The 57,497-nt window shown below is 64.2% G+C and carries 51 protein-coding genes and 1 tRNA gene; 16 read left to right on the top strand and 36 right to left on the bottom strand.

The annotated features are described in order from the left end of the window. Positions 1–388: 388 nt before the first annotated feature. From FBX97_RS30490 to FBX97_RS15520, 3 genes are all read right to left on the bottom strand, one after another. The gene (locus tag FBX97_RS30490) at positions 389–883 is read right to left on the bottom strand and encodes a site-specific integrase (protein WP_370457274.1); all 495 of its coding nucleotides are present in this window, start codon (positions 881–883) and stop codon (positions 389–391) included. Positions 884–1,838: 955 nt separating this feature from the next. Next, positions 1,839–1,915 (bottom strand) — tRNA-Pro (locus tag FBX97_RS15525). An 89-nt stretch (positions 1,916–2,004) separates the two neighbouring features. After that, complete coding sequence (locus FBX97_RS15520) at positions 2,005–3,891, bottom strand: MFS transporter (RefSeq protein WP_141833094.1); 1,887 nt, start codon at positions 3,889–3,891, stop codon at positions 2,005–2,007. Between the two features lie 299 nt (positions 3,892–4,190). On the opposite strand from FBX97_RS15520, the gene FBX97_RS15515 reads away from it, so the two are divergent. Then, the gene (locus FBX97_RS15515; protein WP_141833092.1) at positions 4,191–4,385 is read left to right on the top strand and encodes a hypothetical protein; all 195 of its coding nucleotides are present in this window, start codon (positions 4,191–4,193) and stop codon (positions 4,383–4,385) included. 2 nt (positions 4,386–4,387) lie between these two features. On the opposite strand, the gene FBX97_RS15510 is transcribed toward FBX97_RS15515, so the two are convergent. Both FBX97_RS15510 and FBX97_RS15505 read right to left on the bottom strand, forming a co-directional pair. Then, the gene (locus tag FBX97_RS15510; RefSeq protein WP_141833090.1) at positions 4,388–5,707 is read right to left on the bottom strand and encodes a homoserine dehydrogenase; all 1,320 of its coding nucleotides are present in this window, start codon (positions 5,705–5,707) and stop codon (positions 4,388–4,390) included. A gap of 24 nt (positions 5,708–5,731) precedes the next feature. Continuing rightward, the gene (locus FBX97_RS15505; protein ID WP_141833088.1) at positions 5,732–6,958 is read right to left on the bottom strand and encodes a pyridoxal phosphate-dependent aminotransferase; all 1,227 of its coding nucleotides are present in this window, start codon (positions 6,956–6,958) and stop codon (positions 5,732–5,734) included. A 208-nt stretch (positions 6,959–7,166) separates the two neighbouring features. On the opposite strand from FBX97_RS15505, the gene FBX97_RS15500 reads away from it, so the two are divergent. The 10 genes from FBX97_RS15500 (at position 7,167) to FBX97_RS15455 (ending at position 17,470) form a co-directional block, all read left to right on the top strand. After that, positions 7,167–7,571: an Mth938-like domain-containing protein gene (locus tag FBX97_RS15500; protein ID WP_141833086.1), complete on the top strand. Its 405-nt coding sequence runs from the start codon at positions 7,167–7,169 to the stop codon at positions 7,569–7,571. Next, on the top strand, positions 7,568–9,280 hold the full coding sequence (locus FBX97_RS15495; RefSeq protein ID WP_141833084.1) for a glycosyltransferase family 39 protein: 1,713 nt from the start codon (positions 7,568–7,570) through the stop codon (positions 9,278–9,280). The genes FBX97_RS15500 and FBX97_RS15495 overlap by 4 nt, the downstream gene beginning before the upstream one ends. Beyond that, positions 9,277–9,651 carry an EamA family transporter gene (locus tag FBX97_RS15490; protein WP_141833082.1) on the top strand — a complete coding sequence of 125 codons (375 nt, stop codon included), beginning with the start codon at positions 9,277–9,279 and terminating at the stop codon, positions 9,649–9,651. Before FBX97_RS15495 ends, FBX97_RS15490 begins: the two co-directional genes overlap by 4 nt. A 109-nt stretch (positions 9,652–9,760) precedes the next feature. After that, the gene (locus FBX97_RS15485; RefSeq protein WP_141833080.1) at positions 9,761–10,900 is read left to right on the top strand and encodes a DegT/DnrJ/EryC1/StrS aminotransferase family protein; all 1,140 of its coding nucleotides are present in this window, start codon (positions 9,761–9,763) and stop codon (positions 10,898–10,900) included. 11 nt (positions 10,901–10,911) lie between these two features. After that, positions 10,912–11,892 (top strand): glycosyltransferase, encoded by a 981-nt coding sequence (locus FBX97_RS15480; protein WP_141834542.1) that lies wholly within the window; start codon positions 10,912–10,914, stop codon positions 11,890–11,892. Positions 11,893–12,029: 137 nt separating this feature from the next. Then, positions 12,030–12,944 (top strand): formyltransferase, encoded by a 915-nt coding sequence (locus FBX97_RS15475; RefSeq protein ID WP_141833078.1) that lies wholly within the window; start codon positions 12,030–12,032, stop codon positions 12,942–12,944. A gap of 6 nt (positions 12,945–12,950) precedes the next feature. Then, entirely contained in the window at positions 12,951–13,991 is a 1,041-nt protein-coding gene (locus FBX97_RS15470; RefSeq protein ID WP_141833076.1) for a bifunctional UDP-4-keto-pentose/UDP-xylose synthase, read from the top strand. Between the two features lie 4 nt (positions 13,992–13,995). Then, positions 13,996–14,943: a polysaccharide deacetylase family protein gene (locus FBX97_RS15465; RefSeq protein WP_141833074.1), complete on the top strand. Its 948-nt coding sequence runs from the start codon at positions 13,996–13,998 to the stop codon at positions 14,941–14,943. Between the two features lie 19 nt (positions 14,944–14,962). Further along, positions 14,963–15,442, top strand: a complete 480-nt coding sequence (locus FBX97_RS15460) for a peroxiredoxin (protein WP_255517480.1) — start codon at positions 14,963–14,965, stop codon at positions 15,440–15,442. A 231-nt stretch (positions 15,443–15,673) separates the two neighbouring features. Then, positions 15,674–17,470, top strand: coding sequence for a PhoH family protein (locus tag FBX97_RS15455; RefSeq protein WP_141833072.1), 1,797 nt, complete (start codon positions 15,674–15,676; stop codon positions 17,468–17,470). 161 nt (positions 17,471–17,631) lie between these two features. On the opposite strand, the gene FBX97_RS15450 is transcribed toward FBX97_RS15455, so the two are convergent. After that, the gene (locus tag FBX97_RS15450) at positions 17,632–20,703 is read right to left on the bottom strand and encodes a TonB-dependent receptor (protein WP_255517479.1); all 3,072 of its coding nucleotides are present in this window, start codon (positions 20,701–20,703) and stop codon (positions 17,632–17,634) included. A gap of 672 nt (positions 20,704–21,375) precedes the next feature. Here FBX97_RS15450 and FBX97_RS15445 point away from each other — a divergent pair. Continuing rightward, positions 21,376–21,612 carry a hypothetical protein gene (locus tag FBX97_RS15445; RefSeq protein ID WP_141833070.1) on the top strand — a complete coding sequence of 79 codons (237 nt, stop codon included), beginning with the start codon at positions 21,376–21,378 and terminating at the stop codon, positions 21,610–21,612. A 118-nt stretch (positions 21,613–21,730) separates the two neighbouring features. Here FBX97_RS15445 and FBX97_RS15440 read toward each other — a convergent pair whose 3' ends face one another. From FBX97_RS15440 to rpsF, 8 genes are all read right to left on the bottom strand, one after another. Then, positions 21,731–24,835 (bottom strand): alpha-1,6-glucosidase domain-containing protein, encoded by a 3,105-nt coding sequence (locus tag FBX97_RS15440; protein ID WP_255517478.1) that lies wholly within the window; start codon positions 24,833–24,835, stop codon positions 21,731–21,733. 230 nt (positions 24,836–25,065) lie between these two features. Beyond that, positions 25,066–26,076, bottom strand: coding sequence for an inorganic phosphate transporter (locus FBX97_RS15435; protein WP_141833066.1), 1,011 nt, complete (start codon positions 26,074–26,076; stop codon positions 25,066–25,068). A 24-nt stretch (positions 26,077–26,100) separates the two neighbouring features. Then, positions 26,101–26,727: a DUF47 domain-containing protein gene (locus FBX97_RS15430; RefSeq protein WP_141833064.1), complete on the bottom strand. Its 627-nt coding sequence runs from the start codon at positions 26,725–26,727 to the stop codon at positions 26,101–26,103. A 134-nt stretch (positions 26,728–26,861) separates the two neighbouring features. Further along, a complete protein-coding gene (locus tag FBX97_RS15425; protein WP_141833062.1) occupies positions 26,862–28,247 on the bottom strand; it encodes a replicative DNA helicase in 1,386 nt (461 codons plus the stop codon). A 120-nt stretch (positions 28,248–28,367) separates the two neighbouring features. Beyond that, positions 28,368–28,820 carry a 50S ribosomal protein L9 gene (gene rplI, locus FBX97_RS15420; protein WP_141833060.1) on the bottom strand — a complete coding sequence of 151 codons (453 nt, stop codon included), beginning with the start codon at positions 28,818–28,820 and terminating at the stop codon, positions 28,368–28,370. A gap of 41 nt (positions 28,821–28,861) precedes the next feature. Beyond that, the gene (gene rpsR / locus FBX97_RS15415; RefSeq protein WP_036249492.1) at positions 28,862–29,152 is read right to left on the bottom strand and encodes a 30S ribosomal protein S18; all 291 of its coding nucleotides are present in this window, start codon (positions 29,150–29,152) and stop codon (positions 28,862–28,864) included. Between the two features lie 42 nt (positions 29,153–29,194). Next, positions 29,195–29,488 (bottom strand): primosomal replication protein N, encoded by a 294-nt coding sequence (gene priB / locus FBX97_RS15410; protein WP_141833059.1) that lies wholly within the window; start codon positions 29,486–29,488, stop codon positions 29,195–29,197. Positions 29,489–29,512: 24 nt separating this feature from the next. Further along, on the bottom strand, positions 29,513–29,896 hold the full coding sequence (rpsF, locus tag FBX97_RS15405; RefSeq protein WP_036232978.1) for a 30S ribosomal protein S6: 384 nt from the start codon (positions 29,894–29,896) through the stop codon (positions 29,513–29,515). 224 nt (positions 29,897–30,120) lie between these two features. Here rpsF and lexA point away from each other — a divergent pair, with 224 nt between their 5' ends. Next, complete coding sequence (lexA, locus tag FBX97_RS15400) at positions 30,121–30,777, top strand: transcriptional repressor LexA (RefSeq protein ID WP_141833057.1); 657 nt, start codon at positions 30,121–30,123, stop codon at positions 30,775–30,777. 65 nt (positions 30,778–30,842) lie between these two features. Here lexA and FBX97_RS15395 read toward each other — a convergent pair whose 3' ends face one another. The 22 genes from FBX97_RS15395 to FBX97_RS15290 all read right to left on the bottom strand — a co-directional run bounded on the left by FBX97_RS15395 (position 30,843) and on the right by FBX97_RS15290 (position 54,451). Then, entirely contained in the window at positions 30,843–31,568 is a 726-nt protein-coding gene (locus FBX97_RS15395) for a tetratricopeptide repeat protein (RefSeq protein ID WP_141833055.1), read from the bottom strand. A 108-nt stretch (positions 31,569–31,676) separates the two neighbouring features. After that, a complete protein-coding gene (locus FBX97_RS15390; RefSeq protein ID WP_141833053.1) occupies positions 31,677–32,918 on the bottom strand; it encodes a cystathionine gamma-synthase family protein in 1,242 nt (413 codons plus the stop codon). A gap of 66 nt (positions 32,919–32,984) precedes the next feature. Next, entirely contained in the window at positions 32,985–34,508 is a 1,524-nt protein-coding gene (gene purF / locus FBX97_RS15385; RefSeq protein ID WP_141833051.1) for an amidophosphoribosyltransferase, read from the bottom strand. A 35-nt stretch (positions 34,509–34,543) separates the two neighbouring features. Next, complete coding sequence (locus FBX97_RS15380) at positions 34,544–35,032, bottom strand: CvpA family protein (RefSeq protein ID WP_141833049.1); 489 nt, start codon at positions 35,030–35,032, stop codon at positions 34,544–34,546. A 67-nt stretch (positions 35,033–35,099) separates the two neighbouring features. Beyond that, the gene (locus FBX97_RS15375) at positions 35,100–36,191 is read right to left on the bottom strand and encodes an SPOR domain-containing protein (protein ID WP_141833047.1); all 1,092 of its coding nucleotides are present in this window, start codon (positions 36,189–36,191) and stop codon (positions 35,100–35,102) included. Between the two features lie 25 nt (positions 36,192–36,216). Then, a complete protein-coding gene (gene folC / locus FBX97_RS15370) occupies positions 36,217–37,515 on the bottom strand; it encodes a bifunctional tetrahydrofolate synthase/dihydrofolate synthase (RefSeq protein ID WP_141833045.1) in 1,299 nt (432 codons plus the stop codon). A 64-nt stretch (positions 37,516–37,579) separates the two neighbouring features. Further along, positions 37,580–38,452 (bottom strand): acetyl-CoA carboxylase, carboxyltransferase subunit beta, encoded by an 873-nt coding sequence (accD, locus tag FBX97_RS15365; RefSeq protein WP_141833043.1) that lies wholly within the window; start codon positions 38,450–38,452, stop codon positions 37,580–37,582. A gap of 133 nt (positions 38,453–38,585) precedes the next feature. Continuing rightward, on the bottom strand, positions 38,586–38,978 hold the full coding sequence (locus tag FBX97_RS15360) for an ASCH domain-containing protein (RefSeq protein ID WP_255517477.1): 393 nt from the start codon (positions 38,976–38,978) through the stop codon (positions 38,586–38,588). Positions 38,979–39,022: 44 nt separating this feature from the next. Continuing rightward, positions 39,023–39,787 (bottom strand): DUF6624 domain-containing protein, encoded by a 765-nt coding sequence (locus FBX97_RS15355; RefSeq protein WP_141833041.1) that lies wholly within the window; start codon positions 39,785–39,787, stop codon positions 39,023–39,025. Between the two features lie 143 nt (positions 39,788–39,930). Next, positions 39,931–40,731 carry a tryptophan synthase subunit alpha gene (trpA, locus tag FBX97_RS15350; RefSeq protein ID WP_141833039.1) on the bottom strand — a complete coding sequence of 267 codons (801 nt, stop codon included), beginning with the start codon at positions 40,729–40,731 and terminating at the stop codon, positions 39,931–39,933. A gap of 22 nt (positions 40,732–40,753) precedes the next feature. Further along, positions 40,754–41,998 (bottom strand): tryptophan synthase subunit beta, encoded by a 1,245-nt coding sequence (trpB, locus tag FBX97_RS15345; RefSeq protein ID WP_141833037.1) that lies wholly within the window; start codon positions 41,996–41,998, stop codon positions 40,754–40,756. A gap of 14 nt (positions 41,999–42,012) precedes the next feature. Further along, a complete protein-coding gene (locus FBX97_RS15340) occupies positions 42,013–42,675 on the bottom strand; it encodes a phosphoribosylanthranilate isomerase (RefSeq protein ID WP_141833035.1) in 663 nt (220 codons plus the stop codon). Between the two features lie 63 nt (positions 42,676–42,738). Further along, complete coding sequence (truA, locus tag FBX97_RS15335) at positions 42,739–43,539, bottom strand: tRNA pseudouridine(38-40) synthase TruA (protein ID WP_141833033.1); 801 nt, start codon at positions 43,537–43,539, stop codon at positions 42,739–42,741. Between the two features lie 9 nt (positions 43,540–43,548). Then, entirely contained in the window at positions 43,549–46,659 is a 3,111-nt protein-coding gene (locus FBX97_RS15330; RefSeq protein WP_141833031.1) for a FimV/HubP family polar landmark protein, read from the bottom strand. A 59-nt stretch (positions 46,660–46,718) separates the two neighbouring features. Beyond that, entirely contained in the window at positions 46,719–46,931 is a 213-nt protein-coding gene (locus FBX97_RS15325) for a hypothetical protein (protein ID WP_141833029.1), read from the bottom strand. A gap of 7 nt (positions 46,932–46,938) precedes the next feature. Beyond that, on the bottom strand, positions 46,939–48,066 hold the full coding sequence (gene asd, locus FBX97_RS15320) for an aspartate-semialdehyde dehydrogenase (protein WP_141833027.1): 1,128 nt from the start codon (positions 48,064–48,066) through the stop codon (positions 46,939–46,941). Positions 48,067–48,119: 53 nt separating this feature from the next. Beyond that, complete coding sequence (leuB, locus tag FBX97_RS15315) at positions 48,120–49,190, bottom strand: 3-isopropylmalate dehydrogenase (RefSeq protein WP_141833025.1); 1,071 nt, start codon at positions 49,188–49,190, stop codon at positions 48,120–48,122. Positions 49,191–49,205: 15 nt separating this feature from the next. Continuing rightward, the gene (gene leuD / locus FBX97_RS15310) at positions 49,206–49,853 is read right to left on the bottom strand and encodes a 3-isopropylmalate dehydratase small subunit (protein WP_141833023.1); all 648 of its coding nucleotides are present in this window, start codon (positions 49,851–49,853) and stop codon (positions 49,206–49,208) included. 4 nt (positions 49,854–49,857) lie between these two features. Further along, entirely contained in the window at positions 49,858–49,980 is a 123-nt protein-coding gene (locus FBX97_RS15305) for an entericidin A/B family lipoprotein (RefSeq protein ID WP_141833021.1), read from the bottom strand. Between the two features lie 30 nt (positions 49,981–50,010). Further along, the gene (leuC, locus tag FBX97_RS15300; protein WP_141833019.1) at positions 50,011–51,417 is read right to left on the bottom strand and encodes a 3-isopropylmalate dehydratase large subunit; all 1,407 of its coding nucleotides are present in this window, start codon (positions 51,415–51,417) and stop codon (positions 50,011–50,013) included. Between the two features lie 242 nt (positions 51,418–51,659). Further along, positions 51,660–53,567 carry a chemotaxis protein CheA gene (locus tag FBX97_RS15295; RefSeq protein WP_141833017.1) on the bottom strand — a complete coding sequence of 636 codons (1,908 nt, stop codon included), beginning with the start codon at positions 53,565–53,567 and terminating at the stop codon, positions 51,660–51,662. Beyond that, the gene (locus FBX97_RS15290; protein WP_141833015.1) at positions 53,567–54,451 is read right to left on the bottom strand and encodes a protein phosphatase CheZ; all 885 of its coding nucleotides are present in this window, start codon (positions 54,449–54,451) and stop codon (positions 53,567–53,569) included. The genes FBX97_RS15295 and FBX97_RS15290 overlap by 1 nt, the downstream gene beginning before the upstream one ends. A gap of 364 nt (positions 54,452–54,815) precedes the next feature. On the opposite strand from FBX97_RS15290, the gene FBX97_RS15285 reads away from it, so the two are divergent. The 3 genes from FBX97_RS15285 to FBX97_RS15275 all read left to right on the top strand — a co-directional run bounded on the left by FBX97_RS15285 (position 54,816) and on the right by FBX97_RS15275 (position 57,317). Next, complete coding sequence (locus FBX97_RS15285; protein ID WP_141833013.1) at positions 54,816–55,280, top strand: universal stress protein; 465 nt, start codon at positions 54,816–54,818, stop codon at positions 55,278–55,280. Between the two features lie 132 nt (positions 55,281–55,412). Beyond that, complete coding sequence (locus FBX97_RS15280; RefSeq protein ID WP_036232923.1) at positions 55,413–56,057, top strand: response regulator transcription factor; 645 nt, start codon at positions 55,413–55,415, stop codon at positions 56,055–56,057. A 468-nt stretch (positions 56,058–56,525) separates the two neighbouring features. Beyond that, entirely contained in the window at positions 56,526–57,317 is a 792-nt protein-coding gene (locus tag FBX97_RS15275) for a Crp/Fnr family transcriptional regulator (protein WP_036169061.1), read from the top strand. Positions 57,318–57,497: the final 180 nt, after the last annotated feature.

Below are 57,497 nucleotides of genomic sequence, written 5' to 3'. Positions count from 1 at the left end.
AGTACTGACCGGGTTCAGTAGAGGTGAGCCATCGGCCTCTACTTGAGTGCTTGGGAACCCGGGCTAGCCTACTTGGGCTCGTGGACGTCACACTAGCTAGTGGGGGCGATTCGAGTCCGAGGACCAATGCCGATAGGCGAGGGAGCGAGCATGGCCGTTAAGGCCTCCCACGCCTCGTGCGCGCATGTAGGAGCGCTTTGGCCGGTCGTCCCGGCCAGCGACGATGCGAACCACTCAGATGCTTAGTCGAACCTAGTAGTCCTTTTCGATAAACCCTGACTCATCGAAACGGCGTTGTGCGCCACCCCAAGTGGACCGCAAAAAGATTTGGTTTAGAGGCGAGGAACAGTCGCAATACCCATGGGATAGCGAAGACGTATTCGTTTACTCAACCCAACTTCGCAATCAGACTTTCCGGCTTGAGAGGCGTATACCGCTTTAGCATCTGTGTACTTTTGTGGCCTGTGATACTGGCGTCTTCGAATGGATGCAGCCCTTTCTCGAAAAGATGGGATGCAGCCCCGTGGCGGAGGTCATGCCAGCGTAAATTCTTTATACCGAGCAGAGGCAATACCTGCTTCCAGATGCACCGTACTGCGCTAGGCGTGGTAGCAAGGACCGGCCCAAAGGGTTCTGCCTGCAGGGCCCCGTTCTCGTCGACGGGATGCAAGGACTGCAGCACCAAGTGCGCCTTGATCGATAGCGGCAACGCTGCTGGAACGCCCTTGTTCTCTGCGCCGCGCGCGGAGAGTGGAATCCTGATCAAGTGCTTGTCCAAGTCGACCCACTCCCATTGCAGCCTAAACAAAGTGCCTTGCCTAAGGCAGGTCTCGATCGCCAGGTCGAATGCCGGCGCGGCGTATGAATTCCCGCTATCAGCCAGGGCACCTTTGATCTTATCGTAGTACCAAGTTATAGCCGAGGGTCGGGCGCACCGCTCACTCTAGGTTTACAAATATTCTTGAGCGGCTTCAATAGACCCTCTCTTCCCATTCTTTGCGCGCGATTTCATAAAGATGACTCACGAGCTGCAGCTTGAGCCTGATCGTATTTTCTGCCTTGCCTGAGCCCGGCGTTGATCCCGGTAGCGCGCGAAATCGGCCCCCTTCAGGTTTGCCAGTGTACGTAAGCACAGGCCGTTTCGGAGCGAGCGATCAACGGGGCCATACTCTTGGGTGAGATGGCGTTTTTTCGCCGCGACGGCACGCCGGTACTGCGTTAGCGCCTCACCCAGAGTCATTCCTATGCGGTGGAATTGTCGACGTAGATGTCAGTGTCGATTTCTGATTCGACCCGACGAGTCCACTTTTGAGCTTCCACCTAGGTGTCGAGGGCTCGATAGGTCGGTTTGTGCTTTGTGTCGTACCTCAGCACGCCAGTACTCGCCACGTTTCTTGATGTATGCGATTAGTGATTTTCCAGTCGTCATGGAGACGCTTGGCTCGAATCATTCCATTCCGGCAGTTTTCCCGCAAAGGCCAGGTTTTGAGGTAACCTCTACGCGCAGCACAATGAAAAAGCCCTCACGATTTTTCGTAGGAGCTTGGATTTCAATACACAAATGTATTGGCAGGCCTTCCTAGAGTCGAACCCGGCACCACCGGATTATGAGCCTACCTGTTGTATTCAGTGTTTTTCTGCCCTGTAGAAAAGTTCGTTTTGTTATAGTTAGGAAGCAATAAAACCTTCAATTGCGCAGAGGCCGTTCGCCCCTTGATCGTGATTCGATGCCACTGCAACAGATTCCTCGCCTCCAAAATTTCTTACCGAATTTCTTACCATCTCAGCCACAAACGAAAAAGGCCAACCCGAAGGCTGGCCTAACTCTTTGAATTCATTGGTCGGGGCGAGAGGATTCGAACCTCCGACCCCCTGCACCCCATGCAGGTACGCTACCAGGCTGCGCTACGCCCCGATCCAGCCTGCAATTATATCAGAGCCCGGCGAAAACATTAGGATTTTGTCACACGAGAATCTTCTGCTCGTGCATCAAAGTGCATGCAACTACTTCCACTCGCCGCGCAGCGCCAGCACCTGCTCGTACAGCCGCTCCGGCGTCACGTCCTGCGGCGGCACCGGGCGCCCCACCGCCAGCGCCAGCCGCGAACGCCAGCCGCGCGCAAAGGTCCGCTCGAATACATTCGCCGGATCGCGCGAAAACACGCTGCCCCACAGGCCGCGCAGCGCCATCGGGATCACCGGCACCTTGCTGCGTTCGACGATCTTGGCGATGCCGCCACGGAACTCGCTCATCTCGCCGGTGCGGGTCAGTCTACCTTCCGGGAAGATGCAGACCAGTTCGCCGTCGTGCAGCGCATGCGCGATGTCGACGAAGGCCTTTTCCATCAGCCACGGATCGTCCTTGGCCGGCGCGATCGGGATCGCCTTGGCGGTGCGGAAAATGAAGCCCAGCAGCGGTGTCTTGAAGATCTGGTGGTCCATCACGAAGCGGATCGGGCGCGGGCTGGCGGCCATGATCACGATGGCGTCGACGTAGGAAACGTGGTTGCAGACCAGTACCGCGGCGCCCTCTGCCGGGATACGCTCGACGTCCACGGTCGACACGCGGTGGATGGTGTGGATCAGCAGCCAGGCCAGGAAGCGCATCAGGAATTCCGGCACCAGCGAGAAGATATAGATGGCGACCACGGCATTCAGCAGCGCGGTGGTCAGGAACATTTCGGGGATGCTGAAGCCCTGCTTGAACAGGAACACGGCGACGCCGGCGGCGGCCACCATGAACAGCGCGTTCAGGATATTCAGGCCGGCGATGGTGCGCGACATGTGCTGCGGGTCGCAGCGGGTCTGGATCAGTGCGAACAGCGGCACGATGAACAGGCCGCCGAACACGCCCAGCAGCAGCAGGTCGGCCAGGATGCGCACGCTGCCGTGCTGGGCCAGCAGGCCCATCGCATCGACGCCGGCCGTGTTCGTGTAGCCCAGGCTGGCGAAGTACAGGTCGATGCCGAACAGCGACAGGCCGATGGCGCCGAAAGGCACCAGCCCGATCTCGACCTTGCGGCCGGACAGTTTTTCGCACAGCAGCGAGCCGCTGCCGATACCGAGCGAAAAGATCGTCAGCAGCAGCACGAAGACGCTGTGGTCGCCGTGCAGGTAATCCTTGGCGAACAGCGGGAACTGCGACAGCACCAGGGCGCCATAGAACCAGAACCAGGAATTGCCCAGCATCGACAGGAACACGGTGCGGTTCTTGCGCGAGAACGACAGGTTGCGGAACGATTCGCCCACGAAGTTCTTGCTGATCTTCAGGTCCGGCGCCGGTGCCGGCGACGGCGGGATGCGCCAGCTGGTCGCCAGCCCCAGCAGCGCCACCAGCAGGGTGCCGCCGGCCACCAGCTCGACGCCCAGCGTGCCGTGCCCGGCCAGCACTGCGCCCATCACTTCGCCCAGCAGGATGCCGACAAAAGTGCCCATCTCGATCACGCCGTTGCCGCCGACCAGTTCGTCCGCGCGCAGGTGCTGCGGCAGGTAGGCATACTTGACCGGTCCGAACAGCGTCGAATGGATGCCCATGCCGGCCACCGCCGCGATCAGCAGCCACAGCGTGTGCGTCAGCCAGCCGGCCGCGGCCACCGCCATGATGCCGATCTCGAGCAGCTTGACGAAGCGTGCCAGCCTGCCCTTCTCCACCTTGTCGGCGACCTGGCCGGCAGTGGCGGACAGGACTACGTAGGGCAGGATGAACAGGCCGGGGATCAGGTTGTTGAGCAGGCTCGGGGGCAGCGTGGTCCAGGACAGCGCGTCGTAGGTGAGGACCACCATGAGCGCGGTCTTGAACAGGTTGTCGTTGAAGGCGCCCAGGAACTGGGTCCAGAAAAACGGGCCGAAACGGCGCTGGGTCAGCAGGGAAAATTGGCTGTTGTGGCTCATGCTTGGGATCTGGCGTCGGCGTTCATGATGTCGAGACGCGTAATCTACAGCACAACTATGGGCTTGAATACAGGGTGTTGCTACATATCAAGCACAGTCGCGCATCCTGCGACCGCCGGTGGCAGGGCGCACGACGCTGACCCATGAGTATCGGCAAATGCCACCAAGAACCATATGTTGTTGGCTGCCTATTGCGACTGGATAAGAAAGATTGCCGCGAAACGATGGGGGATTTGAGCGGCCACAAGAACAAGGCGGACGGCGCTTCTTGTGCACTGCAGCGCAGGTAGAATTTGCGCATGAATTCCACTAACCACACCCCTAAAGAGCACAGCCTGTGTGAAGCGCTGTTCGACCAGGTCGAGCGCGATTTGCTCGCGCTGACCACGGTCTCACTCGATGCAGATGCGGCGCCGGGCGTCTGCATCGATGAATTCGCGAACGAATTCCTCGGGCAATGGAGTTTGCCGCCAAGGCGCCGTTACAGGAACTAGCTTTAACCTAGACTTTCTAGACGGATGCGCACGACTTTACCCACCGTCGTCGCCAATCCCTCGATCCTTGCAATCGCCGCATTCACGTACTTTTCGCGGGTCAGGTGGGTAATGATGACGATGTCGGTGCGTGCCTTTTCGCCCGGCTCCTTCTGCAGCACGGCGTCGATCGAGATGCCGGCGTCGGCCAGGATGCGGGTCAGGTCGGCCATCACGCCGAGCTGGTCCTGCACGTTCACGCGCAGGTAGTAGCTGGTGCGGATGTCGTCCATCGGCAGGATCGGCACGTCGGCCAGCTCGCCCGGATGGAAGGCCAGGTGCGGCACGCGCGAGTACGGATCGACCGTGGCCGAACGGGTCACGTCGACCAGGTCGGCGATGACGGCGGAGGCGGTCGGCTCGGCGCCGGCACCCTTGCCGTAGTACAGGGTGGTGCCGACGGCGTCGGCTTTCACCAGCACCGCGTTCATGGCGCCTTCGACGTTGGCGATCAGGCGCGCGGCCGGGATCAGGGTCGGGTGCACGCGCAGTTCGATCCCTTCATTGCCGTCGACGAAGCTGCGGCGCGTAATGCCCAGCAGCTTGATGCGGTAGCCGAGCTGTTCGGCGTAGCGCAGGTCGACCGCCTGCAGCTGGCTGATGCCTTCCACGTGGGCGCCGCCGAACTGCATCGGGATGCCGAAGGCGATCGCGGCCATGATGGTCAGCTTGTGGGCGGCATCGACGCCTTCGATGTCGAAGGTCGGGTCGGCTTCGGCGTAGCCCAGCTCCTGCGCCTGCTTCAGCACAGTGCCGAAGTCGAGGCCCTTGTCGCGCATTTCGGACAGGATGAAGTTGGTGGTGCCGTTGATGATGCCGGCCACCGATTCGATGCGGTTGGCGGCCAGGCCTTCGCGCAGCGCCTTGATGATCGGGATGCCGCCAGCGACGGCGGCTTCGAAGGCTACCATCACCCCCTTTTCCTGGGCGGCGGCAAAGATTTCGTTGCCGTGCTGGGCCAGCAGCGCCTTGTTGGCGGTGACCACGTGCTTGCCGTTGGCGATCGCCTGCAGCACCAGTTCGCGCGCGAGGTCGTAGCCGCCGATCAGTTCGACGACGATGTCGATGTCGGGGTTGTTGACCACGGCGAAGGGGTCGCTCACGACGTCGCAATATTCGTCGACGACGCGGCGCGCGCGTTCGAGGTTGCGGGCGGCGACCATCGTGATTTCGATGCCGCGGCCGGCGCGGCGGCGGATGTCTTCCTGGTTGCGCTGGAGGACGTGGAAGGTACCGGCACCGACGGTGCCGATGCCCAGCAGGCCAACTTTGATGGGTTTCATTTTATTAATATCTAGTAATCGTTCTCAGCGCGCGTGGCGGCGCCGGTAACCGTCGAGGAAGCGCGCGATACGGCCGCATGCATCCGTCAGGTCGTCGGTATTGGGGAGGAACACCAGGCGGAAGTGATCCGGGGTGTGCCAGTTGAAGCCGGTGCCTTGCACCAGCAGGACTTTTTCCTCGGACAGCAGTTCGCAGATGAATTGCTGATCGTCCGCGATCGGATAGATCTTCGGGTCGAGGCGCGGGAACATGTACAGCGCCGCTTTTGGCTTGACGCAGGACACCCCCGGAATATCGGTCAGTAATTTGTGGGCCAGGTCGCGCTGGCGCGCCAGGCGGCCGCCCGGCGCCACCAGGTCGGCAATGCTCTGGCGCCCGCCGAGTGCGGTCTGGATCGCGAACTGGCCCGGCGCGTTGGCGCACAGGCGCATCGAGGCCAGCATGTTCAGGCCTTCGATGTAGTCTTTCGCATGGCGCTTCTCGCCCGACACCACCATCCAGCCGGCGCGGTAGCCGCAGGAACGGTAGTTCTTCGACAGGCCGTTCAGGGTCACGAACAGCACGTCGTCGGCCAGCGAGGCCAGGGAGATATGCTCGGCGCCGTCGTACAGCGTCTTGTCGTAGATTTCGTCGGCGTAGATGATCAGGCCATGCTGGCGCGCCAGTTCGACGATCTCCAGCAGCACCTCGCGCGAGTACAGCGCGCCGGTCGGGTTGTTGGGGTTGATGACGACGATCGCGCGCGTGTTCGGCGTGATCTTCTTGCGCATGTCCTCGATGTCCGGCATCCAGCCGGCCTGCTCGTCGCAGATGTAGTGCACCGGGTTACCGCCGGCCAGGCTGACGGCGGCGGTCCACAACGGGTAGTCGGGGGCCGGCACCAGCACTTCGTCGCCGCCGTTCAGCAGGCCCTGCATCGCCATCACGATCAGTTCCGACGCGCCATTGCCCAGATAAATGTCGTCGATCTTGACGCCGCCGATGTTCTTGCCCTGGGTATAGTGCATCACCGCTTTGCGCGGTGCGAACATGCCTTTGGAATCGGTGTAGCCGGCGGCCCCGTGCATGTTGCGGATCATGTCTTCCACGATCTCGTCGGGCGGGTCGAAGCCGAACACGGCCAGGTTGCCGATGTTCAGCTTGATGATCTTCTGGCCGTCCTCTTCCATCTGGCGCGCTCTGTCGAGCGCCGGGCCGCGGATCTCATAACACACGTCGTCGAGCTTGTTGGATTTCAAAATCGGTCGCAAAATGTCACCTCTAGGCTATGTGCCGCAGGACTTCCTGCGACTTCGCATTGTTGCAATGCGAAAAATTCCATTCTGCCCAATAGAGCCGGATTAAGCAACCGGCGCTCTTGCGGACCCGAGACTGCAGACTGCGGACACGGCCGCCAAACCAGTTACAATATTCGGCCGCCTGCCATACCGGCCGGCCTTCTCATGATTGCTTTCCACCATGAAGCTTCACACCAGCAGCACTGAAAAATACCAGACGGTGACCGGCTACGACCACACCGGTGTCGAAATCAATGCCCAGCGCTTCGATTACAGCGTGCTGGTAATGCCGGAAGTGGCGCCGCGTCCGTGGAACGTGACGCGCTTCGAAGACCTGACCGCGGCCCACTTCGAGCAGATCGCGGCGGACAAGCCGGACGTGGTCATCCTCGGCACCGGCGAGCGCCAGCGCTTCGTGCATCCGCGCCTGGTCGCCAGCCTGTCGAATCAGCGCATCGGCGTCGAGAGCATGGACAGCCACGCCGCCTGCCGCACCTACAATATCCTGATGGGCGAAGGCCGCAAGGCGGTACTGGCCTTGATCATCGAGGGCAAGCAGAACGGGGACAGCAAGGCCAGCGCATGAACGATCTGCACCGGAACCGGACGCTGAACTGGACCCTGCTGATCGTTTTTGCCGCCGCACTGCTCTACGTACTGGGCGTGCGCACCCTGGTGCCCCCCGATGAAGGCCGCTACGCCGAGATGGCGCGCGAGATGTTCGCCAGCGGCGACTGGATCACCACGCGCCTGAACGGCATCAAGTATTTCGAGAAGCCGCCGCTGCAGACCTGGATGAACGCGCTCAGCTTCGGGCTGTTCGGCGTCGGCGACTGGCAGGCGCGTCTCTGGACCGGCCTGTGCGGCCTGCTCGGCGTGGTCGTCACCGGCGTCGCCGGCCGCCGCGTGTTCGGCGCCCGCATCGGCTTCTATGCCGCGCTGGTGCTCGGCTCCTCGTTCTACTGGGTCGCCTGCAGCCAGGCCAATTCCCTCGACATGAGCCTGGCGTCGATGATGACGCTGGCCCTGTGCGGCCTGCTGGTGGCGCAGCGCGACGATGCCACGCCCGCCGAGCGGCGCAACTGGATGCTGCTGTGCTGGGCCGGGATGGCGCTGGCGGTGCTGTCGAAGGGCCTGATCGGGCTGGTGCTGCCGGGCGCGGTGCTGGTGCTGTACACCCTGTTCGCGCGCGACCTGCGTATCTGGACGCGCCTGCACCTGGTCAAAGGATCGCTGCTGTTCTTCCTGATCACCGCGCCCTGGTTTGTGCTGGTCGCGCTGAAGAACCCGGAGCAGCCGCATTTCTTCTTCATCCACGAACACTTCGACCGCTTCCTGAAGACCGAGCACCACCGCGAAGCGCCGTGGTGGATCTTCTTCGCGCTGATCGCCGCCGGCAGCGTGCCCTGGCTCGGCGTGCTGGTGCAAAGCCTGGCGCTGGGCGTGCGCCGGGTGTCGGATGCCGACAGTGACACCGATACGCCGGGACGTTTCCGTCCGCGCCTGATGCTGTTCATCTGGATCGCGTTCATCACCCTGTTCTTCACCAAGTCGAATTCCAAGCTGCCCGGCTACATCGTCCCGGTGTTCCCGGCGCTGGCGCTGCTGGTCGCGGTCTACCTCGACGTCGGCACCCGCCGCAGCCGCATGCTGACCGCCGGCCTGAGCGCACTGCTGGGCGCCGCCCTGCTCGCCTTCGTGCCCTTCATGGAACGCCTGGCCAAGCATCCGGGCGAGGACGTGGTCTATGCCGCCTGCCAGCCGTGGGTGCTGGCGGCCGGGCTGGTGCTGCTGGTCGGCGGGCTGCTGTCGATGCTGTACGCGCGCCAGATGGTGCGCGACCTATCGGTCCTGGTGCTGGCCATCGCCGGCTTCGCCGCGACCCAGCTGCTGATGGCCGGCTTCGGGCCGATCGCCGCGGTGCGCGCCGGCGCCGGCGTGCTGCCGGCCCTCAAGGCGGCAGGCGCGATGGATCCGGCCACCCGGGTGTACGCGGTCGGGATGTACGAGCAGTCGCTGACCTTCTACATGGGGCGCCCGGTGACGCTGGTCGACTACCTCGACGAATTCGAATTCGGCCTGCAGCAGCAGCCGCAGCTGGCCATCCCCACCGTCGCCGCCTTCCTCGACGCCTGGCGCCGCGATGCCCTCGAAGGCCGGCGCAGCGTCGCCATCACCAAGCCGGACATCGCCGCCGACCTGCTCCAGCAGGGCCTGCCGGCGCGTATCGTGGCCGGCGACGCGCGCCGCGCCGTGCTCGTCAACACTGCCCCCACCACCCAAGCGACACCATGAACCTCGCCACTTTCGGATTCATCATTACCGGCGTGCTGCTCAACGCCGCGGCCCAGTTGCTGCTCAAGGCCGGCACCAATGCCCTCGGCGGCGCCATCCACCTCACCGCCAGCAACTGGTTCGGCACCCTCGTCAAGGTCGGCACCCAGCTGCCGATCCTGGCCGGCCTGGCCTGCTATGCGGTGTCGCTGGTGGTCTGGATCATGGGCCTGTCGCGCACCGACGTGACCATCGCCTATCCGATGCTGTCGCTCGGCTATGTGGCGGCGGCGCTCGGCGCCTGGCTGTTCCTGGGCGAAGTCGTGCCGCCGCAGCGCCTGGTGGCGCTGGGCGTGATCATCCTCGGGGTGGTGCTGCTGGCACGGTCCTAACATATCGTTTTTGTAATCCGCAAGGCGGCGGGCTGCTGCTACAATCGCCCGCCGGGCCGGCGATCCAGCCGCCCACCAGAATCCTTTACAAGAATTCCAACAGACCACCATGACTGCCGAGCTGCCCTTCCTTCCCTTTTCCCGGCCCACCATCGACGAGGAAACCATCGCCGCCGTCGGCGAGGTGCTGCGCTCCGGCTGGATCACCACCGGTCCCAAGAACCAGGCCTTTGAAGCCCAGCTGTCCGAATACTTCGGCGGGCGCCCCGTGCGCACCTTCAATTCCGGCACCTGCACGATGGAGATCGCGCTGCGCATCGCCGGCATCGGTGCCGGCGACGAAGTGATCACCACCCCGATTTCGTGGCCGGCCACCGCCAACGTCATCATCGAAGTCGGCGCCACCCCGGTGTTCGCCGACATCGACCCGGTCACCCGCAACATCGACCTCGACAAGCTGGAAGCCGCGATCACGCCGGCTACCCGCGCCATCATCCCGGTCTTCCTGTCCGGCCTGCCGGTCGACATGGACTGCCTGTATGCGATCGCGGACAAGCACAAGCTGCGCGTGATCGAGGATGCGGCGCAGGCGCTGGGTTCGACCTGGAACGGCAAGCGCATCGGCTCCTTCGGCGACTTCGTGTCGTTCAGCTTCCAGGCCAACAAGAACCTGACCACCGGCGAAGGCGGCTGCCTGGTGCTGAACAACCTGGAAGAAGCGCGCCTGGCCGAGAAATACCGCCTGCAGGGCGTGACCCGCAGCGGCGTGGACGGCATCGACGTCGACGTCCTCGGCGGCAAGTACAACATGAGCGACATCATGGCGGCCATCGGCCTGGGCCAGATGAAGCAGCTCGAGAAGCTGACCGCCCACCGCGCCGAACTGGCGCGCCACTACTTCGACTGCTTCGGCCCCGACTTCGAACAGGAAACCGGCGCCCAGCTGCCGCTGCAGGCCTTCGGCAGCAGCAACTGGCACCTGTTCCAGATCATCCTGCCGGACAACGGCCCGGGCACGCGCGCCAACTTCATGACGCGCCTGCAGAAGGAGCACAACGTCGGCACCGGCTACCACTACGCGCCGATCCACCTGTTCACGCTGTACCGCGAGCGCGGCTTCAAGGAAGGCATGTTCCCGGTCGCCGAAAAGATCGGGCGCCTGACTGTGACCCTGCCGATGTTCAATGCCATGACCCTGGCCGACGTCGAGCGCGCAGTCAAGGCAGTGAAAGCGGTGCTGGCAAAATGACGCTGCTGGACATCAAGCCGGAAGTCTCGGTCGTCATCCCGGTCTATAACGAAGAGGCCGGCCTGGCCAACCTGTTCGCGCGCCTGTATCCGGCGATGGACAAGCTGGGCATCCCCTACGAGATCCTGTTCGTCAACGACGGCAGCCGCGACCGCTCGGTCTCGATCCTGGCCGAGCAGTACCGCGCGCGCCCGGACGTGACGCGCGTGGTGATCTTCAACGGCAACTACGGCCAGCACATGGCGATCCTGGCCGGCTTCGAGCAGACCCAGGGCGAGATCGTGATCACGCTCGACGCCGACCTGCAGAACCCGCCGGAAGAGATCCACAAGCTGATCGCCAAGATGCGCGAAGGCTACGACTACGTCGGTTCGATCCGCCGCAAGCGCCAGGACTCGGCCTGGCGCACCTATGCGTCCAAGGCCATGAACCGGCTGCGCGAGCGGATCACCAACATCAAGATCACCGACCAGGGCAACATGCTGCGCGCCTACGGCCGCAACGTGATCGACCTGGTCAACCAGTGCGGCGAGGTCAACACCTTCGTACCCGCCCTGGCCTACAAGTTCGCGCGCAGGCCGACCGAGATCACCGTCGAGCACGAAGAGCGCGCGGCCGGCGAGTCGAAGTATTCGCTGTACAGCCTGATCCGCCTGAACTTCGACCTGATGACCGGCTTCTCGCTGGTGCCGCTGCAGCTGTTCTCGCTGATGGGCATGGTGCTGTCGCTGCTGTCGGCGCTGCTGGTGATCGTGCTGGTGGTGCGCCGCCTGATCGTCGGGTCCGAGGCCGACGGCCTGTTCACGCTGTTCGCGATCGCCTTCTTCTTCATGGGCGTGATCCTGTTCGGCATCGGCCTGGTCGGCGAATACGTCGGACGCATCTACCAGCAGGTGCGGGCGCGGCCGCGGTATGTGGTGGCGACCGTCCTGCAGGGCATGCCGGGCGAGCGCGATGTGGATGGGGTCGAGAAGCGCAAGATCGTGCGCTGAGCCCAGCTACATCACGTCGCCCACCACCGCGTCGTCCCTGCGAAGGCAGGGACCCAAGTTCGTGGCTCAGCCCGAAACTTGGGCCCCTGCCTGCGCAGGGGCGACGGTGACTTATATTCGCCTAACCAGGTACTGACATGAACACTCCCCAAAAACGCGCAGTCGTCTTCGCCTACCACAACGTCGGCGTACGCTGCCTGAAAGTCCTGCTCGCCGGCGGCGTCGACGTCGCCCTGGTGGTCACCCACCAGGACAGCGCTAGCGAGAATATCTGGTTCGAATCCGTGATCTCGGTCTGCGAGACCGAGGGCATCCCCTACATCACCCCGGACGATCCAAAAGCACCCGAACTGCTGGCGCAGATCCAGGCCGCGCAGCCGGACCTGCTGTTCAGCTTCTATTACCGCTACATGCTGCCGCAGGCGATCCTGGACGTGGCGCCGGCCTACAACATGCACGGTTCGCTGCTGCCGCGCTTCCGCGGCCGCGCGCCGGTGAACTGGGCGGTGCTGCACGGCGCCACCGAAATCGGCGCCTCGCTGCACGAGATGACGGTGAAACCCGACGCCGGCGCCATCGTGGCCCAGCAGGCGGTGCCGATCCTGCCCGACGATACCGCCTTCGAAGTGTTCGGCAAGGTGACGGTGGCGGCCGAGCTGGCGCTCTACAACGTACTGCCGGCGCTGCTGGCCGGCAACGCGCCGCGCATCCCGAACGACCTCAGCCAGGGCAGCTACTTCGGTGGACGCAAACCGGAAGACGGCCGCATCGACTGGAGCAAGCCTGCCGCGGCAGTCTACAACCTGCACCGTGCGGTAGCGCCACCCTACCCCGGCGCATTCACCGACGTCGGCACCCAGCGCTACGTCATCGAGCGCGCCCGCCCCTACAAGGGTGACGTCAACGGTTTGCCGCCCGGGTTGGCAGTCGTGGATAATGCGATCGTCGGCGTGTGCGGCGACGGCCGCGCACTGGCAATCCACAGTCTTCTGCACGACGGCGAACGCATGTCGGCCGCCGCTCTGCAGGCGCAACTCGCACAGGCTCATTAAATCAATATGAAAAAAGTCCTCATCCTCGGCGTCAACGGCTTCATCGGCCACCATCTTTCCAAGCGCATCCTCGAGACCACCGACTGGGAAGTCTACGGCATGGATATGCAGTGCGAGCGCATCAAGGATTTCCTCGATCATCCCCGCATGCACTTCTTCGAAGGCGACATCACGATCAACAAGGAATGGGTCGAGTACCACGTCAAGAAGTGCGACGTGATCCTGCCGCTGGTGGCGATCGCCACGCCCTCGACCTATGTGAAAGAACCGCTGCGCGTGTTCGAGCTGGATTTCGAGGCCAACCTGCCGATCGTGCGCTCGGCTGCGAAGTATAAAAAACACCTGATCTTCCCGTCGACCTCGGAAGTCTACGGCATGAGCCAGGACGCCGAATTCGATCCGGAAAACTCCAGCCTGGTCTACGGCCCGATCAACAAGCCGCGCTGGATCTACGCCTGCGCCAAGCAGCTGATGGACCGCGTGATCTGGGGCTACGGCATGGAAGGCCTGAACTTCACGCTGTTCCGTCCGTTCAACTGGATCGGCGCCGGCCTCGATTCGATCCACACCCCGAAGGAAGGCTCGTCGCGCGTGCTGACCCAGTTCTTCGGCCACATCGTGCGCGGCGAAACCATCCAGCTGGTCGACGGCGGCCACCAGAAGCGCGCCTTCACCTACGTCGACGACGGCATCTCGGCGCTGATGAAGATCATCGAGAACAAGGACGGCAAGGCCAGCGGCCAGATCTACAACGTCGGCAACCCGGTCAACAATTTCTCGATCCGCGACCTGGCCGACATGATGCTCAAACTCGCCGCCGAATACCCGGAATATGCCGAGGGCGCGAAGAAAGTGCAGATCACGGAAACCAGTTCCGGTGCCTACTACGGCGCCGGCTACCAGGACGTGCAGAACCGCGTGCCCAAGATCGAGAACACGATGAACGACCTGGGCTGGGCACCGACGGTGTCGATGGCCGACGCCCTGCGCCACATCTTCGACGCCTACCGCGGCCAGGTCGGCGAAGCCAGGGCACTGGTGGATTGAACGGATGACTCCAGCGCCGCTGCTCGTCCTCAAAATCGACGTCGACACCTACCGCGGCACGCGCGAAGGGGTCCCCAACCTGGTGCGCATGCTGACGCGGCATGCGGCCGGGGCCACCTTCCTGTTCTCGCTCGGGCCGGACCACACCGGCTGGGCGATGCGGCGCGCGCTGCGTCCGGGCTTTTTCCAGAAGGTCTCGCGCACCTCGGTGGTCGAACACTACGGCATCAAGACGCTGATGTACGGCGTGCTGCTGCCCGGCCCCGACATCGGCGCCAGGACCGCCGCCGAGATGCGCGCGGTGCGCGATGCCGGCTTCGAGTGCGGCATCCACACCTGGGACCACGTCTACTGGCAGGACCACGTCCGTACCCGCGACAAAGCCTGGACCGATGCCATCATGCAGAAGAGCGAGCAGCGCTACAAGGCGGTGTTCGGCGAAGCGCCGCACACCCACGGTGCCGCCGGCTGGCAGATGAACCAGTACGCCTTTGCGCGCCACGACAGCGCCGGCTACCGCTACGCCTCGGACGGCCGCGCTCAGCTGCGCGACGACGGCGCCCTGCTCGACCCGCAGGCCGGTCCCTACCGCTACCAGGGCCTGGACTGCATCCAGATGCCGACCACGCTGCCGACGCTGGACGAACTGCTCGGCCGCGAGATCGATGGCGTCGTGCTCGACAACGACAACATCGCCGCCCACCTGCTCAAGCTGACTGCCGATCCGGTACGCGACCACGTATATACCTTGCACGCGGAGCTTGAAGGACAGAAACTCGCCCCCATATTCGAGCAGCTGTTGTCAGGTTGGAAAGCCCAGGGCTACCGGCTTGCCTCGATGGCCGACTATTATGAGAAGATAAAACAGGCTTCGCTGCCGGCGGTTCCGCTGCAGTGGGGCCAGGTACCCGGCCGCTCAGGCGACCTGATCGTGCTGGAACCTGGACATTAACGAATCAAGGGAGAAACCCGTGGCCGAAAGCCCAAGCCCAGCAAGCGCCGCCCCTCTGGCCAATTTCAGCGCCGCCATGACCGGCGGCCAGACCTTCGAGCTGAACGGCCGTCCTGCCAAGTATACGGTCCTGTATTTTTACCCGAAGGACAATACGCCCGGCTGCACCACGGAATCCATCGCCTTCCGCGACCACCACGACGAATTCACCGCCCTCGGCGCCGCCATCTATGGCCTCAGCCGCGACTCGCTGCGTTCGCACGAAGGCTTCAAGGCCAAGCTCGGCCTGCCGTTCGAACTGATCTCCGATCCGGACGAAGCCGTGTGCACCCAGTTCGACGTCATGAAGATGAAAAACATGTACGGTAAAAAAGTGCGGGGGGTCGAGCGCAGTACGTTTGTCATTGACGCTGACGGCAAAGTGGTGAAAGAATGGCGTGGCGTGAAAGTTGCCGATCACGTCACCGAAGTGCTGGAATTTTTGAAGAGCCAGCCTTAAGAGACTACTCTGAACGCTTGGCTCCAGTCGATTAACTGTTGCCGAACCGTTTCGCCTATTTTGAGTCAAAGCTTTACCTCACAGCATCATTCCAATCAGCCTGCCGGCTTTCCCCACCCTTGGGCCCCGGCCGGCTTCCTTGTAAGTCCCCTAGTTGCATCTGTCCAGCCCGGCGGCGCGCCTACGCCCGCCCGGGGCATTCATCCGACTTTTATCTAGATTGAGAACCTGATGCCACTACCCAAAATTCCTAGCAAGCCAGCGACTATCCTGTTGGCAAAAGATTATCCTAAAGCCGAACCCGGCAAATCGCCTGTCCGCGCAGCCGCGAAGGCGGAGAACGACCCTGTCGAAGACCTGATCAGCGGGCAAGCCGTACCGGCGGCAAAAGCCGGCGCCCGCAAGTCGAAGGCAGCCCTGCTGGCCGAAGCACCGGCGCGCGAAAGCACCCCGCCGGCAGCCCCGGCGACGCTGCCTGCCCCACCGCGCGAAGACAAGAGCGGCAAGCACGGCGTCACCGCCAAGCTGCGCGAAACCGACATGAACGAACCGCATCCGGCCAAGCACAAGCCGGCCGAGGTCAACGTCAAGTCGCCGGCCAGCCGCAAGGCCGATACCTCGGGCGCAGCCAAGATGTTCGTGCTCGACACCAACGTCCTGATGCATGACCCGACCTCGCTGTTCCGCTTCGAGGAGCACGACGTCTACCTGCCGATGATGACGCTGGAAGAGCTCGACAACCACAAGAAGGGCATGTCGGAAGTCGCGCGCAACGCCCGCCAGGTGTCGCGCACGCTGGACGCACTGATCGCCAATACCGACGACGATGCGATCGAGACCGGCATCCCGCTGGCCAAGCTGGGCAACAAGGATGCCAAGGGCCGCCTGTACTTCCAGACCCGCCTGAACGCCGCCGCCCTGCCGGAGGGCCTGCCTGCAGGCAAGGCCGACAACCAGATCCTGGGCGTGGTGCGTGCGCTCGAGTCCGACCAGTCGGGCCGCGCGATCGTGCTGGTGTCGAAGGACATCAACATGCGCATCAAGGCGCGCGCGATGGGCCTGGCCGCCGAAGACTACTTCAACGACCACGTGCTCGAAGACACCGACCTGCTGTACTCGGGCATCGTGCAGTTGCCGGACGATTTCTGGACCAAGCACAGCAAGAACATGGAGTCGTGGCAGGAAATCAAGGGTGGCAATTCGGCCACCTACTACCGCGTCACCGGCCCGGTGGTGCCGACGCTGCTGGTGAACCAGTTCGTCTACTTCGACCCCAAGAACGGCGAAGCCCCGTTTACCGGCCAGGTCAAGGAAATCAACGGCAAGACCGCGGTGCTGCAGACCCTGCGCGACTACAGCCACAACAAGAACAACGTGTGGGGCATCACCGCCCGCAACCGCGAGCAGAACTTCGCGTTGAACCTGTTGATGAATCCTGAAGTCGACTTCATCACCCTGCTCGGCCAGGCCGGTACCGGCAAGACCCTGCTGGCGCTGGCGGCAGGCCTGGCGCAGGTGCTCGAGACCAAGGTCTACAACGAGATCATCGTCACCCGCGTGACCGTGCCGGTGGGCGAAGACATCGGCTTCCTGCCGGGTACCGAGGAAGAAAAGATGTCGCCGTGGATGGGCGCCTTCGACGACAACCTCGAAGTGCTGATGAAGGGCGACGGCGACGCCGGCGACTGGGGCCGCGCCGCGACCCAGGACCTGATCCGTTCGCGCATCAAGATCAAGTCGCTGAACTTCATGCGCGGCCGTACCTTCGTCAACAAGTTCCTGATCATCGACGAGGCGCAGAACCTGACGCCGAAGCAGATGAAGACCCTGGTCACGCGCGCCGGTCCGGGCACCAAGATCCTGTGCCTGGGCAATATCGCGCAGATCGATACGCCGTATCTCACCGAAGGCTCGAGCGGCCTGACCTACGTGGTCGACCGCTTCAAGGGCTGGAGCCACGGCGGCCACGTGACGCTGGCGCGCGGCGAGCGTTCGCGCCTGGCGGATCACGCGAGCGACGTGCTGTAAGCGTTTTTAGTTCGTTTCGAACGAAAGCCTGCGTGCCGGAAGGTACGCAGGCTTTTTTCATATCGTCAGCTCGTAATAAAAAAGCCGCCAACGCGAACATCGCGCGGCGGCAAGCCGGAAGAGGTGCCGCTGGGCGGCACCTGTCTGGAGGAGCCGGAACGTCAGAACTTGTAGCGTGCCCCCAGCATGTAGCGCGGACCGCCGGTGGTGATGGTCAGCACCTGCTCCTTGGTACGGCCGTGGGTACGCTGGTTCTCGTTCAGCAGGTTGATCGCCTCGAACGAGAAGCTCAGGTTCTTGGTGTAGTTGAAGCCGACGCTGAGGTCGACCTGGCCGAAAGGCTCGACGTAGGTCGGGTTCGGCTGGCCATTATTGGTCGGCGACAGCAGGAACTCGCCGCGCCAGTTGTAGGCCGCGCGCACCGACCAGTTCTCGTCCTCGTAGATACCGACCAGGTTGGCCGAGTTCGACAGGCCGACCAGCGCGAACTGGTTGCCGGAGCCTGCGTTGTCGAAGGCCAGGTCCGACTTCACGTAGGTGTAGTTGGCCTGGATGCCGAGACCGTTGCTCAGGAAGTGCTGCCAGTTGATCTCCGCACCCTTCAGCGAGGCCTTCTTCTCGTTGACGTAGCTGGTGATCAGGTAAGGCAGGGCCGGATCGCCGGCGATACCGGAGATGGTGCCGAGGGCGTTGCCGGTCACGGGGCTGTTGCCGGTGTAGGTCACGCCCGGCCGGCCGTTGAAGTTGCGCAGGATGTAGTTGCGCATGCAGTTGGTGTCGGTCGCGACGCAACCGGCAGCCACTGCCGCGTTCCAGTAGGCGCCGCCGACCGGGGTGGTGGCGCTGGTCGACGGCTCGTTGACCACGACCTGGCCGGCGTAATTCTCCAGGTTCTTGTGGAACAGGCCCAGCGAGACCATGCTCTGCTTGGTGTAGTACCACTCGGCCGACAGGTCGAGGTTCTTCGACTTGACCGGTTCCAGCGCCGGGTTGCCGCGGTTGGCGGTGACGCCGCGCACCGATGCGGTGGTACCGAAGCTGGTGCCGCCCTCGATCTGGTCGTAGCGCGGACGGCCGATGGTCATGCCGTAGCTGGCGCGCACCTTCAGGTCGGGACGCACGTCCATGTCCCAGTCCAGGGTCGGCAGGAAGTTCTTGTAGCTGCCCTTCTGGGTCTGGTAGACGGTCGAACCGAAGGTCAGCGGCAGTTCGTTCTGCGAGATCCAGTCGAGGCGGGTCGGCACCTTCAGCAGACCGGTCGAAGTGACGTCGGTCTTCTCGTAGCGGAAACCGACGCCGGTGTGCATCGGCATCGCGGTATCCCACTCGGTATTGAACTGCAGGTACAGCGACTTGGTCTTCTCCACCGTGGTGCGGTCGAAGGCCGGGTTGTCCAGGCTCGGCGTGTAGCCCGCGCGGTCGCCGGTCAGGGCGATGGCGGCGTCGCGCACGTCCGAGAAGTTGAACGTGTGGATCTGGTTGAACAGGTTCGGATTGCCGGAGCCCTCCAGCTTGCTGAAGTACTGGCGCAGCGTGTCGGCCTGCCACAGGCCCTGGTCGTAGCCGCCGTTCTCGGGGGTGGCGGTGCCGCTCCAGGTATCGCGCTGCACCTGCTGGAATTTCGAATGGTTGTCGACCTTGGCATAGCCCAGGCCGAAGTTCAGGTTCGAGGCTTCCAGCAGCTTCCAGTTGCCGCCGGCCTGCACCTGGTCGATCTTCATCTTGTTGATGCCGTCCTGGAACCAGGAACCACTGACCTGGTGCGGGGCGCGCACGAAGTCGGCGCCCTGGATCGACAGCACCGGCATTTCCTGGCTGAAGTCGAGCGCCGAGGTGCCGCGGCTGAAGCTGACCGTGGCCAGGTCGTTGTTCGAACCGAACGGGCTGTCCTTCTTGGCTTCGGCGGTCGAGTGGTGGGCGTCGAAGTTCAGGCGCAGCGACGGCGAAGCGCGCCACTGGGTATTGAAGCCGATCGAATTGTTGTTGGTGACGGTGGCGAAGTCGCCGCCGTTCATCGCGATGTCCTGGTTCTGGACGCGCTCCTGGTAGTACACCGGGGTCGCCACCGGGCCATTGGTGAAGATGCTCGACTGGACCGGGATGCCGGTGGACACGCCGTTGGCATCCTTCAGGACCGAGGTATCGTGGTTGAACCAGGCCGACAGCTCGTGGTACTTGGTCTGGATCTTGTTCTGCGAATAGGTGTAGTCCAGCGTCGTGGTCAGGTCCTTGTTCGGGCGGAACTGCAGGGTCAGCTGGCCGTTGGTGCGCTGGCGCTGCGAGCCGCGCATGAAGTAGGAGATGTTCTGCGGCGTCAGGTAGATGTCGTTGGCGCCCGGCGGATTGGTGACGCCGGCATAGCCAGGCGTGCCCGGCTGCGGAATCGCGCCCGAGCGGTCGTCGCCGATCTTGAACGGGCCGAGCCAGCCGTTGGTCACGGCAGCCTGGTTCACGCCCAGGTTGCGTTCCTGGTAGCTGCCGCTGACCGCGAGGCCGAACATGCCGTTGCCGAAGATCGTGCTGTAGATGCCCGAGACTTCCGGCGTCCACGAGCTCTTGGCCTTGTCCGCGCCAGGCAGGTTGTTGTTCGACGTGTCGTACACGCCCTTGATGCCGACGCTGGCGGTCTTGCCCAGGTCGAACGGACGCGCGGTCATGATGTTGATCGTGGCGCCGATGCCGCCCGGCGGGGTGTCGGCGCGCGCGCTCTTGTAGACCTGGATCTGCGAGACCGATTCCGAGGCCAGGTTGCTGAAGTCGAAGGCGCGGCCGGCCTGGTCGCCCAGGCTGGCAGTCGGCATCTGGCGCCCGTTCAGCAGGACCATGTTGAGGTCCGGACCGACGCCGCGCACGGTCACGTTGGCGCCTTCGCCGCGGTTGCGGTCGATCGACACGCCCGAAATGCGCTGCAGCGATTCGGCCAGGTTGGTATCCGGGAACTTGCCGATGTCGTCGGCGACGATGCCGTCGACGATACCGTCGGAATTGCGCTTCAGGTTCAGGGTCGACTGCAGGCTGGCGCGGATGCCGGTCACTTTCACGACATTGGTGGTCGGTGCCGGCGGCGTCCCCGAGCTTGCCGCCGGGACGGCTGCGACACCCTCCGGCGAGCCACTCTGGTCCTGTGCAAAGGCCGGAACGGCCAACGTGGCGCAGGCGCTGGCAACAGCCAGGCTGATCAGGCGATGCCTGGTGTGCGGATAAAGGGGTGCCCCCTTCTTGATGATAGACACGGTGTCTCCTCTCTCGTCTCTGAATGCGGTGGGTGGCGCCTGACGGCTTGCAAACCCGCCGCGTGGTGGTACTGCGAACTCACCTGTCCCGTTGGCTGCACACGCTGCTGGTGCCGTCGTCGCTGCGGGACCGCTCGTATTGTTCGAACGTAATGTTGAGGAGGGTAGAAAATTAAAACTGATTGGTCAATCGAACGTGTGATCGATTTCAGGGCGCGAAACGCCCGAAAACCATGCATTGAGGATAAAAAATAGCAGTGTTAGCGCCTAACATTGCACCATGGCACAGCAAATGACGATGCTAATGAAATCGATTTCACAAATAAATCAATGACTTCGTGCATTTCAAGGATGGCGCGCCAGTGTCCGGTTCGGTGCCACTTTTACTTTGCCAAACGGCAAAAAGTTATTTTTGTAACAGTGGCTCGCTGTTGTACACAAAGCACACTTTCAAAATTGACTTGACATATGTTACGGACCAGGATGGCGGCGTTTACAAATGCCAGGAAGGTCCACTTCACATGTTGCATATATGTTATACAGATGCATTAAAGCAAATTTTTGTAAAACATGGTCAGTAAAACTGGTTATCATTGCAAGAATGCACTACGCCGGCTGGATGGCTCAGCGCGCAGCTGCCGAACCTCGTCAATCACTCTGGGAGAGATGCACATGAAAGGTATGACCTTGGCGGCCCTGGCCGGCGCCATCCTGCTCTGCGGCTGCGCCAGCACCGACAACAATCCGACCACCGGACAGAACACCGTCGCATCGCGCGAAGATGCACCGCTCGGCTCCTTCATCAAGAAAAAGCCGGGCAGCGGCAGCGATAGCATCACGCTCGACAAGCAGGCGCTGGAAAACCAGCGCATGATGAACAGCAGCCCCGTCAGCCTGCCGCAGCGCTGATCCGCCCTCTTCTCCTGCTGTTATACCGAGTAATAACGAAGCGGGGGACAGTCCCATCGACTGTCCCCCGCTTCATGCTTCATAACGCTGCTTTCAAAATTGCCCGGCAAGGACCGGCTTAGCGCGCCTGCTCCCCGTCCTGCTGCACGAACACCGCCGCGGTGCGCGCCGGGACGCTGAACGTCCCGCTGGCCGCGTCGTAGGCGGACGTCTTGACCACCTCATCGCTGCCGCGCTGCTGGATGCCATGCAGCGCGAGGTTTTTCCCTTTCAGTTCCGGAATCGCAAAGCGCTTGGCAACCTTGTCGACGTTGAACAGCACCACCACGCGCGCATACCCGGCACCCTGGTAAGGGCGCGGCGACGCGCCGTCCAGACTCATCACCACCAGTCCCGGCACCTGGTCCGGACCGACGTTGTGGAACTTGAGGCGCTCGATCACGTCCTGGGCGGTGCGCATGCGGAACAGCGTGCTGTCCTTGCGGATCGCCAGGAAATTCTCGTACACGTCGCGGGCCTGCACGATCGCGCGGGTATCCGGCTTGATCAGCGGATTGGCCAGCACCGGCTGCATCAGGCTCCAGTTCGACTGCTCGTTGCCCGCCAGCGGCAGGCCGACGCCGAAGTTGTTGGTCTGGTAGCTGTAGTCCAGGCGGTTGAACCAGTCGCCGGCGTTATACGTATCGCGCTGGAGCGACTTGGAGCGCAGGATTTCCTGGCCGGCGTGGGTGAACGGAATGCCCTGGGACAGCAGCACGACCGCCGCCCCCAGGCTCTGCATGCGCACGCGGTCGGCCAGCGAGGTCGATTGCGGCAGGCGCATCGCGTTGATGTCGAACAGGGTCTGGCCGTCGTGCGCCTCGACGTAGTTGATGATCTCCGACGGCTTGGCGGTGAAGCCGGCGCGCTGGCCGAAGTAATCGATCTCGGCATTGCTGCGATTGGAGCCGGTGCGGTCGGTGAAGCGGTAGTCGCGCAGGGTACCGGCCAGGGTCACGCGCGCCAGGTCGGCCAGGCGCAATGCATCGTCGCGGGTCTGGTTCGCCTGACCGTTCGGATCGGTGTAGACGCCGTTGATGAAGCCCTGCTGGCTGATCAGCGCGCTGCCGTTGTCGCAGCAGCCGCCGCCGTGCATCGTGTCCCGCATGCGGTCGTTGAACGAGCCGATGCCGGTGCCGTACAGGTTGGCCTGGCGTGCCACCGGGAAGCGCGTGTCGTTGGCGACGGCGCCGGTGTTCCAGGCTTCGCCGTACAGGTAGATGTCGCGGCCGGCCGCCTTGTTGACGTCCGCCTGCAGGCGCTTGATCAGGTCGAGCGGCGTCAGGCCCATGATGTCGAAGCGGAAGCTGTCGACCTTGTACTGGGTCGCCCACAGCGACACCGAATCGATGATCAGCTTGCCCATCATGGTGTTTTCCTGCGCGGTGTCCGAGCAGCAGCTGTCGCCCAGGATGCCGCCGCCGGCATTCAGGCGATAGTAATAGGCGGGCACGATGCGGTCGAGCACCGACAGGTTGCCCTGCATCGCCTGGCTGGTATGGTTGTAGACCACGTCCATCGTCACGCGCAGGTTGCTTTCGTGCAGCGCCTGCACCATGGCGCGGAACTCGCGCACGCGCACGGCACCGTCGTTGGCGTCGCTGGAGTAGCTGCCTTCCGGCGCGTTGTAGTGGACCGGGTCATAGCCCCAGTTGAAGCAGTCGCTGTCCTGGCTGGCCGCCACCGCCGCCTGCTGGGCGGTACCATCCGGCGCTCCGCCCGGAATCGACGGCGTGCTGCAGCCGGCCTCGTTGACGCTGGCGAAATCGAAGCTCGGCAGCAGGTGCACGTGGGTCATGCCGGCCTTGGCCAGCGACTTCAGGTGGCGCATGCCGTTCGAGCCGCCGTCGGTGAAGGCCAGGTACTTGCCGCGGTGCGCCGCCGGCACCGATTCGTCGCTGGCGGAGAAGTCGCGCACATGCAGTTCGTACAGCGCGATGTCGGCCGGGTCGGCCAGCAGCGGCGAGCGGTCGGCATCCCAGCCGGCCGGCTTCATCTGCGGGCTGTCGAGATCGGCCATGAAGCTGCGCGCGCTGTTGGCGCTCAGGCTCACCGAGTACGGGTCGGTCACGGTGTTGGCCACCACCTTGTTGCCGGCCCAGCGCGACAGCACGTTGACGGTGTAGGTGTAGTAGGCGCGGTTGACCCATTTGCCGCTCGGTGCCGAGTAGCTCCACACGCCGCTGGCGTCGCGCGTCATCGGGAAGGTGGAGGCAGCGGACGCCGCCGTGGCGGCGCCGGCGTACACGTTCAGGCTGACCGATTTCGCGGTCGGCGCCCACACCCGGAAGGTCGCCATGCCGCGGTTGAAGCTGAGGCCCAGCTGGGCCTGTGCGGCGCCGGCGGCGAACACTTCGTCGAGCATGCCGGCCATCTGCAGCGAGGTCGCCTGCACCAGCTTGCCAGCGCCGTCGTACTGGGCGATGGCGAACTGGCCGCTGGCCAGTCCGGCCACACGGGCGGCATCCTTGTCCGCCAGGCGCAGGCCGGTGGCGCCGGCCAGGTGCGGATACTTGGCGCGGAGCGCATCCGGCAGCGCAGCCAGGCTCAGGTCGAAGCTGCCGTCGAAGCCGGCGGGACCGTCCGACGTGAAGGCCAGTCCGCCGTTGGCGGCGTAGAACAGTTTATAGCTGCCACCCGCGGGCACGCCCGGCCAGGCCAAGGTGGTGGCGGTCAGCCAGTGGGCGGTGGCGCCGGCCAGGTTGCCGAGATTCAGCACCGGCGGCGCCGCGTAGATCGTGCAATCGCCTTCCTGCATCCAGATTTCCTGGCCGCGGGTGGCGATGTCGGCATTCAGGGCGGCGTACTGGTCGCTGGTGCAGCTCTTGTTGCCGTTGCCGTCGGTCACCAGGAAGGAGATCCCGGTCTTGCCGGCTGCCAGCGGGATATCGACCCAGCCGCCGAAGCTGTCGCTATTGCTGAACATGAAGCGGTCGGTGATCCAGGCCGCGCTTGGCGTGCGCGGGCCGTCCCAGGAATACACGCCCCATTGCGAGGTATCGCCCTGGATGCGGTGGTAGTGCATGCGGATGGTGGCGGGCGCCACGGCCGGGGCGTCGGCGGTCGCGCTGGCGGTCACCGCCAGCTGGCGCGACGCGGATGCGCTGCCCTGCCCGGCCTGTTCGCCGCCACCGCAGCCGCTCAGGGCAAAGGCGGTCGCAACCAGGCATGACCATGAAGTCAAACTACTTCTGCTTAACATATTGTCTCCGTTTTCATTCTTATTTGAGCTTCTCCGTAGGGGGAAAAGACGCCGTCGGCTGTCAGCCGCATGTAATATTACTACTACTACCGGCTGGAAATGCATCGGAGACAACAGTTCACTGCGCTTGTGGTTGTTTTACCACTCACAACGGATGGACGAAAAAAAAGCAGGGTCGATGACCCTGCCTTGCATTGCCCGCGGCGCGTGGCTCAGAGGATGTGGGTACCGATCCACCAGGCGATGGCCGCCATGAAGGCCGAGGCCGGGATGGTGAAGATCCACGCCCACACGATATTGCCTGCCACGCCCCAGCGCACCGCCGACGCCTTCTGCGCCGAACCGACGCCGACGATCGCGCCGGTGATGGTGTGGGTGGTCGAGACCGGCACGCCGATCGCGCTGGCCAGGAACAGGGTAATGGCACCGCCCGACTCGGCGCAGAAGCCGCCGACCGGTTTCAGCTTGGTGATCTTCTGGCCCATGGTGCGCACGATGCGCCAGCCGCCGAACAGCGTGCCCATGCTGATCGCGGTGTAGCACGCGATGATCACCCACAGTGGCGGCTCCGCCGCGCCCGCCTGCGAGGCGCCGGCGAAGATCAGCAGCATCCAGATGATGCCGATGGTTTTCTGCGCGTCGTTGCCGCCATGGCCCAGGCTGTAGGCAGCGGCGGACACCAGCTGCAGGCGGCGGAACCAGGTATCGACCTTGCGCGGCGGGGTGCGCACGAAGATCCAGGACACCGCCAGCATCACGATCGAACCGAGAATGAAGCCCAGCAGCGGCGACAGGATGATCCACTGCACGGTCTTCAGCAGGCCGCCGCCGACCAGCGCGCCGGTGCCGCTCTTGGCCACGGCCGCGCCCACCAGGCCGCCGATCAGGGCGTGCGAGGACGAGGAAGGAATCCCGTAGTACCAGGTGATGATGTTCCAGATGATGGCGCCCACGAGCGCCCCGAATATCACGTACTGGTCGACGATATTGGCGTCGATGGTGCCCTTGCCCACCGTCGCCGCCACGTGCACGCCGACGGTGAAGATGGCGACGAAGTTGAACAGTGCCGACATGGCCACCGCGGTCTGGGGTTTCAGGACGCCGGTCGATACCACCGTCGCGATCGCGTTGGCGGCATCGTGGAAACCGTTCATGAAGTCGAAGACCAGCGCTAAAAGGACGAGCAGGCCCAGCACATAAATGCTGATATGAAGATGATCCATGGATTTATTCTTGTTCTTGTCGCGTTACGCGTTCTCGACGATGATGCCTTCGATGATGTTGGCAACGTCTTCGCAGCGGTCGGTGACGGTCTCGAGGATCTCGTAGATCGCCTTCATCTTGATCAGGTTGCGCACGTCCGGCTCGTCGCGGAACAGCTTGGACATGGCGGCACGCATCACGTGGTCGGCGTCCGACTCCAGGCGGTCGATCTCTTCGCAGATCGCGACCATCTTCTGGGCGTTGTCCATGTTGTGCAGCATGCCGACGGCCTGCTGGACCTTTTCGCAGCAGGCCAGGCACAGCTCGGCCAGGCGCTTGGCTTCCGGGGTCACGGCCTGCAGGTCGTACAGCGAAATCGTTTGAGCGGCGTCCTCCATCATGTCGAGGATGTCGTCCATGCGCGTGATCAGCTTGTGGATGTCGTCGCGGTCGAGCGGGGTGATGAAGGTCTTGTGCAGCAGGTCGACGGTGGCGTAGGTGATCTTGTCCGCCTGTTTTTCGATGCTTTCCACGGCATGGGTGCGGTTTTCGAGGTCGTCGAAGTTGGTCATCAAACCGACCATCTCCTGCGCACCCTTCACGCACAAGGCAGCGTGCTGGTTGAACAGGTCAAAAAATTTGCCCTCCGTGGGCATCAGGCGTCCAAACATGTAATTCTCCGTTGGTAGATCTCTTGGGACTTCTTGAGGGACACGGCACAAGGTTTCCGCCCAGCTCGCGCCGGGAGGAAACCACGCACCGCATCTATTTTATTTCTGTTGTTATTGGCGCTTGTTTACCCGGTTTAGTCACCCTGGTAAACACTCAGATTGCCGCTGTAATTGCCGAACTTGGTATACATACCCATCCAGGTCAGGCGGATTGCCCCGATCGGACCGTTACGCTGCTTGCCGATGATGATCTCGGCGGTGCCTTTATCAGGCGAGTCCGGGTTGTAGACCTCGTCACGATACAGGAAGATGATAACGTCGGCATCCTGTTCGATAGCGCCCGATTCGCGCAGGTCGGACATGACCGGGCGTTTGTTCGGGCGTTGTTCCAGCGAGCGGTTCAGCTGCGACAACGCGATCACCGGGCAACCGAGTTCCTTGGCCAGGCCCTTCAGGCTACGCGAGATTTCCGAAATCTCGGAGGCGCGGTTGTCGCCCGGCTTGGAACCCTGCATCAGCTGCAGGTAGTCGACGATGATCAGGCCGAGCTTGCCGCACTGGCGTGCCAGGCGGCGCGCACGCGCGCGCATCTCGATCGGATTCAGCGCCGGCGTCTCGTCGATGAAGACCTGGGCGTCGTTCATCTTCTGGATCGCATGCGTCAGGCGCGGCCAGTCTTCGTCGTTCAGCTTGCCGGTACGCAGGCGGTGCTGGTCGAGCTGGCCGACCGAACCGAGCATACGCATCGCCAGCTGGGCGCCGCCCATCTCCATCGAGAAGATCGCCACCGGCAGGCCGGCTTCGATCGCGACGGCTTCGCCGATGTTGACCGAGAAGGCGGTCTTGCCCATCGACGGACGGCCGGCGACGATGACCAGGTCGCCCGGCTGCAGGCCGGAAGTCATCTTGTCGAGGTCGATGAAGCCGGTCGGCACGCCGGTGATCTCGCCCTGGTTTTCGCGGCTGTAGAGTTCGTCGATGCGCTCGACCACCTGGGTCAGCAACGGCTGCACCGGCAGCCAGCCCTGGGCGCCGCGGGCGCCCTGCTCGGCGATCGCGAAAATGCGCGATTCGGCTTCGTCGAGGATCTGCTTGACCTCGGCGCCCTGCGGATTGAAGGCCTTGCCCGACACTTCGTCGGCCACGGTGATGAGTTGGCGCAGCACGCCGCGGTCGCGCACGATCTCGGCGTAACGGCGGATGTTGGCAGCGGATGGCGTATTTTGCGCCATCGCGTTCAGGTATTGCAGGCCGCCCACGTCTTCGGCCTTGCCGAGCTGGACGAGCGATTCGTAGACGGTGATCACGTCGGCGGGTTTGCCGGAATTGATCAGGCGGACCATCTGTTCGAAGATGATCCGGTGGTCGTAGCGGTAGAAATCCTCCGCATGCATGAAGTCGGCAATGCGGTCCCACGCCGCGTTATCGCGCAGGAGACCGCCGATCACGGACTGTTCTGCTTCGATCGAATGCGGGGGAATGCGGAGCGACTCGATTTGCGGGTCTGCTGGGGTATTCATGGGCGGCATTATACCTGTTTGCCACCGACCGCTGAAATGATTGGTGAGTTTCCTCTAGTAAAAAGAACAAAAAAAAAGCCGGGATAACCCGGCTTTTTCTCATCCATACAACAGAATGAATTAAGCAGCTTCGCCGACAACAGCGATGGTGACATCGACGACGACGTCGGTGTGCAGCGCGACAGCAACCGGGTGCTCGCCGGTGGTCTTCAGCGGACCGGTCGGCAGGCGAACCTGTGCTTTTTCGACTGCGAAACCTTGCTTGGTCAGGGCTTCGGCGATGTCGAAGTTGGTCACGGAACCGAACAGACGGCCGTCGACGCCGGCTTTCTGGGCGATGGTGACGGTCATGCCGTTCAGCTTCTCGCCTTGGGCTTGCGAAGCGGCCAGCTTTTCAGCAGCAGCTTTTTCCAGCTCGGCGCGCTTCACTTCGAACTCGGCGACAGCCGAGGTGGTCGCACGGCGGGCCATTTTTTGCGGGATCAGGAAGTTACGTGCGTAACCGTCCTTGACCTTGACGACGTCGCCCAGGTTGCCGACGTTGACGACTTTTTCCAGCAGGATAACTTGCATATTATTCTCCAGTATTTACTTGTGCTCGTTGCCGTAGCGACTTAAGCGTTGTGCAGGTCGGTGTACGGCAGCAGGGCCAGGTAACGTGCGCGCTTGATCGCGGTGTCGACTTGACGCTGGTAGTGCGCCTTGGTACCGGTCAGGCGAGCCGGCATGATCTTGCCGTTTTCCTGGACGAAATCCTTCAGGGTGTCGACGTCTTTGTAGTCAACCTGTTCCACGCCTGCAGCGGTGAAGCGGCAGAATTTCTTGCGCTTGAACAGCGGGTTCTGCTGTTTGCGCTTCAGTTTTTCTTTTGCTTTGTTTTTGTCGAACTTTTTACCGAATGCCATTTGAGGCTCCTGTATCTAAAAACGTGCTCGCTAGTCGATCGACTATTCGGCGGCACTGAAATCAATGATGTGAAACACCAGGGTTTTACTGTGACGGCTCTTCCTGGCGAGAAATCCTGTGAAGCGATGCACTGCGCCCAGTTCGGCGTTGGCGAATCGTCCCGAGATTTCACCCGCGGCAACCGCGGCCATCTCGAACTCGACCTGCCTGGCAATCCCGGCTTCCGTCTGCTGCGACTGGTGCTGTAATGTCGCGCCGACGATCGGGATGCCGGCCGGGGTGTAACGCAGGGTATCGCGCTCGAGGATGCTGGCAACCAGCGACAGCTCGTTCACTACCCGTTCGCGCAAGCCCGTGGCTTAGGCTGCAGCGGCCGGAGCGGCTGCCTGCTCTGCGCGGTGGCTCTTGGCTGCGTCTTCGCGCTGGACCGACTTCATCATCGGCGACGGTGCGGTTTCAGCCTTCTTCATCTTCACGGTCAGGTGACGCAGCACGGCATCATTGAACTTGAATGCGGTTTCCAGCTCGACCAGGGTCTCGTTGTCGCACTCGATGTTCATGCAGATGTAGTGTGCCTTCGGCAGTTTCTGGATCTGGTAAGCCATTTGACGACGGCCCCAATCTTCGACGCGGTGGATGTTGCCGCCGCGCGAGGTGACCGTGGTCTTGTAGCGTTCGATCATCGCCGGGACCTGCTCGCTCTGGTCCGGGTGGACGATAAACACGATTTCATAATGACGCATGCATTACTCCTTGAGGACGTTTAAACAAATGCCCACCTCGGCGTCAAGACGAGTGTGGGAAGGGAAAGCCCAACATTATAACCGGAAAAACGTCAAGCGCTCAATCGGTTTGTGAGGCACTGGTTTGTGACAAAAAAATCGCCGAAATCCACGAATCCCCTTGCGTGCAGCGCAATACTGTACAAAAATACAGTCTGTCCCAGCACCCATGATTCACTGACCCCATGCTTAAGCTCACTGCAAGGCAAGAACAGATCCTTAACCTGATCAAGGAAGCCATCGACAACACCGGCTTCCCGCCGACCCGCGCCGAAATCGCGCAAGAGCTTGGCTTCCGCTCGGCCAACGCCGCCGAGGAACACCTGCAAGCCCTGGCGCGCAAGGGCGCGATCGAAATTTCCCCCGGCACCTCGCGCGGCATCCGCCTGCTCGGCGGCACGGCGGCGCCGGCGGCGCCCGAGCCGGCCGCCATGCCGCACGTGCCGGCTGCCCTGCTGATGTCGCTGCCGCTGGTCGGCCGCGTCGCCGCCGGTTCGCCGATCCTGGCCCAGGAACACGTCGAGGCCAATTACGCGGTCGACCCGGCCATGTTCTCGGCCAAGCCCGACTTCCTGCTGAAGGTCAAGGGCTGGTCGATGCGCGACGCCGGCATCTGCGACGGCGACATCCTGGCCGTCAAGAAAGTCGACAGCGCCAAGAACGGCCAGATCGTGGTCGCCCGCATCGGCGAAGAAGTCACCGTCAAGCGCTACCGCAAGAACGGCACCGTCATCGAACTGCTGCCGGAAAATCCGGAGTTCTCGGTGATCACGGTCGATCCGCAGACCGACGAGTTCGCGCTCGAAGGCTTGGCGGTTGGCTTGATGCGTTCCTGGCACTAAGCGTTTAGATACACAACGAGATACAAAACATCGTTCCTGGCATTGCCGGGAACGACGTTTTTGGGCTAGCGGCTCTCCGCCGGCTCCGGCGGCGGCGCGTTCTTGACCATTTCGTTGTGCTCGCTCACGTAAGCCTCGGTCGCATTGCGCCAGGCCGTGAAGTCGGCCACCACCAGCTTGCCGCCGACCTGGGTGTCTTCCGCCACCCGCTTGCCGACCTCGTCCAGGTGGGCAGTCGCCCTTTCCATCTCGCTTGCCGTCATCAGCTTGCTCACGTCTTCCGGAATGCGCTTGGTCAGCGGCATCGACGCGTTCAGGTATTTCACGAAGCGGTTGTGGCAGGTTTCCCAGTCCTTCATCCTGGCGCTATAGCGGTCGATGTCGTCGTTGACCTTGGACATGGCCGGGAAGCGCGGCGCCGGGCAGCGGTAGTCGCCGCTGCGCAAGTCGGCACCGTCGTATTTGACGATCCAGTAATCGATGTCGGCGCGGCGCGCATCGCGCTGCTTCATCAGGTCGAGCGTGGCGATTGCCACCGCGTTGCCCTTGGCCGCGGCCTTGCGGAACCATTCGGCGGCCTTGTCCATGTCTTCGGCACCGGCTTCGCCATAGAAATACATCTCGCCCAGGTGCTGCTGGGCCATCACGTTGCCGGCATTCGCCAGCTTGGTGTACTTCTGCAGCGCCTGCGGATAGGCTTTCTTGGCAAACAGGGCGTCGGCGTCGGCGAGCTCGTCCGCCATGACGGCGGTGCTGCACAGCAAGGCGGCGCAAAACAGGACAGTTTTCATGACAGGCGTGATCGTAATGGAAAGCAATGTACGATCATAACGCCAGTGTGCCGCCGGCTCAACTGGGGAGCGCGGCGGCATGGGGGAGCTTTACCGGAATTTACCGGCTCAGCCGTTCAAGGCGTCGCCGAAATCGCGCAACAGGTCCTCGGTGTCCTCGATGCCGACCGACACCCGGATCAGCGACTCGGCGATGCCCATGCTGGCGCGGCGCTCTGCCCCCATCTCGAAGAAGATCGTGTGGGCCACCGGAATCACCAGCGTGCGGGTGTCGCCCAGGTTGCTGGCCGGGATCGCCACGCGCAGGCGGTTCAGGTAGTCGAAGCAGTCGATGCCGTCCTTCAGCTCGAACGAGAACAGTGAACCCGAGGCGCGGAACAGCTCGCTCGTCAGCGCGTGCTGCGGATGCGAGGCCAGGCCCGGGTAATACACGGCCGCGACCCGCTCATCGGCTTCCAGCATCCTCGCCAGCGCCAGCGCGTTGCCGCAGGTGCGCTCCATGCGCAGCGCCAGGGTCTCGGCGCCGACCGCGATGTGGTGCGCCGCTTCCGGCGCCAGCGAGGCACCGAAGTCGCGCAGCGACTTGGCGCGCAGCTGGGCCATGCCCTGGGCTTGCGGCGCCAGCTTGCGGAAGTTGGGGGCGATGTTCGGGTAGGCGCTCCAGTCGTGGACGCCGGTGTCGGTAAGGGCGCCGCCCAGCGCCATGCCGTGGCCGCCGATCGACTTGGTCAGCGAATTCACCACCAGACCGGCACCCACCGCCTTCGGGCGGAACAGGTAGGGCGTGGTCATGGTGTTGTCGACCACGTACAGGATGCCGCGCTGGCGGCACAGCTCGCCAATGCGGGCGAGGTCAGCCACCTGGGTGCGCGGGTTGGCGATGGTCTCGACGAACACCAGGCGGGTGTTTTCCTGGAGTGCGGCTTCGACGTTGGCGACGTCGGTGGCGTCCACGAACGACACCTCGGTGCCCTGCCCCGCCACGGTATTCCACAGGCTGTTGGTGTTACCGAACAGGAAGGAGGACGACACCACGTGGTCGCCATCCTTCAGCAGCGCCTGGGCCAGCGCGCCGATCGCCGCCATGCCGGTGCCGAAGCACAGGGTGGCGACGCCGTCTTCCATCTGCGTGATCTTGTCTTCCAGCGCCGACACGGTCGGGTTGCCCTGGCGGCCGTAGCGGAAGCCCGGCTCCTTGCCCTGGAAGACCGAGGCCAGCTGGCGCGCATCGGTATAGCCGAAGGCGACCGAGGTGTGGATCGGCTTGTGCAGGGAGTTCTGTTCGATCGGCTTGCGGCGGTCGTTGTGGAGGATGGTGGTGGTGAAACCGTAGGGAGTCTTGTCGCTCATGGTCGTTCTTGTGTGTTTGATGCTCGGAAATGAAAACGGGCGCCCGTGGCGCCCGATGATCTTACTTTATTCTGCCGCAACCGCAGGATTCAGGTTCAGCTGGGTCCGCACCACGTCTTCCGACGACTTGCCGGACGACTTGTGGCGGTGGTTCTCCAGGCGGTCCAGGTACTCCGGCGTGATGTCGCCGGTGATGTAGACGCCGTCGAAGCAGGAGGCTTCGACGCTGGTCAGTGCCGGGTTGACGTCCATGATCGACTTCTTCAGCGCCTCGATGTCCTGGTAGACCAGGCGGTCGGCGGTGATCTCGCGGCACACCTCTTCCACCGTGCGGCCGTGGGCGATCAGTTCGTCGCGGGTCGGCATGTCGATGCCGTAGACGTTCGGGTACAGCACCGGCGGCGCGGCCGAGGCGAAGAATACCTTGCGGGCGCCGGCTTCGCGCGCCATCTGCACGATCTCGCGGCTGGTGGTGCCGCGCACGATCGAGTCGTCGACCAGCAGCACGTTCTTGTCCTTGAATTCCGAGGCGATCGCATTCAGCTTCTGGCGCACCGATTTCTTGCGCATGCCCTGCCCCGGCATGATGAAGGTACGGCCGATGTAGCGGTTCTTGATGAAGCCTTCGCGGTATTCGACGCCGAGCTTCAGGGCCAGCTGGATCGCGGCCGGGCGCGAGGAATCCGGGATCGGCATCACGACGTCGATGTCTTCGACCGGGATCTCCTGGCGGATCTTGTCGGCCAGGTATTCGCCCATTTTCAGGCGGGTCGCATACACCGAGGCGCCGTCGATCACCGAGTCCGGGCGTGCCAGGTACACGTATTCGAAGGCGCACGGATTCAGCGACGGGTTCTGGGCGCACTGGCGCGCATGCATGTTGCTGTCGTTGTCGATCCAGACGGCTTCGCCCGGGGCGATGTCGCGCATGAAGCGGAAACCGAGGCCTTCCAGGGCCACCGATTCGCTGGCGACCAGGTATTCCGGGCCGTGCTCGGTCTCGTTGACGCCGATGCACAACGGACGGATACCGAACGGGTCGCGGAAGGCCAGCAGGCCATGGCCGGCGATCTGGGCGATCACGGCGTAGGCGCCGCGCACCCGCTTGTGCACCATGGCGACCGCCTTGAACACGGCTTCCTGGTCGAGCGAGTAGCCGTTGGCGGCCTGCTGGACTTCGTGGGCCAGCACGTTGAGCAGCACTTCGGAGTCGGAATCGGTGTTGATGTGGCGGCGGTCGTTGCGGAACAGCTCGTCTTTCAGGTGCGCCTGGTTGGTCAGGTTGCCGTTGTGCGCCAGCGTGATGCCGAACGGCGCATTGACGTAGAACGGCTGTGCTTCCTCTTCGCTGGACGAACCGGCGGTCGGATAGCGGCAGTGGCCGATGCCGGAATTGCCTTGCAGCGAACGCATGTTACGTGTGCGGAACACGTCGCGCACGAGGCCGTTGGCCTTGTACATCGAGAACATGCTGCTGTGATTGGTTGCGATGCCTGCCGCATCCTGGCCGCGGTGCTGCAACAGCAGCAATGCGTCATACAACAGCTGGTTGACGGGGGCTTGCGAGACGACGCCGACGATGCCACACATGGTGCGCTCCTAAAACTGACAGCTAAGTGAAGAAATCAAAACTGAACATGCTGCGCCAGGGCAGCAGGCAAGAAAGGCTTGATGGTTTGCGCTCCCGCTTCCGCCATCGGCGACAGCAGCGCATCTTTCCAGAAAGCCTGTTGGGGGATGGATGTCATCCCGCACAATATGACCCCGGCCAGCACGATTACAATGCCGCGCCCGAGTCCGAACAAACCGCCGAGGCCGCGGTCCGCGAGCGTCAGGCCGGTGGCGTCGATCAGGGCGCCGAGCGCCAGCGACAACAAACCCATCAGCACGCGGACGCCCAGAAATAATGCGATGAAGGCAACGATCAGTCTCACTGTCTCGCCCGGAAACACGGATGGTAGCATGGGTGCCAGTTTGGCGCCGAAGGCGTTCGCCACGACGAAGGCGGCGACCCATCCGACCAGCGACAGGATTTCCTTGACCAGGCCGCGCAGCGTGCTGATGACGACCGATGCAACCAGGATGAACAGGACCAGGTAGTCGAAGATCGTCACGGCGCGCTGGCGGGATATTGAACATTCATGGTGCGGGGGAGCGATGCGTGAAGGTAGCGGAGCGCGATCACAGGCCCAGCTTGTTCAGCTTGGCGCGCACGCTGGCCGCCTCGTCCTTGCTGAGCGGACCGACTTTCACGCGGATCAGGTCGCCGAACTTTTCGGTGTGCGAGCTGATGCCGGCGCCGCGCAGGCGCGCCTGCAGGTCGGCGGCCTTTTCCTGGCTCGACATCGCGGCCACCTGCAGCGTGACCTTGGCTCCGCCGGCGTCCCCCGGCTTGTCCTGTTCCTTGTCCCTGGCGGCGGGCTTGCCTTCCAGGATGGCGACGGCGCGGCTGTCGCTGTGCGCCGGGCCCTGGGCCGGCACCGGCTTGACCGGCTTGTCGTCGGCCTTCTGGCGCGCCTTTTCCCGCTCTTCGGCGCGCAGCTTCTCGAGACGCTCGGCGCGTTCGGCCTTCTCCCTGTCGGCGCGCTCGCGTGCCAGGCGCTCGGCCTTGTCGGCGCGCTCCTTCTCGGCGCGTTCATGCTCGGCGCGCGCCACGCGTTCGGCACGCTCCCTGTCCGCACGTTCGGCACGCTCGCGTTCGGCGCGCTCGGCACGTTCGGCCACGCGCGGATCGGGCCTGGCTTCCTTTGGTTCGGGTTTGGCCTTGGCGACTTCCGCTTTCGGCTTCGCGGCCGGCGGCGGCGCATCGATGATTTCCTCATCCTGGCCGACGCTATCGCGGGCTGCCACGGCCTTCTCGCTCACCGCTGCGCGCGGCGCCCCCTGCGGCGCCGGCTGTTCGTCGGCCGGGCCGGAACTGCTGGCTGCCGGCTCCCCGGGCACCGGCAGCGGTGCCGCCTTGTCCTTGGATGGAATCTGGATCGCGATGTCGCCGGCCAGCGGCTTGGGCGCGGAATCGAGCAGCATCGGCAGGCCGACCGCGGCCGCGAGGGCCAGTGCGATGGCGCCGACCAGGCGGCGGCGGGCGCGCTTCTTTTCGGGCAGCATCGGATCGTTGCCGGGACGGCGGCTGGCACCGCCGCCGGCATTCGAGGCACGTTTGGCGCGGGCGCGCTCGCCGATCGCGGCGTCGTCGTCCTTGCTGTAGAAACGGCCGCTGTCTTCGGCTGCGCGGCCTTGCTTGTTTTTACTGAGGAACGAGAACAAGCCCATGCGATGTCAGCTTCGTGAAGTCAGGTCAGTGAAGAGAGGATTTGCGGGCGGCCATCACGCCGGCCACGGTATAGAACGAGCCAAAGACCACTATTCTATCATCCTGACCAGCACGGCTAGTTGCATCTGCGAACGCCGCGGCCGGATCGGCGAAGGTTTTCACCGAAAATTCGTCCGCTTTGGCGCCGGCCGGCTTCTTCGATTCGACCAGCGCGGCCAGCTCCTGCACGTCGGCGGTGCGCGGCGACGGCAGCGTGCTCAGGCACCAGTGGTCGACCAGCGGTGCCACGTGCTCGATGACGGCCTCGATATCCTTGTCCTGCATGATGCCGAACACCGCGTAGGTGTAGCGGTGGTAGCCCATGTTGCCCAGGTTCTGGGCCAGCGCCGCCGCCGCGTGCGGGTTGTGGGCGACGTCCAGCACCGTGGTCGGGCGCCCCGGCAGTACCTGGAAGCGGCCCGGCAGTTCGACCATCGCCAGGCCGGCGCGCACTTCCTGGGCGCCGACCGGCAGCTGCATGCGCAGCGCCTCGAGCGCGGCCAGCGCAGCCGATGCATTCAGCAGCTGGTTGGCGCCGCGCAGGGCCGGATAGGCCAGCGAGTTGCGGCGCTGGCTGCGGCCGGCGAATGCCCACTGCTGCTTGTCGCCCTGGTAGTTGAAGTCGCGCCCCAGCAGCCACAGGTCGGCGCCGATCTGTTCGGCGTGTTCGATCAGCGATTGCGGCGGCACCGGGTCGCTGCAGATCGCCGGCTTGCCCGGGCGGAAGATGCCGGCCTTCTCGAAGCCGATTTCCTCGCGCGTGTCGCCCAGGTAATCCTTGTGGTCGATGTCGATGCTGGTGACGATGGACACGTCGGCATCGATCACGTTGACCGCATCCAGGCGCCCGCCCAGGCCGACCTCGAGGATGGCGACGTCGACGCCGGCCTGCGAGATCAGGTGCATGATCGCCAGCGTGGTGAACTCGAAATAGGTGAGGTCGGTCTCGGCGCGCGATTTTTCCACAAAGTCGAACGCCGCCACCAGCGCTTCATCGGTGGCCATGTCGCCGTTGATGCGGGCGCGCTCGTTGAAGTCGAGGAAGTGCGGCTTGATGTACAGGCCGACGCGGTAGCCGGATTGCAGCAGCACGGCTTCCAGCATGGCGCAGGTCGAGCCCTTGCCGTTGGTGCCGGCGACCATGATCACGGGGCAGCCGAAGGCCAGCTGCATGCGCTCCTTGACGGCGCGCACGCGGTCCAGGCCCATGTCGATGTGGGTTTCGGCATGGCGCGACTCGAGGAGGGCCAGCCAGGCGGGCAAGGTGGTGGGGAAGTTTTGCATGATGGCTTGAAGCGGCAAAGGGCGGCCGATGGAGCCGCCCTTCGTTGGTGCTTTTCTTTGGCTGTTAAGCGATGACGTCGGCCGGCTGGTTCTGCAGCAGGGCCAGCAGGCGCGCGATTTCCTCGCGCATCTTGCGGCGGTCGACGATCATGTCGACGGCGCCCTTCTGGACCAGGAACTCGGCGCGCTGGAAGCCTTCCGGCAGCTTTTCGCGCACGGTGTTCTCGATCACGCGCGGGCCGGCAAAGCCGATCAGCGCCTTCGGTTCGGCGATCACGACGTCGCCCATGAAGGCGAACGAAGCCGACACGCCGCCCATGGTCGGGTCGGTCAGCACGCTGATGAAAGGCAGCTTTTTCTCGGACAGCTTGGTCAGCATGGCCGTGGTCTTGGCCATCTGCAGCAGCGACAGCAGGCCTTCCTGCATGCGCGCGCCGCCGGTGGCGGTGATGCAGATGAAGGGCACCTTCTGCTCCAGCGCGATCTGGGCGCCGCGCACGAAACGCTCGCCGACCACCGAACCCATCGAACCGCCCATGAATTCGAATTCGAAGCAGGCCACCACGACCGGCAGGCTCATGATCGAACCGCCCTGCACGATCAGCGCATCGGTCTCGCCGGTGGCGTCCATCGCCGCTTTCAGGCGGTCCGGGTATTTCTTGGAATCCTTGAACTTCAGGGTGTCGACCGGCAGCGCGTCCTGGCCGATCTCGTAGCGGCCGCCTTCATCGAGCAGTGCGTCGAGGCGCGCGCGGGCGCGGATCCGCATGTGATGGTTGCACTTGGGGCAGACGTGCAGGTTCGACTCCAGGTCGGTGCGGTACAGCACGGCTTCGCACGACGGGCACTTGACCCACAGGCCCTCGGGCATGGTCTGTTTTTTTGCGGCATCGGAGCGCTGGATCCGTGGGGGCAGCAGTTTTTCCAACCAACTCATATTGTTCTCCTTTGCGGCATAGCTGAATTTGGGCGTAGTGTAGCCGTTCGGATTCCGCTTGTCGAATTCTTGCGGGTAAGCCCTTGCCTGTTCGACAAGCTTGAAAACCAGTCCGGATGCGGCTTGCGCGCCTTCAGGGCTGGATGACCTCGACCAGTTCGAAGTGCAGCGCGACCAGTTCGACCTCCTCGTGCAGGTCGTATTGCGGCAGGCAGCGCACGTGCACTTCCTGGAATTCGCGCGCGCTGGCGAAGCCCTCGCCGCGCCACACCGGCTCGGGGATGTGGCCGAAGCGGATGATCTCGACCCGGGTGGCGCGGATCAGGCAGCGCGGCCGGCGCTGGCCGTCAAGCACCTCGATCAGGTCGCCGGCGACATAGCCGCCGTCGCCGAGTTCGCCGTAGCCGGCGTAGTAATCGGCGACCACGTCGGCGGTGACGGTCTTGTGGCCGGCGATCACTTCGCGCACCAGGCTGTCATCGTGTTCGTCGGCGCCCCAGAAGGTCAGGCGTTTGTATCGGCTCATGGTTCGGGCGTAGCGGCAGGATCGTTGTCGAACTCACGCCCGCATCAGTGCCCGACACGGGCCAGGTAATCGGCCAGCGGCTCCATGCCCATCGCCGCGCGGCGCGCCTCGATGTGGGCGGCGTCTTCGATCGGGTAGGGTTCCAGTTTGCCGCCTTTGCCATCGCGCAGTTGGCTGCCGTACACCTGCGGCTTGCCGGCTTCGACGCGGGCGCGGTCGATCGAGAGTGCAAGATGCTGCGGATTGATCTCCTGCTTGCCGGCGGCGGCCTGCATCAGCGGCAGGCAGCGCTTCAGGAAGGCGGGCGAGGCATGCTGGACGACGGTCCAGGCGCCGGCGGCGGCTTCGTAGCCGACCATCGACACCGAGGGCCAGCCCTTGGCGTCGATGATCGCGCCCAGGCGCTTCTCACGTGCGCGGTCGCCGGGCTTCACGCGCTCCTGGCTGCCCATCTCGATCAGCTCGGCCGCCAGTGCCGGCTCGGGCACCTCGGCCGGATAGACCAGGATGTCGAGGGCGCCGGCCGTCTTCGGATCCCAGATGAGCTTGGGGGCGGCTTCCCACCCCTCGGCCCGCACCACGATATGGTAGCGGCCCGTGTCCGGCATCTGGATCAGGTAGCGTCCGCCCTCGACCTTGCCCGCTATCGGCGACTGACCAAAGGATTCGCCCTGCGCCACCACCTTGACTGCCGGCGGCAGCGTGCCGGTCGAGCTGACGAGGGCACCGGACAATTCCACCGCCAGGGCTGGCGCGGCGGCGAACAGGATGGGAATGGCAAGGGCCACGGCCGGGAAACGGATCATCATGTTAGAAGAGAAAGTTTACCAACTGTCAATATAACCCAGTTTTTCGTGCTGGCAAACAAAAACCGGGGCCCATGGCCCCGGTCGGAACGGCGGCGGATACACCGCCGGTTGTGCAGCGCTTACTTGAGCGCTTAGCTGAGCGCTTACTTGCCGTCGAGCGCCGTGCGGATACCGGCCACGAAAGCCTGCACCGCCGCCGGCCCCTGCTCCTTGGGCGTGTTTTCCAGTTCCTGGATGATGCGGCTGCCGATAACGACCGCGTCGGCCACCTCGGCCACCTGCTTCGCGGTCTGGGCATCGCGGATGCCGAAGCCGACGCCGATCGGCAGCTTGACATGCTCGCGGATCGCCGCCACGCGGCGCGCCACGTCCGCGGTGTCGATGCTGCCGGCGCCGGTCACGCCCTTCAGCGACACGTAGTAGCTGAAGCCGCCGCCATGGCGCGCCACCTGCTGGATGCGCTCCGTGGTCGAGGTCGGCGCCAGCAGGAAGATCAGGTCGAGGTCGCTGGCCTTCATCTCGGCGGCGAAGTCCGCGCACTCTTCCGGCGGATAGTCGACCACGATGGCGCCGTCGGCACCCGCTTCCCTGGCCTGGCGCACGAATTCCTTCTGGCCCATGCGCTCGATCGGATTGGCGTAGCCCATCAGCACCACCGGGGTGTGCTGGTTGGTCTGGCGGAATTCGCGCACGTAGTTCAGGACGTCCTTCATGCTGATGCCGAAGGCGAGCGCGCGTTCGCAGGCGCGCTGGATGACCGGACCTTCGGCCATCGGGTCCGAGAACGGGACGCCGAGTTCCAGGACGTCGGCACCGCCCGCGACCAGCGCGTGCAGCAGCGGTACGGTCAGTTCCGGGCCGGGGTCGCCGGCGGTGATGAAGGTGACGAGACCGGTCTTGCCCTGCTCTTTCAGGGCGTTGAAAGTCGTTTCGATACGGGACATGCTGTGCTCTCTATTATTGTTATCAACCGAAGTTCAGGCCGGCGCGCTGCGCGACCGTGTGCATGTCCTTGTCGCCGCGGCCGGACAGGTTGACCAGGATGATCTGGTCCTTCGGCAGCGTCGGCGCCAGCTTGGCCGCGTAGGCGATCGCGTGCGAGGATTCCAGCGCCGGGATGATGCCTTCGATGCGGCAGCAGTCGTGGAAGGCCTGCAGCGCCTCGTCGTCGGTGATCGACACGTACTGGGCGCGCTCGATGTCCTTCAGCCAGGCGTGCTCGGGACCGACGCCCGGGTAGTCCAGGCCGGCCGAGACCGAGTGGGTCTCGATGATCTGGCCGTGCTCGTCCTGCAGCAGGTAGGTGCGGTTGCCGTGCAGGACGCCCGGGAAGCCGGCGCTCAGCGAGGCCGCGTGCTTGCCGGAATCGATGCCCTCGCCGGCCGCCTCGACGCCGACCAGCTTCACGCCCGGCTCGTCGATGTACGGGTAAAAGATGCCCATCGCGTTGGAGCCGCCGCCGATGCAGGCGACCACGTAGTCCGGCTGGCGGCCGGTCATCTGCGGCATCTGCACGCGGCATTCCTCGCCGATCACGGACTGGAAGTCGCGCACCATCATCGGGTACGGGTGCGGGCCGGCCACGGTGCCGATGATGTAGAAGGTGTTTTCGATGTTGGTGACCCAGTCGCGCATCGCTTCGTTGAGCGCGTCCTTCAGGGTCTTGGAGCCGGATTCCACCGGCACCACGGTCGCGCCCAGGAGCTTCATGCGGTACACGTTCTGGGCCTGGCGCTTGACGTCTTCGCTGCCCATGTAGATCACGCATTCGAGGCCGAAGCGCGCGCAGATGGTGGCGGTGGCGACGCCGTGCTGGCCGGCGCCGGTCTCGGCGATGATGCGCGGCTTGCCCATGCGTTTTGCCAGCAGGGCCTGGCCGATCACGTTGTTGATCTTGTGGGCGCCGGTATGGTTCAGGTCTTCGCGCTTGAAGAAGATCTGTGCACCGCCCTGCTGTTGCGACCAGCGCTTGGCGTGGTACACCGGCGACGGGCGGCCGACGAAGTGGGCCAGCTCGTAGCGGAACTCTTCCAGGAACTCGGGATCCTGGCTGTAGCGCGCGTACGCCTCGTTCAGTTCGGCCAGCGCGTGGCTCAGGGTTTCGGCGACGAAGGAGCCGCCGTAGGGGCCGAAGTGGCCGCTCGCATCCGGCAGTTGGTAGTCGGGGGTCTTGAACAGCACCTTGGTGCCGCTGTCGGGGATGTTTTTCATTCTGGTTTCGCTTGTCAGGTCATGGCATCGGCAGCCCGCACCGCGTCGACGAACGCGGCGATCTTGCGGGCATCCTTGATCCCCTTGCTTTCCTCGACACCGCTGCTGATGTCGACCGCATAGGGGCGTACTTGCGCCACCGCGCTAGTCGCGTTTTGCACGCTCAAGCCACCACTCAAAACGACCCGAGGCGCGAGCTCTTTTGGAATAACTGACCAATCGAAGACCTTTCCTGCGCCGCCGTAGGCATCGACCCAGGTGTCGAGCAGGAGGCCCGTGAACCAGGGGCTGGCGGCGCGGTATTGAGCTTCCGATTCTAGCAAATCGGCAGGACTTGTGTCGGGTTTGACCCGGAACGCCCGCACGAACGGGCGCTTTACCGCTGCCGCGATCGCCGCGCACTCGTCGATCGTCTCGTCGCCGTGGAATTGCAGCAACGCGATCGGGCCTTCATTGACCGCCTGGTGCACCTGCCCGACCGTGGCGTTGACGAACAGGCCGACGCCGCTGACATACGGCGGCAGCGCCGGCGCCAGCGCGGCGAACTGTTCGGGCGCGACGAAGCGCGGGCTCTTCGGATAAAACACGAAGCCGAGGGCATCGGCGCCGGCGGCGACGGCGGCGTGGAGGTCTTGTTCGCGGGTGATGCCGCAGATTTTGATTCGGGTGCGTTGCATGATGTCGACTACGTGCGGTTGCTACGTCGTCCCTGCGCAGGCAGGGACAACGTGGTGGTGGTGTTATAACCAGGGAAGCGGCGACACCGGCTCTTGCGGCAAGCCCCACTTCGCATCGTAGTCGATTGTAGCAAGGTATAAACCGTCGGGCATGAAGGTCGGTGCCGCGGCGTCGCGCGAACGGGCGTTCAGCACATCCAGCATCCAGTCCGGCTCGTTGCGTCCGGTGCCGACGTAGATCAGCGAGCCGACGATGTTGCGCACCATGTGGTGCAGGAAGGCCGAGGCCTGTACCGTGAACACGATGACGTCGCCGTGGCGTGCGATGTCGACCCGGTGCATCTGCTTGACCGGCGTGTTGGCCTGGCAGCCCGAAGCGCGGAAGCTGCTGAAGTCGTGGGTGCCGATCAGGTGGCGGGCGGCAGCGCGCATGCGCTCGACGTCGAGCGGGCGGAACACCCAGCCGGCACGGCCGGCCAGCAGCGCCGATGGATTGGGGTGGTTGTACAGCACGTAATGATAGGTGCGCGAGCGGGCCGAGAAGCGCGCGTGGAAATCCTGCCCCTCGGCGTCGGGCGCGACTTCGTGCGCCCAGCGCACCACGATCGACTCCGGCAGGAAGGCATTGGTGCCGCGCACCCAGGACTGGGCCGGGCGCACCAGCTCCGTGTCGAAGTGGACGACCTGCTCGATCGCGTGCACGCCGGCGTCGGTGCGGCCGGCGCAGGCGGTGGCGATCGGTGTGCAGGCGAATTTTTCGAGCGCGATTTCGAGACGGTCCTGGACCGTATCGCGCGAAGGTTGTTTCTGGTACCCGTTCCAGGCGGTGCCCACGTACTGGACACCCATTGCAATTCTTCTCAACTGAAAACCTTATGCTAATGCCGCGCGCATGGCGTTGGCGCGGCCGATCTGTTCGCCCGTGCCGCCCTTGATCACTTCATCGAGCAGCTCGCGCGCGCCTTCCTTGTCGCCGATTTCCTGGTAGGCGATGGCCAGGTCGAGCTTGGTTTCCATCTCCATGTGGGCCGGCGATAGTTCAGCACCAGCACCCATGTCATGCACTTCGGGCAGCGGCAGCGACGGGGTGTCGGGTTCGGCGGCCAGGTCGAGGTCGAAGCCCGGCGCTTCCAGCTGCGGTTCGAGCAGGCCGTGCGGCGCGTACGGGGCGCTCTCGACCGGCGCCGGAGTCGCCGGCGGCAGGCCGTCGAGCGCCGGCAGCGCGAACGGATCGTCGTCCAGCGCCAGCGCCGGGGTGGCGGCCGGCGGCGTGTCGTCCAGCGTGTCGTGCAGATCGAAGGCCAGGTCCGGCGCCGGATTGCCCTGGGCTGCCGGACGCTTGTCTTCGAGGCCGAAGTCCATGGCGTCGAGGTCGAACAGCGGATCCTTCAGCCCGGCGGACCGGGACGCCGTCTCGGGCGTGGCCGGGACGCCGGTGTGCAGCTCGCTCGGCAGGTCGGGCAAATCGAATTCGCGGGCCAGGTTGGCCATGTCGATGTCGGTGTTCGGCGCGCTGCCCGGGACCGGCAGGAGCTCGTCGGCCAGGTGCGGATCCACGTGCGGCACCGGGTTCGGCGCCGGGGTGGCGCCGAAGTCCATGTCGAACGAGAAGTCGAGCGGATCGTCGGCGGCGGCCGGCGCGACTTGCGCGGCAACCGGTGCCACTGCCGGTGCGGCCGGGGCCGGGTCGAAGGCACCCATGTCGAACTCGAGGTCCGGCACGTCGTTGGACGCGGTGATCTCGCGGACGTCCGGGGTCGGCAGCGCGGTCTGGTCGGCGGCGTGCGGCTCGAAGGCCAGGCCGCCGAGGTCGAAGTCGAGCAGGTTGTCGTCTTCGGCCGGGGCCGGGGCCGGGGCTGGAGCCGGCGGGGCGGCTGCCGGCTGGGCCGTGGCCATGGCGCCGGCGAAATGCTGGTCGAAGCTCATCGGCTCGCGCGGCGCATCGGCGCCACTGCCATGCGCGCTGTCGGCGGCATCGGCGGCCAGGAAGGCGTCGTCCAGGTCCTTCGACAGCAGATCGTCGTGGGCCGGCGCTGGAGCCGCGGCAGCGGCCACGCCGGCGCCGACGGCACCTGCAGCCAGGCCGGCGGCGGCGGCCCCGCCCAGCCCAGTGCCGGCGCCGGTGCCGGCATACAGCGGATTGTGCGGATCGATAGCCCGGCCCAGCGCCGCGGCCTGCGCCCACTCGTCGCCCTGGCCGCGCGTGATGCCGTACAGCTCGCCGGCCTGGGTTTCGAAGGCGCGCTGGTCCTTGCGCGCAACGTAGATCTCGAGCAGCTTCAGGCGCACCGGCAGGCGTTCCGGATGGGTGCGCAGGGCTTCCTTCAGGATTTCCTCGGCCTGGGCATCGCGGCCATAGGCGATGTAGACGTCGGCTTCGGCCACCGGGTCGACTTCATTGGTGTCGAGCTGGCTGGCGGACGGCGCGAAGCTCGAATTGAACACGCTGTTGTTGGTGTCGACGCTCTGGCCGCCGGCTTCGGCGAACATCGAATGCTGGGGCTCGGTCGGCACGCCCAGGATCGACGGTTCGGACACGGCCTTGCCCGTGGCCTTCTTGCGGCGCTGGGCAATGCCGAGCGCGGCCAGCAGCAGCACGGCGGCGCCGGCGCCGAGGTAGGTCAGGTTGTCCATGATGAAGTCGAACAGGCCCGGCTCGGGTGCCGCTGCGGCCGGCTTGTCGGCCGCATTCGCCGCAGGCTTGATCGGCGGCAGCTTGTTGGGCACCGGCTTGTTCTCGGTCACGACGGCATCCGGGGCCTTGGCAGCGGGTGCGGCTGCGGGCGCGGAGGCATTGTTCTGCGCTTCGGCGCCGGCCTTGTTCTTGACCTCGGCCAGCTTCTGCAGGTCGGTGATGTTGCGCTCGAGTTCCTTCACGCGCGTCTGCGATTCTTCCAGTTCGCGCTGCTTGGCGATCGTGTCTTCGGTGCTGGTGGTGGCGCCCTTCCCGGCCGGGGCGCTCGGCGCCGCCTTGGACAGGCGCAGCTGGTCCTGCGATTCGTTGGCCGCGGTCGGGCGCTCCTCGACCTTGGCGCTGATCCTGCCGGTGCCGCTCTGGCTGGCGCGCGGGGTCTTCTCGGCTTCGCCGGCGCCGACCTGGCCGGCCAGCTTGTTGCGGTAGGCGTTGAAGTCGGCCGCATGCGCGACGACCACGCCGTGCGCCTCGCCATCGCCGATGGCGCCGACGGCATCCGCGCCCGGCACCGCCAGGATGCGGCCCGACTTCAGGCGGTTCATGTTGTTGCCCATGAAGGCGTCCGGATTGGCGCGGTACAGCGCGACCAGCATCATGTCGAGCGAGACCTCGGCCGGCTTCAGCTGGGCGGCGATCTTGCCCAGGCTGTCGCCCGGGCGCACGCGGTATTGAGAAGAGGCTCCGCCGGGGGAGCCGCCGCGGGCGGCGCCCTCGGCTCGCTCTTCCTGCGCACGGCGGGTGGCGGCCGGACGTTCGGCCGCCTGGCGCGTCTCGTCGGCGCGCGCACGTCCGGCTGCGGGCGCCGCTTCGCTGCGCGTCCGCGCACTGTCGGCTGCCGCCACCTGGGCCGACTGCGTCGCGCGCAGCTCGGCCGGATCGAGCAGGAAGGTGTATTCGCGCACCAGGCGCCCGTTATTCCACGACAGTTCCAGCAGCAGGTCGACGAAAGGCTCGTTCAGCGGCTGGCTCGAGCTGACGCGGATGAACTGGCGGCCGCCGCGCTGCTCGACGTTGAAACGCAGCGACAGCAGGGCCGGATTGAATTCGATGTTGGCGGTCTTGAAGGCTTCCGGCGAGGCCAGCTTGGCGACCAGGCCGGACGCCTCTTCGGGCGATACCGACGTCAACTCGATCTCGGCACGCAGCGGCTGCCCGAGGGCGGACAGCACGGTCAGCTTGCCCAGTCCGGCTGCATGGGCCGCCGAGCTCAGGACCAACGCACTGGCGACCGCCGCAGTGAGTTTCTTCAGCGCGGACGACTTCAACGGGAGGCGGTGGGTGGAGTGCATATTCGGAACCGAGTGAGTTGAGCGGGAGAAAGATGTTGCCCAGAGGTCTCAGCAACATATCACCATGCATTATGGCATGCAAGTTTTACGGGGGAAACACTTCCCGTCCATGAGATAGGTACAGTCCAGGCATCGATAAGTGATGTTTTTTGGGCTTCATGATGATGATTCGTCATGATACCAATCGCTTGCCGCAGGGCGCGCGCGGGAATAAAAAGGACCTGCATCAACCAATAAAAAAGGCGGCTCGCGCCGCCTTTTTTATCCCACATCGCCGGATTACTTGTCCAGCACGATGCGCAGCATGCGGCGCAGCGGCTCGGCGGCGCCCCACAGCAGCTGGTCGCCGACCGTGAAGGCCGACAGGTATTCCGGACCCATCGACATCTTGCGCACGCGGCCGACCGGGATGCGCAGGGTGCCGGTGACGGCCGCCGGGGTCAGGTCGACGATCGAGGCTTCGCGCGTGTTCGGCACGAATTTCACCCACTCGTTGTCCGTGGCGATGATGTCGTTGACTTCGTCCAGCGGCACATCCTTCTTGAGCTTGATCGTCAGCGCCTGCGAGTGGCAGCGCATCGCGCCGATGCGGACGCACAGGCCGTCCACCGGGATGGCGGTCGAGCCGAAGCCTTCGCCGCGGCCCAGGATCTTGTTGGTCTCGGCGCCGGCCTTCCACTCTTCCTTCGACTGGCCGTTGCCCAGGTCCTTGTCGATCCAGGGGATCAGGTTGCCGCCCAGCGGCACGCCGAACTGCTTGGTTTCCTCCGCCGACAAACCATGCTGGGTGGCCAGCACGGTGCGGTCGATTTCCAGGATCGCCGATGCCGGATCGTCCAGCAGGTGCTTGACCGAGCCGTTGATGGTGCCGAACTGGGTCAGCAGTTCGCGCATGTGCTGGGCGCCGCCGCCCGATGCCGCCTGGTAGGTCATCGAGGTCATCCAGTCGACCAGGTCGTTCTTGAACAGGCCGCCCAGGCCCATCAGCATGCACGACACGGTGCAGTTACCGCCGATGAAATTCTTGACGCCGCGCGACATCGCGCTCTTGATCACGTCCAGGTTGACCGGATCCAGCACGATGATGGCGTCGTCCTTCATGCGCAGGGTCGACGCGGCGTCGATCCAGTAGCCGTTCCAGCCAGCGGCGCGCAGCTGCGGGAACACTTCGGTCGTGTAGTCGCCGCCCTGGCACGAGATGATGATCTCGCACTTGGACAGTTCGGCGATGTCGGTCGCGCTCTTCAGCTTGGTCTCGTTCTTCGCCATCTTCGGGGCGTCGCCGCCCGGGTTCGACGTGGTGAAGAATACCGGCTCGATATGATCGAAATCGCCCTCGTCCTGCATGCGCTTCATCAGGACCGAGCCGACCATGCCGCGCCAACCAACCAGACCTACAAGTTTCATTTTTTTCCCTCGGGTTTACAAAATTATTCTAAGCGTTTCGTAGTAACGCCGCTTCAGGCCAGCGCGTTGACGACGGCGTCGCCCATCTGTTCGGTACCGACACGGGTGGTGCCTTCCTCGAAGATGTCGGCGGTGCGCAGGCCCTGCGCCAGCACCTTCTTGACCGCGGTTTCGATGCGGTCGGCCTGTTCCGTCTTGCCCAGCGAGAAACGCAGCATCATCGCGGCGGACAGGATCGTTGCCAGCGGATTCGCGACGCCCTTGCCGGCGATGTCAGGCGCCGAACCGTGCGACGGCTCGTACAGGCCCTTGTTGTTGGCGTCGAGCGAGGCCGACGGCAGCATGCCGATCGAGCCGGTCAGCATCGCGGCCGCATCCGACAGGATGTCGCCGAACATGTTGCCGGTCACGATGACGTCGAATTTCTTCGGTGCGCGCACCAGCTGCATCGCCGCGTTGTCGACGTACATGTGCTCGAGCTCGACGTCCTGGTACTCCTGGTGGACGTCGGTGACGATGTCGCGCCAGAACTGGAAGGTTTCCAGCACGTTGGCCTTGTCGACGCTGGTGACGCGGTTGCCGCGCTTGCGCGCCGCCTGGAAGGCCACGTGGGCGATGCGGCGGATCTCGCCTTCCGCATAGCGCATCGTGTCGAAGCCTTCGCGCTCACCTAGAAACGGGCCGTCCGGGCAGGTGCGCACGCCGCGCGGCTTGCCGAAATAGATGTCGCCGGTCAGCTCGCGGATGATCAGGATGTCCAGGCCGGACACCACTTCCGGCTTCAGGGTCGAGGCGCCGGCCAGTTCCGGATACAGGATCGCCGGACGCAGGTTGGCGAACAGGCCGAGTTCCTTGCGCAGGCCGAGGATGGCCTGTTCCGGACGCAGCGCGCGCTCCAGCTTGTCGTACTGGTAATCGCCGACGGCGCCGAACAGCACCGCGTCGGCGGCCTTGGCCAGCGCCAGCGTCTGCTGTGGCAGCGGATGGCCGTGGGCCGCGTAGCCGGCGCCGCCGACGTCCGCGCTCTCCAGCTCGAATTTTTCATTGAGCGCGTTCAGGACCTTGACCGCCTGGGCCGTGATTTCGGGGCCGATGCCGTCGCCCGGCAGGATTGCAATCTTCATGTCGCTCTTCTTTGATCAGATGGTGTTGGCCAGCCAGGGTTGCTCGCGCAGGTGGCGCTCTTCGTAGGCACGGATGTCGTCGGCATGGCGCAGCGTCAGGCCGATGTCGTCCAGGCCGTTCAGCAGGCAGTACTTGCGGAAGTCGTCGATCGGGAATTCGAACCCGATGTCGCCGCTGGGCGTGCGCACCACGCGCTGCTCCAGGTCCACCACCAGCTTGAAGCCGGGGAAGGCCTTCACTTCATTGAACAGCTGGTCGACCTGGGCTTCGCTCAGCACGATCGGCAGCAGCCCGCTCTTGTAGCAGTTGTTGAAGAAGATGTCGGCGAAGCTCGGCGCGATGATGGCGCGGAAGCCGAACTGCTGCAGCGCCCACGGCGCGTGCTCGCGCGAGGAGCCGCAGCCGAAGTTCTTGCGCGCCAGCAGGATCGACGCGCCCTGGTAGCGCGGCTGGTTCAGCACGAAGTCCGGGTTCAGCGGACGCTTGCTGTTGTCCATGCCCGGTTCGCCGTGGTCCAGGTAGCGCCACTCGTCGAACAGGTTGGGGCCGAAGCCGGTGCGGCGGATCGACTTGAGGAACTGCTTCGGAATGATGGCGTCGGTGTCGACGTTGGCGCGGTCGAGCGGCGCCACCAGGCCTTCGTGGATGGTGAATTTTTCCATGGTCTTACCTCCCGCCGGCGCCGGTAATCACCTGGCCGACTTTCTGCACGTCGCGGCCCATGCCCGAGATGGTGTTGCAGCCGGTGACGGCGAAGGCGACGAGTGCGAGGACGAATACTTTTTTCATTGCTTGTTCCCGATGATGTTGATGCCGGCCTCAGACGCCGCGCACGTCCACGAAATGCCCGGCGATGCCCGCCGCCGCGGCCATCGCCGGCGACACCAGGTGGGTGCGTCCGCCCTGCCCCTGCCGGCCTTCGAAGTTGCGGTTCGAGGTCGAGGCGCAGCGTTCGCCCGGCTCCAGGCGGTCGGCGTTCATCGCCAGGCACATCGAGCAGCCCGGCTCGCGCCATTCGAAGCCGGCGGCCTTGAAGATCTGGTCCAGGCCTTCGCGCTCGGCCTGCGCCTTGACCAGGCCGGAGCCCGGCACCACCATCGCCAGCTTCACGTTGGAGGCGCGCTGGCGGCCGCGCACGACAGCGGCGGCGGCACGCAGGTCTTCGATGCGCGAGTTGGTGCAGGAGCCGATGAAGACCTTGTCGATGCGGATGTCCTCGATCGGGGTGTTCGGCTCGAGGTCCATGTAGACCAGCGCCTTTTCCATGGCGTCACGCTTGACCGGGTCGCGTTCCTTGTCCGGATCCGGCACGCGGCCGTCGATCGTGGTCACCATCTCGGGCGAGGTGCCCCAGGTGACCTGCGGCTTGATGTCGGCCGCGTTCAGGGTCACGACCAGGTCGAACTTGGCGCCCGGGTCGCTGTGCAGTGTGCGCCAGTAGGCGACCGCCTGCTCCCACTGCGGCCCGCTCGGTGCGAACGGACGGCCCTTGACGTACTCGATGGTGGTGTCGTCCACTGCGACCATGCCGGCGCGCGCGCCCGCTTCGATCGCCATGTTGCAGACGGTCATGCGGCCTTCCATCGACAGCGAGCGGATGGTCGAGCCGGCGAATTCGATCGCATAGCCGGTACCGCCGGCGGTGCCGATCTTGCCGATCACGGCCAGCACGATGTCCTTGGCGGTGACGCCGGCCGGCAGCGCGCCGTCGACCTGCACCAGCATCGACTTCGACTTCTTGGCCAGCAGCGTCTGCGTGGCCATCACGTGTTCGACTTCCGAGGTGCCGATGCCGTGCGCCAGGCAGCCGAAGGCGCCGTGGGTCGAGGTGTGCGAGTCGCCGCAGACCACGGTCATGCCGGGCAGCGTGGCGCCCTGCTCCGGTCCGATCACGTGCACGATGCCCTGGCGCTTGTCGTTCATGTTGAAGTAGGTGACGCCGAACGCCTTGGTGTTGCTGTCCAGGGTCTCGACCTGCAGGCGCGAGGTCGGGTCCGCGATGCCTTCGCGGCGGTCGGTGGTCGGGACGTTGTGGTCGGCTACGGCAAGGTTGGCCGAGGTGCGCCATAGCGGGCGCTTGGCCACGCGCAGGCCTTCGAAAGCTTGCGGGCTGGTGACTTCATGGACCAGGTGACGGTCGATATACAGCACGGTGGTGCCATCGGCATCGGCACGCACGACATGCGAATCCCAGAGTTTGTCGTAGAGCGTCTTTAAGGTAATCATCCTTGCATCCCATTTCAAATGACCGCTTCATGCGGGCATGGTCTTTGATTATGCCATATTTGTGCACTGCGAAAACCCGGGCGCCTTGCACGATTATTTCAATGCTGAGCTTCGTAACCAAACAATATTTGCACTCAAGAAACGAAACACAAATAAAAAAAGCCTGTGCATTTCCTGCACAGGCTTTTCGTAGCTTTGTTGCGCAAAAGTTTCAGGAACGTTTTTGCGCCATCGCGGTGCCTTTATGCGGCCAGGCGCACTGCGGAGCGGCAGCCGTCCATCAGGAAGGACAGGCCGACCACCAGCACCAGCGAACCTTCCGCCGAGCGCGCGGTACCGGTGATGCCTTCGACGGTCAGCGCCGTCATCGGCTTGATCACCAGGTCGGCGGTGCCGTCCACCGCTTCCATCGCCAGGATGTAGGGCTGGGGGGCGTTGATCACGATGCCGACCCGCTCGGTGCACGGCTCGTAGCCGAGCGAGGCGGCCAGCGAGCGCACCGGCAGCGGACGGCCCTGGTCCTTGAGTACCGGGGCGCCGCCGACCTGCATGAACTCTTCCGGCAGCTCGACCACGCGCTCGACCACCGCCATCGGCAGCGCCAGCTGGGCGTTCGAGGTCGACACCAGCATGGTCGGCACGATCGACAGTTCGATCGGCAGGCGGATCGAGAACTTGGTGCCCTTGCCCAGGTTCGAGTCGATGCGGATCGCGCCGCGGTTCTTCTCGACCGCGGTCTTGACCACGTCCATGCCGACGCCGCGGCCGGACACCGAGGACGCCACTTCCTTGGTCGAGAAGCCCGGCAGGAACACCAGCTGGTAGGCTTCGTCGTCGGAAGCCGCCTGGTGCTCGCCGATCAGGCCTTTTTCCACCGCTTTCTTGCGCAGGCTGGCCGGATTCATGCCGCGGCCGTCGTCCTGCAGCACGATCATGACGCTGTTGGCTTCCTGCCAGGCTTTCAGCAGGATGAAGGCCTTGGCCGGCTTGCCGTTGGCGACGCGGTCTTCCGGACCTTCGACGCCGTGGTCGAGCGCATTGCGCAGCATGTGCACCAGGGGGTCGTACAGGCTGTCCACCACCACGCGGTCGACTTCGGTCTCGGCGCCTTCGATGGTCAGCTCGACGTCCTTGCCGAGGTCTTTCGCCAGCTCGCGCACCAGGCGCGGGAACTTCTGGAACAGGCGGCCCACCGGCTGCATGCGGGTCGCCAGCGTGGCGCGCTGCAGCTCGGCCGAGTAGCGCGACGCGCGCTCCAGGGTCTCGGTCAGCGTCGCCATCAGCGTGGCGGCCTGGCCCTCGAACTTGAACTGCGACAGGCGCTCGAGCAGCACGGCAGCCTGGTTGGCGGCCTGCACCGATTCGCCGGCGACTTCCAGCAGCGCGTCCAGCTTGACCGCGTCGATACGGATGCTCTCGTCCTTGGCCGGCGCGGCGTTGGCCGGTTTCGGCTCGGCGGCGCGGCGCTCGTTGCCGTCCCAGCCCGGCTTGGCCGGTGCGGCCGCAGGTTCGGCCACTGCGCCGGTCGTCGCAGCCGCTGCCGGAGCGGCGGGCGCGGCGGGCGCGGCGGCCTGCACTGCCGGCGCAGCTACAGCCGCGGCCGCTGCCGGCAGCGCGGTGCCGGCCGGGACCACGGCGGCATACATCGCCTCCCAGTCCAGGCCATCGGCGCTCGCGGGTGCGGCGACCGGCGCGGCGGCAACGGGTGCCGGCGCCGCGACCGGCGCCGCTGCCGCTGCCGGTGCCGGTGCGGCCTTCGGCGCATCCAGGCCGGCGATCGCATCTTTCAGCATGCGTTCCAGCTCGTCCGGCATCGACGCCAGTTGCTCGGGCGCGGTGCCGTTATTCAGCTCGTTCAGCTGGTCGGCGACGAAGCCGGATGCCGTCAGCGAGGCTTCGATCGCCGCCGGCGTGACCGGCGCGGCGCCGGTGCGCAGCGCGTCGAACAGGTTCTCGGTCAGGTGGCAGGCCGCCACCAGCGCCGGCAAGCCCATGAAGCCCGCGCCACCCTTGATGGTGTGGAACGAGCGGAACACGGCGTTCAGCGTTTCCTTGTTGTCCGGATCGCGTTCGAGGCGCAGCAGATGCTCTTCCACGTTGGTCGCAAGATCCAACGCCTCGACAACGAAATCCTTGAGCATTTCATCCATTAGAATCCCAGATCGGCAAGAAGGTCATCGACACTGTCCTGATCCAGCGCCGCAGCCGGCACCGACGGACCCGACATCAACTGCACCGGCTGCTCATGAACGGCCTGCTTCTGCGCCAGCTTTTCCTTCACGTCGGCCGGCGCGCTGTCGCGCAGCAGCTGCGCCAGCTCGTTCTCGACCGTCTTGGTGATGTTCACCACTTTCTTGATCAGCTGGCCCGTGATGTCCTGGAAATCCTGGGCCATCATGATTTCGAGCAGGCGCGCCTTTTCCGCCTCGGTTGCTTCGGACACCATCTGGGCGAACTGGCGCGCATCGCCGGCCAGCGCCTTGAACTGCTCGATCGAGAGCTTGCCGGCGAACAGGTCGGCCCAGCGGTTTTCCATGTCCTTGGCCTGCTTCGACAGCACGTCCTGTGCCGGCATGCCTTCGTCCAGGGTGTTCAGCACCTTGTTGGCAGCCTGCTCGGTCAGGCTGGCCACGTATTCCAGGCGGTCCTGGGCGTCGACGATCTGCGACGAGGCCTCGGTCAGCGCCTTGTCGTAGCCGAGCTCGCGCAGCGAGTCGTGCATCACACGCACGATGCCGCCGAGGCGCTCGTACATGTTCTTTTCGGCTTCGTCCATCGGCTCGGTGCCGGCGGCGGCAACGGCAACTGCAGCGGCGGGCGCCACGGCGGCCACCACCGGCGCGGGCGCGACGGCGGTTGCCGTGGCGGAGGCGGTCGACATCTGGTCGAACAGGGCCTCCAGGTCGTCGGTATCGTCGGCAGCGGCAGCGGCCGGGGCGGCGGGAGCCGGTGTCGGATCGGCGGCCGGCGCGCTGGCTCGCTGCGCTGCCACTTCCTCGAATAAGGCGTCGAAATCGTCAGCGGCGTCGGTCATAGTCCCTGCTTCTCCATAATGTAAATGTCGCGATGATCTGTGCGGTGTCGGTGCGGATGCTGCCTGTAAATAGACAGCTCAAGATTACGGCGAGTGTATCAGTGTGGTTGCCGTAGGTAAATCTTTCGGTACGGCACCGTTGTGAATGCCTCAGTAAACTTAGTTTCGGTACAATCTTTCACGTCGTTTCTAGTTATTTTCACAAAGCAAGTGTTGTATTTTTTTATCGCGGGGCGTTGTGACAGCTGCTGTTTTCGCGCGGATTAGCGAGCACATCTCTGAGTAAGATCAATCATTTACGATCCGCCGGCCGCGAAAAGGCGCACTACAATAGAGGTAACGTGACCTGAGAGGAGGACTCAGCATGTACCGGAAAATTCTGATCACGACTGACGGTTCGGCGGTTTCGCAACACACCGCCTGCGCCGGCGTCCAGTTCGCGAAACAGATGGGCGCCGAAGTGCTCGCCCTGTTCGTCGCCCCCGACTACCAGTATCCCGTGTACGTCGAAATCATCCCGCCCTCCTACCCCAGCGAAGAAGACTACATCGACCAGATGCGGCGGATGGGCGAGCAGTACATGGGCTCCATCATGCGCTCGGCAGCACAAGCCGGTTTGAAGCATTCTTGTTTGACGGCATTTTCCGACGCCGCGGCGCTGAAAATCGTTGACGTTGCTGAGGAACAACAGTGTGACCTGATCTTCATGGGCTCGCACGGGCGCAGCGGCTGGGGCCAGCTGCTGCTCGGTAGTGTAACCAACAAGGTACTCTCGCAAACGACCCGGCCGGTACTGGTGCACCGCCTGATCCGCGAGCCCGGTACCTGAACGCAGCCGGTGGCTGAGGCCCGGCGCAAGCGATTTCCGCCGGGGAGCGACTTTTCGTTAAAAAATTTACATGAGTCTGTCTTGAAGGTGCTAGGATGCACCATTGACTCATACGCATGGTTGGGGACTTCTATGATCCGCATTGTCATCGCCGACGACCACACCATCATGCGCGAAGGCCTCAAGCGCATCCTCGACGGCGCACTCGACATCGAAATCGTCGGCGAAGCCATCAATGGCTTCGAGGTGCTGTCGCTGGTCCGCCAGGGCGGCTTCGACCTGCTGCTGCTCGACCTGTCGATGCCCGGCCGCAGCGGCGTCGACCTGATCCGCCAGGTGCGCAGCGAAGCGCCCAAGCTGGCGATCCTGATCCTCACCATGCACGAGGAAGAGCAATACGCGGTGCGCGCCATCCGCGCCGGCGCCCAGGGCTACCTGACCAAGGAAAGCGCCGGCACCCAGCTGGTCGGCGCCATCCGCAAGGTCGCCTCCGGCCGCCCCTACATCAGTACCGAGGTGGCCGAGCAGCTGGCGCTGAACATCATGGCCCCCAACGAACAGCTGCTGCACAAGCAGCTGTCGGACCGCGAATTCGAAGTGTTCTCGCTGCTGGTGGGCGGCAAGTCGATCACCGAGATCGCCAACAACCTGCACCTGTCGGTCAAGACGGTGAGCACCCACAAGACCCGCATCATGCAGAAAATGGGCATGACCTCGCTGTCGGAAATGGTCCAGTACGCGGTGGCACACCGTCTGCTGGCACCGATGAAGGCCTAACCTGACGCTGAAAAGCCTCGGTTTATTCCAGCATGTAATGATTTTTGACCTTTTCACGCAACATTAGTGCGGCTTGCCGGCCAATCGCCCCGGTAAGCACATGCCAGTCCGGATGCCTCTCCTACAGCATCCGGCACCCGATCCCCCTCTGCGCCATCCTCTAGAAGTCAGAAAACTCCTACAAGCTGACGCTCCGTCCTACCTACACATTCAGCCGTTACTGATATGAATGCCGAACTCGTGTTGGCATACTGATTTCAGCGTTTCGACTTGCTTGCGGTCCATATCCAGGTCTAGGGCGTTGTGTTTGACGCTTTGACCAGTCGACGTGGTGCACATCGCACCCGTCAGCTGACCCGGCCGGGAACCGCCTGAAACCTTGATTTCCTTTACCTGGAGATGAGTATGCAGTCCCAGCCAATGTCAGAACAACGCAACGCCGCCCAATCGACCCTGCACTCGTCCCAGATGGAAGCCGGTCGCCAGCGCCAGGGGCGCCTGTGGTCCAACCTGAAGGAAGTGTGCGATCTGCTGCACATCCCGGCCGCGGTGTCGATGAACACCGAAGAACTCCTGTTCCAGCACGTGCAGTTCAAGACGGGCCAGCGCGTGCACACGATCGGCCAGGCCTTCGACACCCTCTACATCGTCAATTCCGGCTTCCTGAAAACGGTGCTGATCGACGAATTCGGCAACGAGCAGGTGCTCAGCTTCCCGATGAAGGGCGATATGCTCGGCGTCGACGGCATCCACACCCGCCACTACGCTTCGGAAGCCGTCGCGCTGTCCGACTGCGACCTGATCCTGGTGCCGTTCAAGAAGCTCACGGCCCTGGGCCGCGTGCACGCCGAGCTCGAGAACCTGATGTACGGGGTGATGAGCCGCGAGCTGGTGCGTGAACAGGCAATGATCGGCATGCTCGGCGCCCTGTCGGCCGAGGCGCGGGTGGCCCGCTTCCTGATCTCGCTGGCCGACCGCTTCGCGGCGATGGGCTACTCGAGCAAGCTGTTCAACCTGCGCATGACGCGGCACGAAATCGGCAGCTATCTCGGCCTGACGCTGGAAACGGTCAGCCGCACGCTGTCCGCCTTCAACGAGATCGGCCTGATCACCGTCGACCAGCGCACCATCGGGATCAAGGATCCGGAAGCGCTCAAGACGCTGCGCCGCCTGCCGCCTTCCCGTTCGCGCGCCAAGCAGAACGCCAAGCACAAGGCCGATGCCGATTCCGGCGACGGCCAGGTGCTGGCCACGGCCTGAAGCCTGAACCGGCGCGGCTGGCTGCAATGGCCACAGCGGCCACTGCAGCCAGCCGCGCTTGCCAAAGGTTCGACTACGCCGGAACCTGCTCGGGACCGTTTGCGCCGCCGAGGCAGACTGATCAATAAAAAAGCCGGCTCCTGCAAGGGCCGGCTTTTGTTCATGGTGCCTCTGGGCGTC

Origin of the sequence: Herbaspirillum sp. SJZ107, assembly GCF_006715485.1 — a bacterium.
Classification (GTDB): domain Bacteria; phylum Pseudomonadota; class Gammaproteobacteria; order Burkholderiales; family Burkholderiaceae_D; genus Telluria.
This window is presented reverse-complemented; position numbering and strand designations above follow the sequence as displayed.

What these genes read in the sequence shown, in the direction of transcription:
- FBX97_RS15430 (WP_141833064.1), bottom strand. Translation starts at nt 26,727, where the DNA reads ATGTTTGGACGCCTGATGCCCACGGAGGGCAAATTTTTTGACCTGTTC.
- FBX97_RS15435 (WP_141833066.1), bottom strand. Translation starts at nt 26,076, where the DNA reads ATGGATCATCTTCATATCAGCATTTATGTGCTGGGCCTGCTCGTCCTT.
- FBX97_RS15360 (WP_255517477.1), bottom strand. Translation starts at nt 38,978, where the DNA reads ATGAGCCGATACAAACGCCTGACCTTCTGGGGCGCCGACGAACACGAT.
- FBX97_RS15515 (WP_141833092.1), top strand. Translation starts at nt 4,191, where the DNA reads ATGAATTCCACTAACCACACCCCTAAAGAGCACAGCCTGTGTGAAGCG.
- lexA (WP_141833057.1), top strand. Translation starts at nt 30,121, where the DNA reads ATGCTTAAGCTCACTGCAAGGCAAGAACAGATCCTTAACCTGATCAAG.
- FBX97_RS15305 (WP_141833021.1), bottom strand. Translation starts at nt 49,980, where the DNA reads ATGAAAAAAGTATTCGTCCTCGCACTCGTCGCCTTCGCCGTCACCGGC.
- FBX97_RS15510 (WP_141833090.1), bottom strand. Translation starts at nt 5,707, where the DNA reads ATGAAACCCATCAAAGTTGGCCTGCTGGGCATCGGCACCGTCGGTGCC.
- FBX97_RS15485 (WP_141833080.1), top strand. Translation starts at nt 9,761, where the DNA reads ATGACTGCCGAGCTGCCCTTCCTTCCCTTTTCCCGGCCCACCATCGAC.
- FBX97_RS15520 (WP_141833094.1), bottom strand. Translation starts at nt 3,891, where the DNA reads ATGAGCCACAACAGCCAATTTTCCCTGCTGACCCAGCGCCGTTTCGGC.
- rpsR (WP_036249492.1), bottom strand. Translation starts at nt 29,152, where the DNA reads ATGGCATTCGGTAAAAAGTTCGACAAAAACAAAGCAAAAGAAAAACTG.
- FBX97_RS15500 (WP_141833086.1), top strand. Translation starts at nt 7,167, where the DNA reads ATGAAGCTTCACACCAGCAGCACTGAAAAATACCAGACGGTGACCGGC.
- FBX97_RS15390 (WP_141833053.1), bottom strand. Translation starts at nt 32,918, where the DNA reads ATGAGCGACAAGACTCCCTACGGTTTCACCACCACCATCCTCCACAAC.
- FBX97_RS15495 (WP_141833084.1), top strand. Translation starts at nt 7,568, where the DNA reads ATGAACGATCTGCACCGGAACCGGACGCTGAACTGGACCCTGCTGATC.
- asd (WP_141833027.1), bottom strand. Translation starts at nt 48,066, where the DNA reads ATGAAACTTGTAGGTCTGGTTGGTTGGCGCGGCATGGTCGGCTCGGTC.
- FBX97_RS15490 (WP_141833082.1), top strand. Translation starts at nt 9,277, where the DNA reads ATGAACCTCGCCACTTTCGGATTCATCATTACCGGCGTGCTGCTCAAC.
- trpA (WP_141833039.1), bottom strand. Translation starts at nt 40,731, where the DNA reads ATGTCCCGTATCGAAACGACTTTCAACGCCCTGAAAGAGCAGGGCAAG.
- FBX97_RS15280 (WP_036232923.1), top strand. Translation starts at nt 55,413, where the DNA reads ATGATCCGCATTGTCATCGCCGACGACCACACCATCATGCGCGAAGGC.
- FBX97_RS15355 (WP_141833041.1), bottom strand. Translation starts at nt 39,787, where the DNA reads ATGATGATCCGTTTCCCGGCCGTGGCCCTTGCCATTCCCATCCTGTTC.
- rpsF (WP_036232978.1), bottom strand. Translation starts at nt 29,896, where the DNA reads ATGCGTCATTATGAAATCGTGTTTATCGTCCACCCGGACCAGAGCGAG.
- FBX97_RS15425 (WP_141833062.1), bottom strand. Translation starts at nt 28,247, where the DNA reads ATGAATACCCCAGCAGACCCGCAAATCGAGTCGCTCCGCATTCCCCCG.
- FBX97_RS15375 (WP_141833047.1), bottom strand. Translation starts at nt 36,191, where the DNA reads ATGGGCTTGTTCTCGTTCCTCAGTAAAAACAAGCAAGGCCGCGCAGCC.
- accD (WP_141833043.1), bottom strand. Translation starts at nt 38,452, where the DNA reads ATGAGTTGGTTGGAAAAACTGCTGCCCCCACGGATCCAGCGCTCCGAT.
- leuB (WP_141833025.1), bottom strand. Translation starts at nt 49,190, where the DNA reads ATGAAGATTGCAATCCTGCCGGGCGACGGCATCGGCCCCGAAATCACG.
- trpB (WP_141833037.1), bottom strand. Translation starts at nt 41,998, where the DNA reads ATGAAAAACATCCCCGACAGCGGCACCAAGGTGCTGTTCAAGACCCCC.
- leuC (WP_141833019.1), bottom strand. Translation starts at nt 51,417, where the DNA reads ATGATTACCTTAAAGACGCTCTACGACAAACTCTGGGATTCGCATGTC.
- FBX97_RS15285 (WP_141833013.1), top strand. Translation starts at nt 54,816, where the DNA reads ATGTACCGGAAAATTCTGATCACGACTGACGGTTCGGCGGTTTCGCAA.
- FBX97_RS15290 (WP_141833015.1), bottom strand. Translation starts at nt 54,451, where the DNA reads ATGACCGACGCCGCTGACGATTTCGACGCCTTATTCGAGGAAGTGGCA.
- FBX97_RS15465 (WP_141833074.1), top strand. Translation starts at nt 13,996, where the DNA reads ATGACTCCAGCGCCGCTGCTCGTCCTCAAAATCGACGTCGACACCTAC.
- FBX97_RS15295 (WP_141833017.1), bottom strand. Translation starts at nt 53,567, where the DNA reads ATGGATGAAATGCTCAAGGATTTCGTTGTCGAGGCGTTGGATCTTGCG.
- FBX97_RS15340 (WP_141833035.1), bottom strand. Translation starts at nt 42,675, where the DNA reads ATGCAACGCACCCGAATCAAAATCTGCGGCATCACCCGCGAACAAGAC.
- FBX97_RS15445 (WP_141833070.1), top strand. Translation starts at nt 21,376, where the DNA reads ATGAAAGGTATGACCTTGGCGGCCCTGGCCGGCGCCATCCTGCTCTGC.
- FBX97_RS15330 (WP_141833031.1), bottom strand. Translation starts at nt 46,659, where the DNA reads ATGCACTCCACCCACCGCCTCCCGTTGAAGTCGTCCGCGCTGAAGAAA.
- leuD (WP_141833023.1), bottom strand. Translation starts at nt 49,853, where the DNA reads ATGGAAAAATTCACCATCCACGAAGGCCTGGTGGCGCCGCTCGACCGC.
- FBX97_RS15455 (WP_141833072.1), top strand. Translation starts at nt 15,674, where the DNA reads ATGCCACTACCCAAAATTCCTAGCAAGCCAGCGACTATCCTGTTGGCA.
- FBX97_RS15395 (WP_141833055.1), bottom strand. Translation starts at nt 31,568, where the DNA reads ATGAAAACTGTCCTGTTTTGCGCCGCCTTGCTGTGCAGCACCGCCGTC.
- FBX97_RS15325 (WP_141833029.1), bottom strand. Translation starts at nt 46,931, where the DNA reads ATGTGGGATAAAAAAGGCGGCGCGAGCCGCCTTTTTTATTGGTTGATG.
- FBX97_RS15475 (WP_141833078.1), top strand. Translation starts at nt 12,030, where the DNA reads ATGAACACTCCCCAAAAACGCGCAGTCGTCTTCGCCTACCACAACGTC.
- purF (WP_141833051.1), bottom strand. Translation starts at nt 34,508, where the DNA reads ATGTGTGGCATCGTCGGCGTCGTCTCGCAAGCCCCCGTCAACCAGCTG.
- FBX97_RS15275 (WP_036169061.1), top strand. Translation starts at nt 56,526, where the DNA reads ATGGAAGCCGGTCGCCAGCGCCAGGGGCGCCTGTGGTCCAACCTGAAG.
- FBX97_RS15470 (WP_141833076.1), top strand. Translation starts at nt 12,951, where the DNA reads ATGAAAAAAGTCCTCATCCTCGGCGTCAACGGCTTCATCGGCCACCAT.
- rplI (WP_141833060.1), bottom strand. Translation starts at nt 28,820, where the DNA reads ATGCAAGTTATCCTGCTGGAAAAAGTCGTCAACGTCGGCAACCTGGGC.
- folC (WP_141833045.1), bottom strand. Translation starts at nt 37,515, where the DNA reads ATGCAAAACTTCCCCACCACCTTGCCCGCCTGGCTGGCCCTCCTCGAG.